Annotated in this window: 54 protein-coding genes, 1 tRNA gene and 2 pseudogenes (1 of these 57 only partly in view); 21 read left to right on the plus strand and 36 right to left on the minus strand. The window is 33.8% G+C overall.

Annotation, left to right across the window (positions count from 1 at the left end; genetic code table 11):
• Positions 1-43 precede the first annotated feature (43 nt).
• Together BMW63_RS18690 and BMW63_RS12380 are read left to right on the plus strand one after the other, a co-directional pair.
• Positions 44-277 (plus strand): annotated as a pseudogene (locus BMW63_RS18690) (DUF1016 N-terminal domain-containing protein); the annotation flags it as partial.
• A gap of 3 nt (positions 278-280) precedes the next feature.
• Positions 281-883: a hypothetical protein gene (locus BMW63_RS12380; protein WP_317040279.1), complete on the plus strand. Its 603-nt coding sequence runs from the start codon at positions 281-283 to the stop codon at positions 881-883.
• 738 nt (positions 884-1,621) lie between these two features.
• On the opposite strand, the gene BMW63_RS12385 is transcribed toward BMW63_RS12380, so the two are convergent.
• The 4 genes from BMW63_RS12385 to BMW63_RS12400 all read right to left on the minus strand — a co-directional run bounded on the left by BMW63_RS12385 (position 1,622) and on the right by BMW63_RS12400 (position 5,561).
• The gene (locus tag BMW63_RS12385; protein WP_074723789.1) at positions 1,622-1,798 is read right to left on the minus strand and encodes a histone H1; all 177 of its coding nucleotides are present in this window, start codon (positions 1,796-1,798) and stop codon (positions 1,622-1,624) included.
• A gap of 158 nt (positions 1,799-1,956) precedes the next feature.
• On the minus strand, positions 1,957-2,823 hold the full coding sequence (locus BMW63_RS12390; RefSeq protein ID WP_074723790.1) for a hypothetical protein: 867 nt from the start codon (positions 2,821-2,823) through the stop codon (positions 1,957-1,959).
• The gene (locus tag BMW63_RS12395; RefSeq protein WP_245744957.1) at positions 2,798-3,814 is read right to left on the minus strand and encodes a type IV toxin-antitoxin system AbiEi family antitoxin; all 1,017 of its coding nucleotides are present in this window, start codon (positions 3,812-3,814) and stop codon (positions 2,798-2,800) included. The genes BMW63_RS12390 and BMW63_RS12395 overlap by 26 nt, the downstream gene beginning before the upstream one ends.
• A 73-nt stretch (positions 3,815-3,887) precedes the next feature.
• Positions 3,888-5,561: an AraC family transcriptional regulator gene (locus BMW63_RS12400; protein ID WP_074723791.1), complete on the minus strand. Its 1,674-nt coding sequence runs from the start codon at positions 5,559-5,561 to the stop codon at positions 3,888-3,890.
• Positions 5,562-6,128: 567 nt separating this feature from the next.
• Between BMW63_RS12400 and BMW63_RS12405 the strand changes: the two genes are divergently transcribed.
• From BMW63_RS12405 to BMW63_RS12415, 3 genes are all read left to right on the plus strand, one after another.
• Entirely contained in the window at positions 6,129-6,422 is a 294-nt protein-coding gene (locus tag BMW63_RS12405) for a helix-turn-helix domain-containing protein (protein ID WP_074723792.1), read from the plus strand.
• A 99-nt stretch (positions 6,423-6,521) separates the two neighbouring features.
• The gene (locus BMW63_RS12410) at positions 6,522-7,949 is read left to right on the plus strand and encodes a DUF3945 domain-containing protein (RefSeq protein ID WP_074723793.1); all 1,428 of its coding nucleotides are present in this window, start codon (positions 6,522-6,524) and stop codon (positions 7,947-7,949) included.
• 21 nt (positions 7,950-7,970) lie between these two features.
• Positions 7,971-10,052 carry a type IA DNA topoisomerase gene (locus tag BMW63_RS12415; protein WP_074723794.1) on the plus strand — a complete coding sequence of 694 codons (2,082 nt, stop codon included), beginning with the start codon at positions 7,971-7,973 and terminating at the stop codon, positions 10,050-10,052.
• A gap of 496 nt (positions 10,053-10,548) precedes the next feature.
• Here the strand turns inward: BMW63_RS12415 and BMW63_RS12420 are convergent, their stop codons facing one another.
• The 11 genes from BMW63_RS12420 to mobA form a co-directional block, all read right to left on the minus strand.
• A complete protein-coding gene (locus BMW63_RS12420; RefSeq protein ID WP_074723795.1) occupies positions 10,549-10,851 on the minus strand; it encodes a hypothetical protein in 303 nt (100 codons plus the stop codon).
• Between the two features lie 14 nt (positions 10,852-10,865).
• On the minus strand, positions 10,866-11,630 hold the full coding sequence (locus BMW63_RS12425) for a nucleotidyl transferase AbiEii/AbiGii toxin family protein (protein ID WP_074723796.1): 765 nt from the start codon (positions 11,628-11,630) through the stop codon (positions 10,866-10,868).
• Entirely contained in the window at positions 11,624-12,613 is a 990-nt protein-coding gene (locus BMW63_RS12430; RefSeq protein ID WP_074723797.1) for a hypothetical protein, read from the minus strand. The genes BMW63_RS12425 and BMW63_RS12430 overlap by 7 nt, the downstream gene beginning before the upstream one ends.
• A gap of 149 nt (positions 12,614-12,762) precedes the next feature.
• Positions 12,763-13,521, minus strand: coding sequence for a metallophosphoesterase (locus BMW63_RS12435; RefSeq protein WP_074723798.1), 759 nt, complete (start codon positions 13,519-13,521; stop codon positions 12,763-12,765).
• Positions 13,522-13,601: 80 nt separating this feature from the next.
• Positions 13,602-14,093 (minus strand): hypothetical protein, encoded by a 492-nt coding sequence (locus tag BMW63_RS12440; protein WP_074723799.1) that lies wholly within the window; start codon positions 14,091-14,093, stop codon positions 13,602-13,604.
• A gap of 166 nt (positions 14,094-14,259) precedes the next feature.
• On the minus strand, positions 14,260-15,069 hold the full coding sequence (locus tag BMW63_RS12445; RefSeq protein WP_074723800.1) for a hypothetical protein: 810 nt from the start codon (positions 15,067-15,069) through the stop codon (positions 14,260-14,262).
• Positions 15,070-15,138: 69 nt separating this feature from the next.
• Positions 15,139-17,016 (minus strand): SIR2 family NAD-dependent protein deacylase, encoded by a 1,878-nt coding sequence (locus BMW63_RS12450; protein WP_074723801.1) that lies wholly within the window; start codon positions 17,014-17,016, stop codon positions 15,139-15,141.
• A 9-nt stretch (positions 17,017-17,025) separates the two neighbouring features.
• Positions 17,026-20,277 carry a type ISP restriction/modification enzyme gene (locus BMW63_RS12455; RefSeq protein WP_074723854.1) on the minus strand — a complete coding sequence of 1,084 codons (3,252 nt, stop codon included), beginning with the start codon at positions 20,275-20,277 and terminating at the stop codon, positions 17,026-17,028.
• Positions 20,278-20,992: 715 nt separating this feature from the next.
• Positions 20,993-22,993, minus strand: coding sequence for a conjugal transfer protein MobC (gene mobC, locus BMW63_RS12460; RefSeq protein ID WP_074723856.1), 2,001 nt, complete (start codon positions 22,991-22,993; stop codon positions 20,993-20,995).
• 104 nt (positions 22,994-23,097) lie between these two features.
• Positions 23,098-24,414, minus strand: coding sequence for a conjugal transfer protein MobB (gene mobB, locus BMW63_RS12465; protein ID WP_074723802.1), 1,317 nt, complete (start codon positions 24,412-24,414; stop codon positions 23,098-23,100).
• Positions 24,411-24,857 (minus strand): conjugal transfer protein MobA, encoded by a 447-nt coding sequence (gene mobA / locus BMW63_RS12470; RefSeq protein ID WP_139174238.1) that lies wholly within the window; start codon positions 24,855-24,857, stop codon positions 24,411-24,413. The genes mobB and mobA overlap by 4 nt, the downstream gene beginning before the upstream one ends.
• Positions 24,858-25,580: 723 nt before the next feature.
• Here mobA and BMW63_RS12475 point away from each other — a divergent pair.
• The 3 genes from BMW63_RS12475 to BMW63_RS12485 are packed head-to-tail and all read left to right on the plus strand — an operon-like array spanning position 25,581 to position 27,418.
• Positions 25,581-26,348 (plus strand): ParA family protein, encoded by a 768-nt coding sequence (locus BMW63_RS12475; protein ID WP_074723803.1) that lies wholly within the window; start codon positions 25,581-25,583, stop codon positions 26,346-26,348.
• 4 nt (positions 26,349-26,352) lie between these two features.
• A complete protein-coding gene (locus BMW63_RS12480) occupies positions 26,353-26,778 on the plus strand; it encodes a DUF3408 domain-containing protein (protein ID WP_074723804.1) in 426 nt (141 codons plus the stop codon).
• A 7-nt stretch (positions 26,779-26,785) separates the two neighbouring features.
• A complete protein-coding gene (locus BMW63_RS12485) occupies positions 26,786-27,418 on the plus strand; it encodes a conjugal transfer protein TraD (protein WP_074723805.1) in 633 nt (210 codons plus the stop codon).
• Between the two features lie 244 nt (positions 27,419-27,662).
• Here BMW63_RS12485 and BMW63_RS12490 read toward each other — a convergent pair.
• From BMW63_RS12490 to BMW63_RS12525, 9 genes and pseudogenes are all read right to left on the minus strand, one after another.
• Positions 27,663-28,376: pseudogene (locus tag BMW63_RS12490) on the minus strand (NADP-dependent oxidoreductase); the annotation flags it as partial.
• A gap of 511 nt (positions 28,377-28,887) precedes the next feature.
• Complete coding sequence (locus BMW63_RS12495; protein ID WP_074723806.1) at positions 28,888-29,556, minus strand: FAD-binding oxidoreductase; 669 nt, start codon at positions 29,554-29,556, stop codon at positions 28,888-28,890.
• A gap of 31 nt (positions 29,557-29,587) precedes the next feature.
• A complete protein-coding gene (locus BMW63_RS12500; protein ID WP_074723859.1) occupies positions 29,588-29,809 on the minus strand; it encodes a hypothetical protein in 222 nt (73 codons plus the stop codon).
• Positions 29,810-29,819: 10 nt separating this feature from the next.
• A complete protein-coding gene (locus BMW63_RS12505; RefSeq protein WP_074723807.1) occupies positions 29,820-30,572 on the minus strand; it encodes a PRC-barrel domain-containing protein in 753 nt (250 codons plus the stop codon).
• A gap of 110 nt (positions 30,573-30,682) precedes the next feature.
• The gene (locus BMW63_RS12510) at positions 30,683-31,234 is read right to left on the minus strand and encodes a ferritin (protein ID WP_026977715.1); all 552 of its coding nucleotides are present in this window, start codon (positions 31,232-31,234) and stop codon (positions 30,683-30,685) included.
• Between the two features lie 196 nt (positions 31,235-31,430).
• Complete coding sequence (locus tag BMW63_RS18155) at positions 31,431-31,577, minus strand: hypothetical protein (protein WP_175460286.1); 147 nt, start codon at positions 31,575-31,577, stop codon at positions 31,431-31,433.
• A 375-nt stretch (positions 31,578-31,952) separates the two neighbouring features.
• Positions 31,953-32,198, minus strand: coding sequence for a hypothetical protein (locus BMW63_RS12515; RefSeq protein WP_074723808.1), 246 nt, complete (start codon positions 32,196-32,198; stop codon positions 31,953-31,955).
• A gap of 45 nt (positions 32,199-32,243) precedes the next feature.
• Positions 32,244-33,395, minus strand: coding sequence for a baeRF3 domain-containing protein (locus tag BMW63_RS12520; protein ID WP_074723809.1), 1,152 nt, complete (start codon positions 33,393-33,395; stop codon positions 32,244-32,246).
• 204 nt (positions 33,396-33,599) lie between these two features.
• Positions 33,600-34,982 (minus strand): NAD-dependent succinate-semialdehyde dehydrogenase, encoded by a 1,383-nt coding sequence (locus BMW63_RS12525; protein ID WP_026977712.1) that lies wholly within the window; start codon positions 34,980-34,982, stop codon positions 33,600-33,602.
• An 811-nt stretch (positions 34,983-35,793) separates the two neighbouring features.
• Between BMW63_RS12525 and trhA the strand changes: the two genes are divergently transcribed.
• The gene (gene trhA / locus BMW63_RS12530; protein WP_026977711.1) at positions 35,794-36,441 is read left to right on the plus strand and encodes a PAQR family membrane homeostasis protein TrhA; all 648 of its coding nucleotides are present in this window, start codon (positions 35,794-35,796) and stop codon (positions 36,439-36,441) included.
• Positions 36,442-36,786: 345 nt separating this feature from the next.
• Here trhA and BMW63_RS12535 read toward each other — a convergent pair whose 3' ends face one another.
• From BMW63_RS12535 to BMW63_RS18265, 6 genes are all read right to left on the minus strand, one after another.
• Positions 36,787-39,042: an FUSC family protein gene (locus BMW63_RS12535; RefSeq protein ID WP_074723810.1), complete on the minus strand. Its 2,256-nt coding sequence runs from the start codon at positions 39,040-39,042 to the stop codon at positions 36,787-36,789.
• A gap of 76 nt (positions 39,043-39,118) precedes the next feature.
• Positions 39,119-39,358 (minus strand): hypothetical protein, encoded by a 240-nt coding sequence (locus BMW63_RS17995; protein ID WP_139174239.1) that lies wholly within the window; start codon positions 39,356-39,358, stop codon positions 39,119-39,121.
• Positions 39,359-39,388: 30 nt separating this feature from the next.
• A complete protein-coding gene (locus BMW63_RS12540; protein WP_074723811.1) occupies positions 39,389-40,384 on the minus strand; it encodes a sterol desaturase family protein in 996 nt (331 codons plus the stop codon).
• Positions 40,385-40,710: 326 nt separating this feature from the next.
• Positions 40,711-40,905, minus strand: coding sequence for a hypothetical protein (locus BMW63_RS12545; RefSeq protein ID WP_074723812.1), 195 nt, complete (start codon positions 40,903-40,905; stop codon positions 40,711-40,713).
• Between the two features lie 11 nt (positions 40,906-40,916).
• Positions 40,917-41,237, minus strand: a complete 321-nt coding sequence (locus tag BMW63_RS12550; RefSeq protein ID WP_074723813.1) for an HPF/RaiA family ribosome-associated protein — start codon at positions 41,235-41,237, stop codon at positions 40,917-40,919.
• 24 nt (positions 41,238-41,261) lie between these two features.
• Entirely contained in the window at positions 41,262-41,780 is a 519-nt protein-coding gene (locus BMW63_RS18265; protein WP_217643732.1) for a hypothetical protein, read from the minus strand.
• 1,082 nt (positions 41,781-42,862) lie between these two features.
• Here BMW63_RS18265 and BMW63_RS12560 point away from each other — a divergent pair.
• The 10 genes from BMW63_RS12560 to BMW63_RS12605 all read left to right on the plus strand — a co-directional run bounded on the left by BMW63_RS12560 (position 42,863) and on the right by BMW63_RS12605 (position 51,349).
• Complete coding sequence (locus tag BMW63_RS12560; protein WP_074723814.1) at positions 42,863-43,168, plus strand: DUF4134 domain-containing protein; 306 nt, start codon at positions 42,863-42,865, stop codon at positions 43,166-43,168.
• A 10-nt stretch (positions 43,169-43,178) separates the two neighbouring features.
• Positions 43,179-43,505 carry a DUF4133 domain-containing protein gene (locus tag BMW63_RS12565; protein ID WP_074723815.1) on the plus strand — a complete coding sequence of 109 codons (327 nt, stop codon included), beginning with the start codon at positions 43,179-43,181 and terminating at the stop codon, positions 43,503-43,505.
• Between the two features lie 2 nt (positions 43,506-43,507).
• Positions 43,508-46,012 (plus strand): TraG family conjugative transposon ATPase, encoded by a 2,505-nt coding sequence (locus BMW63_RS12570; protein WP_074723816.1) that lies wholly within the window; start codon positions 43,508-43,510, stop codon positions 46,010-46,012.
• A gap of 24 nt (positions 46,013-46,036) precedes the next feature.
• Positions 46,037-46,669: a DUF4141 domain-containing protein gene (locus BMW63_RS12575; protein ID WP_074723817.1), complete on the plus strand. Its 633-nt coding sequence runs from the start codon at positions 46,037-46,039 to the stop codon at positions 46,667-46,669.
• A gap of 2 nt (positions 46,670-46,671) precedes the next feature.
• A complete protein-coding gene (gene traJ, locus BMW63_RS12580) occupies positions 46,672-47,664 on the plus strand; it encodes a conjugative transposon protein TraJ (RefSeq protein ID WP_074723818.1) in 993 nt (330 codons plus the stop codon).
• A 20-nt stretch (positions 47,665-47,684) separates the two neighbouring features.
• Positions 47,685-48,308 carry a conjugative transposon protein TraK gene (traK, locus tag BMW63_RS12585; RefSeq protein WP_074723819.1) on the plus strand — a complete coding sequence of 208 codons (624 nt, stop codon included), beginning with the start codon at positions 47,685-47,687 and terminating at the stop codon, positions 48,306-48,308.
• Between the two features lie 11 nt (positions 48,309-48,319).
• Positions 48,320-48,607, plus strand: a complete 288-nt coding sequence (locus tag BMW63_RS12590; protein ID WP_066076246.1) for a hypothetical protein — start codon at positions 48,320-48,322, stop codon at positions 48,605-48,607.
• On the plus strand, positions 48,594-49,895 hold the full coding sequence (traM, locus tag BMW63_RS12595) for a conjugative transposon protein TraM (protein WP_074723820.1): 1,302 nt from the start codon (positions 48,594-48,596) through the stop codon (positions 49,893-49,895). The genes BMW63_RS12590 and traM overlap by 14 nt, the downstream gene beginning before the upstream one ends.
• A 27-nt stretch (positions 49,896-49,922) precedes the next feature.
• On the plus strand, positions 49,923-50,825 hold the full coding sequence (traN, locus tag BMW63_RS12600; RefSeq protein ID WP_074723821.1) for a conjugative transposon protein TraN: 903 nt from the start codon (positions 49,923-49,925) through the stop codon (positions 50,823-50,825).
• A 233-nt stretch (positions 50,826-51,058) separates the two neighbouring features.
• Positions 51,059-51,349 (plus strand): molybdenum ABC transporter permease, encoded by a 291-nt coding sequence (locus tag BMW63_RS12605; protein WP_074723822.1) that lies wholly within the window; start codon positions 51,059-51,061, stop codon positions 51,347-51,349.
• Positions 51,350-51,716: 367 nt separating this feature from the next.
• Here the strand turns inward: BMW63_RS12605 and BMW63_RS12610 are convergent, their stop codons facing one another.
• Both BMW63_RS12610 and BMW63_RS12615 read right to left on the minus strand, forming a co-directional pair.
• Positions 51,717-52,790, minus strand: a complete 1,074-nt coding sequence (locus BMW63_RS12610) for a DUF932 domain-containing protein (RefSeq protein ID WP_074723823.1) — start codon at positions 52,788-52,790, stop codon at positions 51,717-51,719.
• Positions 52,791-52,835: 45 nt separating this feature from the next.
• The gene (locus tag BMW63_RS12615) at positions 52,836-53,228 is read right to left on the minus strand and encodes a single-stranded DNA-binding protein (protein ID WP_074723824.1); all 393 of its coding nucleotides are present in this window, start codon (positions 53,226-53,228) and stop codon (positions 52,836-52,838) included.
• Between the two features lie 902 nt (positions 53,229-54,130).
• Between BMW63_RS12615 and BMW63_RS12620 the strand changes: the two genes are divergently transcribed.
• The gene (locus BMW63_RS12620) at positions 54,131-54,418 is read left to right on the plus strand and encodes a DNA-binding protein (RefSeq protein WP_245744959.1); all 288 of its coding nucleotides are present in this window, start codon (positions 54,131-54,133) and stop codon (positions 54,416-54,418) included.
• Positions 54,402-54,716 carry a hypothetical protein gene (locus tag BMW63_RS12625; protein ID WP_074723825.1) on the plus strand — a complete coding sequence of 105 codons (315 nt, stop codon included), beginning with the start codon at positions 54,402-54,404 and terminating at the stop codon, positions 54,714-54,716. The genes BMW63_RS12620 and BMW63_RS12625 overlap by 17 nt, the downstream gene beginning before the upstream one ends.
• Positions 54,717-54,803: 87 nt before the next feature.
• Here the strand turns inward: BMW63_RS12625 and BMW63_RS12630 are convergent, their stop codons facing one another.
• From BMW63_RS12630 to BMW63_RS18270, 4 genes are all read right to left on the minus strand, one after another.
• A complete protein-coding gene (locus tag BMW63_RS12630) occupies positions 54,804-56,108 on the minus strand; it encodes a site-specific integrase (RefSeq protein WP_074723826.1) in 1,305 nt (434 codons plus the stop codon).
• Positions 56,109-56,399: 291 nt separating this feature from the next.
• Positions 56,400-56,481 (minus strand) — tRNA-Tyr (locus BMW63_RS12635).
• Positions 56,482-56,641: 160 nt separating this feature from the next.
• Positions 56,642-57,508 carry an IS3 family transposase gene (locus BMW63_RS12640; protein ID WP_083380483.1) on the minus strand — a complete coding sequence of 289 codons (867 nt, stop codon included), beginning with the start codon at positions 57,506-57,508 and terminating at the stop codon, positions 56,642-56,644.
• Positions 57,508-57,671 carry the end of a helix-turn-helix domain-containing protein gene (locus tag BMW63_RS18270; protein ID WP_074723827.1) on the minus strand. The gene runs 271 nt beyond the window's last position, so only the last 164 of its 435 coding nucleotides appear in the window; its start codon lies off the right edge, out of view — the gene reads right to left on this strand; it ends in the stop codon at positions 57,508-57,510. Before BMW63_RS18270 ends, BMW63_RS12640 begins: the two co-directional genes overlap by 1 nt.

Below are 57,671 nucleotides of genomic sequence, written 5' to 3' on the forward strand. Positions count from 1 at the left end.
ATTGGATTTTACATCAGCTAAACTATAACTTAAAAACCAACGCGCTGAATATAGTAATCCAATTGTGTCGACACTGTCGGCACAATTGGAAAACAAGTATGGTAGAAACTTTACAGAAAAAAATGTTTGTAGAATGCTCTGTTTTGAAAAGCAGTCTACAGAAAAACAAAATGTCGTTACACTGTCACGTCAATTGAGTTGGCCACATTTCATAGAATTATTTCCTGTCAAAAATCCAGAAGCCAAGTTGTTCTACGCACACCAAGTAAGTAGTTAATTAATGAGCGTAACAGAACTTCACAAACAAATTGCAATCAAAACATTTGAAAGAGCTTCAATCACAAATACGGGATCAATAAATAAAAACAGAATGGAAAAATACGTACGACAATTAATTACAATAGAATTTGACGACAAAAAAGAAATCTTTAGTGGTTTTTTGATTGATTGGACTGAAGATTGGATTTTACTTAAAAATAATCCAGTCGATTTTATAATTGATGGCTATACGATATTAAAAAACAAAAATATAAAGGCAATTATCCAAGATAAGGATCACGAATTCACAGAAAGAGTAATTAAACTGAAAGGTTTAAAAACAAGCGCCGCTGAAATAATTCCGCTAAAAGATGTGTCGATCATTATATATTTTTTTGCAAATAAGTATGAGATTTTCCAAATTGCAACAAAGTCAGATAAAGCAGTTTATCTCGGTAAGCTTTTAGAGCTGAATGAAGAAGAACTACTAATAGATTTTTTAGGAACCGAAGGGGAATTTGAAGGTGAAATGAGTTTTAAGCTAAACAAAATTAGAGTGATAGAATTTGATACGGATTACATCAATTCTTTGAAACTAATTGTTAACGAAGACGAGAAAAAGTAATTGGCCGCGCACCAGATGCTCATACTAGCTAGTCATTTAAAGCATGCACGGAATTTAAACCATATCGTAATTGGATAATGGTATTGTTCCACCTTTTTTTCAACGGAGTTAAGTTTATAAAGATAGCAAAGTGCGTAATTCGCGAATTACACACTTTGCTATTTGCTTTTTACAAAAAAAGATAAATGTTAGGGATAGCAATGGATTTAAGGTCTAGTTGCCGTAATTTTAAGTATTCAATTCCCGAATTAAACACTCTGCAATTTGTTTTTACAAAAAAAGATAAACGATAGGAATAGCAATAGATTTAGGGTGTAATTACTGTGAATTTAAAATACTCAATTCGCGAATTACGTACTTCATTATTTACTTTTTATAAAAAGTGATAAATGTTAGGGACAGCAATGGGTTTTGGGTGTAATTACTGTGAATTTAAGGTACTCAATTCGCGAATTGCACACATTGCTATTTGCTTTTTAGAAAAAAAGATAAATGGTAGGAAAAGCAGTAGATTTAAGAATTAGTATCGTTGAAATTAAAGTATTCAATTCCGGAATTACACACCATTTTTAATAGAGGGTTATTCTAGTTTCTCAAAATAAATCTGTTTTGTAATGATATGAAATATTTGAAAAAAGGAGGCGTCTCATTTTAAAATTTGTTTCAAATTTTGGACCAGAACCAGGATAAAAAAAAAGCCCTTCGGAAATTCCAAAGGGCTGAGAATTGAAAATGAATTTATTTTTTTGATTTTTCTACAGAAACTTTTCTAAACTCTTTTAAAAGTTTCTCTAGTTCCAAAGTTGATTTACGAGCTCTTGGTCCGGCTGCTTTGACACCTTTCTCAATTAGTGATTCAGATTCTGTTTTGAATGTTTCGAATTCAGCGTTGATTTTTGCAACTAGATCTTTCATTATAGTATGTATTAAGTTAGGGCGCAAAAATAGAATTTTGCTCCAAAGACAGAAATAATTTGATGTTAAATTTATACCCCTGATTGAAGGATGTAGTGCAATAAAGACAAATGATAATTGGTTATAGGTGACTTAAGAATGATTGCTCGATTTTAATTTTATAAGGCATCATTTTCTAAATACCCGATTTTTACCTGTTCCAGCAGTTTTACATTTTCTGCAATCGTATTCTGAAAAAACTCAGCCATAATTTTGGCGACATCACTGGAATGAATATCAGCTGTATTTTTCTTTAAGAACTTTTTTATCCTTAAAAAAAGGGCATCGTTTAAAAGAGCGATTTTACCCATGTCTCTCCCTAAAACTCTGGCAGCGATCCAATGGAGGTTAATATCTTTATCTCCAAAAAGATCATTATGGTTTTCATATATTTCATCGGCATACATATCAAAAAAATGTTTAAGGATTTTACTGATGTCTTTGATATCGTCGCGTCTTATTTCGGGACGCTCTTGAAAAGCAATTAATTTGAGCAGTACAATGCCGGGTAAGGTGCAAAATTTAAAACGATGTTTTTCTTCTAGCTCAGCTTCCGGAAGACCGGAATCATATATTTCTTTGAAGCCTGGCATATTGAGACTGGTAAGGCCGGTACCTTCAACCGTTATATTTGAGGGTTTGGCTTCTATTTCTCCAAAAGGCATTAAATCTATTTGTATGATGTTTTTCCATTTAAGGACAAAACCATTGCCTTTGTAAGGGATGAATCCTTCAACATTGATGAGATATTCTCTGAGATCCGCATAGGTGTTTTTGTCATTTATAAAAACGGCAAAATCGATATCTCCAGTAACTCTGCTGGGTGGTATATCGTTTATGGCAGTCATCCAAACATCGCGTGCCACGGCACCTACTAGATAAAAGTCTATATTGTATTTGTGCAACCCATTTTCTAATGCGGTAAGCATTTCTGAAATAACAGGCTGTTGTTGCAATTGCTTAAAACTGATCTTGTAAATACTCATCGTATATCTTTTGTGCGGTTTCTGTACATCTGCGGTCTCCTTTATTCATTAAATCGGCATAGGCTAGGAGCGGATGTACTGTGTTTGTGTTTTCTTGCTCGTCTTTCCAAAACGGTTTAAATACTTTGATATTGCCTTCTAAGTCTGGAACGAGGCGGTAATTTTTCATTAATTCGCTTCTTTCTTCATTGGTATATAATGTAAGTTCCTCCGGACGTAAATAATTGGTGAGAAGGTCACCTGCTGGTTCGCCACCCCAGATTGTTTTTCCTTTTTTTAGAGGAATATCTTTCCAGTTATAATAATCATCTTTATTCAGGAAACGAAATGTTCCTATCGCCAAGGTTGGCTTGAGGCGCTTTTCATATTCCAGTACCCATTTATCTAATAATTTTTTCTTGTTCTCGATCTGGAGTTCATTCTTGGTTAGCTGTAGTATAAAACCTTCCTCTTTTAAGCCATTGAATATAGTGTTTAAAGTACCAATTCCGGTATCTGTTACTTCAGCAATCTCGCGGTAGGTACTGTTAATACAATCCTTAGTGAGAAATTGATAAATTACTTTTAATCCTGTTTTAGTAAAGGCTCTATTGGTTGTTTTATGTTTTAATTCAATCGGAGGATTACCATCAATGTAAAGATAGATTGCATCTTTATTCAGGAATATATTGCCATTCGCTTCGAGATAGGCAATATTTCTTTTGCGTAGCTCTTCCTTTATCTTAGGAAATATACGTTGTGCAACAATAATAAAAGGATTTTTTGTAACATCCAATTCTTCAATTTTAGCAAGATGGAGGCTTCTAAGTTCCTTTTTAATAGCGGCATAAAGTACGATGGTATGTTGATTTAAGTGTAGTAGAAGTTCTCCATCAATAGTACTGTCATCGTTAAGTTCTTTCCACTCCACATGGATCGCACCACCTTTTTGGATATTATTTATAGCATACTGTATAATTTCTATTTCATTCATCTGTTCACTTATTTTCATTGTTCGCGAAAACGTGAACAATAATAATTAATGAACAAATATACTATTATTATCTTTACAAACTATAAATACTTTACGAATGCCCTTTTTTGAGTTCTTCAATAAAATAGGTGGGTGGCATCCCAGTTCTGGCAAAAAAGGCATTGGCAAATCGTTGCGTACTACTAAAACCCACCTCTTCCGCCAATGCCTTATTCTTATAATTTCTCAACATTTTATCTTCATTTAATAATTGAATCAAATAATCAATTTTGAGATCATTAATATATTCCACAAATTTTTTGCCTCTGGCGTGGTAGATTATTTTGGAGAGATATTTTGCATTTGAACCTAAAGTGACTGTAAGTTTTGCAGCAGTCAAATCTTTTTCTAGAAACTTCTTATCCTTTTCAAACCGCTCTAGTTGTTTCAAGAGAATGCCTACGGTTTCTGGATTAATATCTTCTATTCCCTTAGTTATATTTGTAGTTTCATTTTTAGAGGGAGCGTCACTTTTTTTCATGAGTTCCTCAAACTTTTGTCGATAGATCTTTTTATTCCTAATATGTAGAAAGGCAATAAGTACTAAAGATAAAAATAAAAGAGCAATTATACTGGTAAAAATGATATCATTATGCTTTCTTTTATCAAACAACTTTTGAATATTTCTCTTCTCAAGTACTATTTTTTTTGTATCAAAATCTTTGTAAATTTTACCAGAAAGATAATAATATTTGCTGTCTAACAGACGATCTGCCCTAAGTAATTTCTCAATATAATGGAGCTGGCTTCTTAGATTATCTTTAGATTTATAATAATTGACCAATAATTGATAATTCTCAAGAAGATCATGGCGAATGTATCCTGTATTATCAAAAATAGTGTCTACTTTTTTGAAATAGGCGACTGCAATTTCAGGCTTTTTTAATTCCCAATAACTTTTTCCAATATAGAAATAGGCGACGGATTCATTTGCAAAATCCTTGTTTCGACGTATAGCTGGGAGTGCGTTTGTAATATTTTCAATGGCTGAAGCATAATTATTTTTAAAATATTGATTGATTCCTTCCGAATGATTAAAATAGGCAGTCATTTCGGTGTTGGCTAATTTTTCCCCTTCTAGAATGCCCTTCTCGTTTGTTTCGGAGCACAAACCATAATTGCCAATGTGGTTGTAGCACAACCCAAGCGAATGAAGTGAATTTAAATATCCTCTTGTATTGTTTTCTTTAAAATAGGTAATACATTCCCTAAATAAAGAAATCGCCTCATTATAAAATCCTAGATAGTATTTTATATTGGCAATATTGTATTTCACTTTGTAAATTAAATACTTGTCATTGGTTTTGGAAATAAAAGTATCAGCTAGGAGGTAATTATCTAAAGCATAATTATGTTTTTTCTGAGAATAATATAAAATTCCTTTTGAAAGATATGCGGAACCAATCAACGCATTATTCTTCGCTTTTTTTGCACTATTAATCATACTGTCAGCATAGATTAATTTCAAATTATCTGAAGAGTAATAAACATAATTTTTATAGCCGTTTACAATCTCCTCCGCATTTTTTTCTGATTTGGCTTTAAGTAAAAAATACCGAAGGTATAGTGATTGTTTGTTTCTATTTTTTTCTAAATCTTCTATCCGTTCAAACAGATAATCATAATTTTTACTTCGGAGGGTATCAGGAATTTTATCTGTCTTGTTCTGTGCATAAAATTGGCTAGCGAAGCAAAGAGATACTATTAGTAGATACTTTTTAATCATAGGTAGCATTAAAAATGAGGGACTATTTGTTCTAGAAAACTTCCTTTAAAAGCTATTGTATTACTGCATTTTTTTCAAATTAATTGCGAATAAATTATATCAAATATAAGGTAAACAATTGTTAAAGAGAGCTTTTTGCAAAAAAAAAGGGGTGTGTGGATTTTCTGAAAATCCATATCTTTTTCCTGAAAATCCATAAGTAACCAGTTGTGAATCCGAAATTCTACCTATAGATTTGCTTTGAATTCAAAAGCAAAAATGTTTGGCATAGTGCCAAATAAAAGTTCTGCTGACCCGGGTAAAATGAACGGACTATTATAGTCGGTCACATTTTAAACATGAAATATACATCATTATGGTTAGTGATTTTACCATTACTAATTGTTTCCTTCATCAATAAAAGTTTTCTTAATAAGAATAATAGTTTAGTTAAAAGTAGTGCTAAGAAGTTTGGAAAACGGATACATAAAACGCGAAATTTGAGCTTAATAAATTATCAAATTGACATAAAATGAGTAATCGTACGTACTAAGCCCAACACTATTAATTGATTAAAAACATACCCTTATGAATATAGATAGAATGGAATTTATAGCATGGATGGAACGGATCATGGATCGTTTTGATATTTTGAATGAGCATATTAATGAAAATCAAAAAAAACGAAATAACATTGACGGAGAAGAATTACTGGACAATCAGGACCTCCTCCAAATGTTGAAGATTAGTAACCGTTCCCTTCAGCGTTATCGTTCAAATGGTAAGTTACCGTATTATACAATCAGTGGAAAAATATACTATAAACTTTCTGATGTTCATCAGTTTATACGTGATAGCTTTAATGCTCCGAGACAAAATTAAAAGCCAACGAACGACAACATAGACCACCCAAAGACAGTCTGTAAATAATGCGGGTTTAACTATTTATTTTCGATTTAGTAAATTTTAAACAGCATTGACATGAGAGAAGAATCTTTAAGTTATCCAAAATTAAAAGAGCAATTTTCGGATGTTTTGTTAGTATCTGATAGCAAAAAAAAGGAAGTAAGGATAGTTAAGGGAATTGGAAAAGATAAAGAATTACAAACAGTAGTACCGGATAAAAAAAATGAAAGTCAGTTCCTGCGTGTAGACAAACAAGGTGATTTGTTTTCTAATTTTTTCTCCAACTTTTACCGGCAATTAAAAGATCCTACACATTTTATCTTTTTTAGAGTTCCAGAAAACCAAGCTATACACATAGCGGAAAGAATGCAGAAAGAAGTTGATAAACCTACGAAAATGGGAGGGAAGCAATTTGAACAACACCAGATAAAATTAGATTATAAACCTGAAAATAAAAATAATATGGAAACCAAACAATCAATGCCCGTAGTGGGCGAGTATCGCTATAAATTAGAACAAATCGATTGGAAAGCGATGTCTAATCTAGGATTAGGTAAAGAACGTCTTGAAAAGATGAACTTACTAGAACCGCTGTTAAAAGGATATAAGACCAATGAACTAGTTCCTGTAAGTCTTGATTTAGGAACCTCCATCACTCGAATGGACGCTAGGCTATCACTACAAGAAAAAGAAAACGGACAAGTAGTTCTTGCTATTCATGGTATCCGAAAAGAACCTCAGTTAAACTACAAATTCTTCGGACATGAATTTACAAAAGAAGATAAAGAAAACTTGCTCAAAAGTGGCAACATGGGTAGAGTGGTTGATTTGATTAATCCCAAATCGGGTGAAACAATACCTTCGATTATTAGCATTGACCGTTTAACCAAAGAAGTTATTGCACTACGCACGGAACAGATTAAAATTCCAGAAGAGATTAAAGGGATAAAACTAAATGAGCAACAAAAGCGAACTTTGACAGAAGGCAAATCGTTGTATATAGAAGACATGATGTCAAAAAAAGGTGATCCCTTCAATGCATCAGTTCAATTCAATGCGGATAAACGTTACGTTGAATTCCTTTTTGATAGACCAGATACTAATAAACAGTCACAAAGTCAACAGAAAGAAGCTCCACAAGTATTCCGAGGCAAAGAACTTGACGAACTGCAACACCAAAAACTTAAAGACGGACAAACAGTTTATGTAAGTGGTTTGGTTGATAAGAAGGGTAAAGAGTACCAAGGTTATATTACATTCGATAAAGAAACAGCCAAAACTGGTTTTTCTTTTGATAATCCTAATCAATTAAAAGAGAAAGCAACTCCAAAAGAGGAAAGTAAAACACAGGTTGCGGTTAACTCAGAAGGTAAAACCAACGAGGCGACTAAGAAAATTAAAGAGCCTTTAAAAAGCGAACAGAATAATCCTGAAAGTGCCAAACAGCAAGAACAACAGGATAAGCCAAAAGCAGCAGCTAAATCGAAAGGTCGAAAAATGTAACTATTCTAAAGACTTAATCTAATGAAAGTAGTAATTGCAGAAAAACCAAGTGTTGCTCGAGAGATAGCCATCTTGTTAGGAGCTACAGAAAAGAAGGAGGGTTACCTGATGGGAAATGGATATCAGGTAACCTGGGCGTTTGGACATTTAGTGACCTTGGCAATGCCAGAAGATTATGGTGTTACTGGATTTCAAAGAGAGGCTTTACCTGTATTACCTAATCCATTCTTGCTAACAGTGCGCACGGTTAAGAAAGATAAAAGTTATGTTCGTGATCTAGGGGCATTAAAACAACTGAATGTTATTGATCAACTATTTAAAAACTGCGAAAGTATTATCGTGGCTACAGATGCAGGACGAGAGGGGGAGCTTATTTATCGTTATATTTATGATTATCTCAATTGCAGTAAGCCTTTTGAACGTTTATGGATTAGTTCACTAACTGAAAAAGCCATTCTAAATGGGTTTAATAACTTGAAACCAGGAAAGGATTTCGATGGTTTACATCAAGCAGCACTAGGTAGAAGCCGTGCAGATTGGTTAGTAGGAATTAATGCCTCACAAGCATTAACTATTGCAAACGGAAGCGGTATTTATTCTCTGGGAAGGGTTCAGACACCAACACTAGCAATCATTTGCAAACGATTTTTAGAAAACAAGTCATTTGTTAGCAAGCAATATTGGCAAATTGAATTAGAACATCGAAAAGAGTTTATTGATTTCAAAAGTCTTTCCAAAATAAAATGGGATGGAGGTAAAAAAGCTGAAGACGCATTGAAATCGCTACAGAGACATGGGTTAGCTACAGTAATTGACATAAAAATAAAAAAAGTCAATGAACAGCCACCATTGCTATTCGATCTTACAGCATTACAGAAAGAGGCAAATACAAAGCTAAATTTCACGGCTGAAGAAACGCTTGCTATTGCTCAAAGCCTATACGAGAATAAATTCATTAGTTACCCTCGTACTGGGAGTAAGTATATTCCAGAAGATATGTGGGTAGAAGTATCTAAGCTTATATGGATATTAGAAGAGATGGAGAAATTTAAAGGAGTAGTTGCTAAAATGAAAATAGGACGTTTAAATAAACGAATTGTTAACGATTTAAAAGTAACTGATCACCATGGTTTATTGATTACAGGTAAGGTTCCATCAGCTTTGTCTGCAAAGGAAAAAGCTATTTATGAAATGATCGCATACCGTTTACTTGAAGCCGTTTCTCCTGTTTGTATTAAAGAGATAACTGATGTTGTCTTCCAAGTTATACACTATGATTTTGAACTAAAAGGGATTAAAATTATTGATGCAGGTTGGAAAGCAATTAAAGGAAGTTTTTCAGATGAAGAAAAAGATCCTATTCAAGACTTACCAGAACTAAAAATCGGTGATGAAGTCAAGATTAAGGCAGCAAGAGTATTGGAAAAGAAAACTAAACCACCTGCTCTTTATACGGAAGCAAGTTTACTTTCCGCAATGGAAAATGCAGGAAATCAGATTGGCAATGAACAAGAACGTAAAGCAATTCAAAATGTAGGGATTGGTACGCCTGCCACTAGAGCAGCTATTATTGAAACACTTTTTAAGAGGGAATATGTCAAACGTGATAAGAAATTATTAGTACCTTCAGAAAAAGGACTAAAGGTTTACGAGTTAGTAAAAGAAATGAAGATCGCTAATGCTGCTATGACTTCCGAGTGGGAAGTAGCCTTGCAAAAAATAGAAAACAACGAAGAGAATATGGCAAATTTTCAAAGAGAAATAGAAGTTTATACAACAACTATAACACACGAGATACTTGCTTTATCTATTGCCGTCGAAAATCAACCAGAACTAATCTGTCCAAAATGTAAGCTTGAGAAATTGGCAATCCGGGATAAGTTGGTTAAATGTAAGGATGAAAATTGCAATTGGGTTCAATTTCGAAATATATGTGGCGTACAGCTAAGCCTTGTGGATCTGGAAGCATTAATTACTAAAGGTAAAACAAGCCTCTTAAAAGGGATGATTAGTAAATCTGGAAAGAAATTTGACGCCTTCATCGTTATGAATGAAAATGGAGAAACGTCATTTGTGTTTCCACAAAAGAAAAAAAGGAGATAAAGTTGTTTATTGATTTCTACTCATTGTTAGTAAAATGTAACTAAGATTTACTGATGTATTTCACTTAACAAATGAGAGATAAATTATGTGAGTACCAACTCACATTGTAAAAAGGAAGGCTATAAACTGGATAGGGCTGGAATGCAGTGTAGCGTAGGAACGGAGCATAACGAAATGAAGCTTTATCCAGTTGATTTAAGCCTGACCGAATGCAAGGAATGAACGTGTGATACTGAGGAACGGAACAGCGTAAAAAAACAGCTTCTTATTTTTAAGAGGCTATTTTTTTATTGGCTGCGAAGTGCCTACGCAGGGTAGGGCTGCCGAAAAACTATTTTTCGTTTACCTTATTGATGAAGGCATACCGACTGGAGTAGCTGAACGAAGCAAAGAGAATGACAGGAGTGAGACCTATTGATTACCTAAATTGTCTCTTAGAACGTTTATGCTATTGAGTTAAATTGGTAATCGTGTTTACCATAGTTTCTAAATTCTATTATTTCTTTCGTTGAAGATAAAGTGTCAGAACTGCAATGTATGTTGTCAACGATATATTGAGCCAAAATTGCCAATTTACAATATCTATGATGCTGACGATTAGTAGGATAGTAGCGATAACACATAATACCATGCCGCTTTTTTGTCGTTTTTTAGTTTTTTTGACTGGAGTGAATTGTTTATTTTTAAAACCAGTGTTGTAAATGTTCACTCCACTATTAATCACATGATTTGTATCATTGTCAATTATAGCCCAACCAATTGAATTTGTGCCCAAATCAAGTCCTAAATACTTTCCCATTTATTTTTTTATTTTTAAATATTAAAAGCACTAATTAATTGTTCAAATAACTCCTTTACATTCACATTTCCTGCACCCATTTCTTTAAAAATTTGTTTGTCTGGCAAATCATTCTTTACTGCTTCAGCAAAATTTGCTATATCCGTTTTTATACTTGTTGGAATTGCAAAGTTATCTTCGGGAGCTAGTAGTAATAACAATCTGAAAACATCCATTTTATGTTTTCTTAATTGTCTTTCATCAATTTTTTCTCCGTTTTCTTTGCGCGTTTTATAATCGAGGAATGCTTTGGCTTTTAAACCTATTAAAGCTTCACTATTGGCGAGATGTATACCGTTATCTAATTGACTGTGTAGTATGGTGAAGTTATAATAATCATCATCCATCAATATGGCTGATAAACTTGAAATTTCAGTGTTAACAGGAATAGGGGTTAAATATGTTTCTTCATTTAAATCTAATAAATCAGGTATTCTTGAGAATAATTCAATTTGAAATGGAAATTCTTCTGCTTTTGGTTTTTGGAAACGATAGTACTTTCTGTCTTCTTCACTTTTCTCTTTGACATCATAATTTCCTTGCTTTATAAACTCCCAAAAATGAGTTGCAAATTCCGGGCTTAATGCTTCAATGACTAAAATTATATCAATATCTTTTGTTGCTCTTGGTGTAAGACCAACGTTATCAATGATAATGTCGCAAGCAGTTCCACCAATGATGATATAGTTATCTGTGAATTCTTTGAAATGTTGTCTGAAAATTTCTAAACCTCTTACCATATGTATTTTTCTATTATTTGGTCTAATGCCATATCTGTTCGTTCATCAATAAATCCGTCTTTTAAACTTAAATATAATGACAATGGATCTACATTATTTTTCTTTGTTATTCCTTTTGTGAGTAGTTCCGGATTGTATTTCCAAACTTCTAATGCATAGTTGCCATTTTCACTATTTAGGTTTACTAAAAGATTGTTTTTTCTCAATTCGTAAAATTGTTTTTTCTCAATAGCAAAGTATTCTATTGAACTTGGATTCATATCCGTATATTCTTCCAGTGCGGTTGTGTTTGACTTAAACAACCCTTCTAGTTTTTCATCTACATAAACCGTTTTCATTACGGGATTAATACACAATCCTTCACTGTTTTTCCACAGTTTTTCAATGTCTTTTTCGAATATGATATTCTTTTCTTTTGTCCCTTCTACTTTCACTATGGCTAATCTTTTCAAGTTTTCTATTGCTTTGGTAATTCCCATTTGTGTGTATTGGAATTTCTCTGCTAGTTCCTTGAATGTATACTGGCTTAAATTATCCTCTTTGTGTAAAATTTGATATAATAAGATTAGTTGAGCTGAAGGTAGCAGTAAGACCGATTTTTGAAATGCTTTATCTTTCTCAAAATCTTGAAGATCTATTAACAATTCGGACATAAACATTTGTTTCCCGGGTATAATGAAACTTATTCTGTTTTCTACTAGCCGTTTACGGTTTATTGCGGTTATAGTGTCAGTTACTATAATTATCCGTTTTTCAAGTTTTTTTTGAATCTCAACTACTTGTTTTCTTAACTGATTTGCATTGAAAGTATCCTCTTTGTTTAGCTCCAATAAAATTAATTGATGGGTTCTAAAGGTGGTGCTATAGAACTTAAAATTACTTTTGAATACAAAAGGTAGTTTATTCAATTGTTCCTTTTTTAACTCTTTTATTTCGAGTTGTACGCCGAGTATTTGTTGAAAATATTTTTTTAATTCCTCCATAATAAACTAATAAAAATTATAATAAACTTGATAGGTTTATTATGCAAATATAGGTTTATTAAGGTAAATGTTCATTAATTAATGAATAAATATCAATTAATTAATTAATAGATAAAGTCAATTGATTACTTTACAATTTGTTGACTTATTTAAATTGAAATAATAGCTTTATCATTGAATCCAACATTTTCATTGTATTTGATGTATCCTAATTGATTGGTTAGTAGTTTTGTGTTTTCAATTTCAAAATCACCAACATTGCAATGATGATGTCCATAAATCCAATAATCGATAGTATTATTTTCTATAAAGAGATCTAAGTTTGTTGCGAAGGCTTCATTGATTTTGCTGTCGGCATATTTTTCAGGATAATTGACAAATGTTGGCGCATGATGTGTTACTACAATTGTTTTCTCATTAGCAGTTTCCTGTACTGCTTTTTTAATAAATGCCAAACTTTCTTGATGCAGGATGTTATAATCATCCGGATTGAATAAACGATTCTTGTATTTAATTACTTTAAAGTCAGAAAGACTTTCTTTAATAAGCCACTGTCTTAAAGGCGAAATGTTAGACCATAAAGTTGAAAAAATCAGATTAACACCTGAAATTTCTTTAACGCAATTGTTTACTAAAAAAATATTGTGACGGATTTGCTCCTCTAAAACACCACTTTTTTCTGTAATGTTGTAATAGTAATATTCGTGATTTCCGGGTATCCAAAAAGTCATTTTAAAATGCTCTGAAATGTAATCGAAGAAATCCTGATGTTCATCCATTAAGGCAAACGGCACTATATCACCAGCTAAAATTAGAATATCCGCTGCTGGTTTAATAGGATTTTGAACTATATACTTTTTGTTGTCTGGGAACTCTAGATGTAGGTCGGAACAATATTGGATTTTCATGCGAAGTAGGTTATTTAGTTTTTAAAAAATAAGAAATTTCCTTTTCTAAGTTAGAGAGTTTTGACGTAGATCAAAAATCTTTAATCTTCCTTATCAAAAAAATCGTCAATATCAAAATCATCTTCTTCAAACCGATCAATCTCGTTAGGAGGGATGGCTCCAGGTGGATTGAATAGACACCGTTCATCCCATATGTGGTTGTTAGTATCAAAACCATTTACCCAATCGATGAATAGCAATTTGAATTCATCGAGTTCTTTCCGGATGAGTGTTACATATTCTAAATCTTTGTAGCTTTCATAAAAACGTAAACTACCCACTTGTACATACAATTGCATGGCATGATCTCTAATAATAGCGGCGTTTTGCATGCGAATACTATATAAGTCGCCACCTTCAGCCCCAGCTATTTTAGCAGGAATGATCATTGCATTAGCTCGCATAAATTCTTTTGTATGCTGAATATACTCGTCCTCTTCGGGTAAAGAAGCCATCAAGCTTTCTACTAATTGGAAAATTAGTTCTGCTTTTTGGTAGATGGGCAAGTTTTTGGTTTTATCTAAGCGGGACATGGTTGATTGGTTATTTAGGTGTACTGGAATTTGGTTTGTAATTTTGGAACGGATTACAAATCCCCTCCATCGGAAAGTTGTATTGTAAAATAATTGTTTTTCATGCCCGACATATAACTAACATCTAAATGTACTTTTTTCATCGTTAGCTATTTAGGAACAAAAGTTACATCATATCTTTTATATCCTCAAAATCATCCATAAAACCTATTTTTATTTCATCCAATAATTTCATTCTCCATAGATATTGCTTGTCCAAAACTGATTGAGAAATAGAAATCAAACAATCTCCTAATTTTTCCAGAATGTGCTTTTCTAAACTTTTCCATGTAAATTCACTTTCTGACCCTTGACCAACACCTTCCAAAAACTTGCTTTGATCATTGACATAGTAGAGTTTGTCTCCACCTAATAAACAAGTTAATTTTGCTTTTTGTAGTCGATAATTTTTAAAACAATCTTCATCAAATCCGTTTCTTTCTTGAATTGTACTGCACAATGTCCACCAACGTGCATAATAGTCAAAATCATTACTTACTATCTTATCGTAAATAGTGAGATGGTTGTATTCATCAAATTCAAAAAAAGGTTCAAAATCGTATTCTGCTATAAGAATACCTCTTTTCTCTTCTTCAATTCTTTCATGATTGGGCAACGGTTTTGTGTCATCTGGTTCGGACCAGTTCCAATAGCTTTTCATTTGAAACAAGGCGTCACCATGTTTTTCAAAAAGCAATTTCTGTTGATAATTGCAGGAAAGCAATCTATATTTTTTTTTGAAAGGTGTTTTTTCAATACTACCCAAGGACACAAAATCTTCTTCAATGTCGTGGCCGAGCAGATCAGTGTAAACTTGGTGGCTATAATAACCAAATTCAATGGTATAACCGAAACGATTGGCCAAATCATTAGCCAATGCTTCAATACTACTTAGGTTTAAATTGTGATTGCTTAAGGTAGAAATATCGCAGCCCATAACTCTTGTTTTTAAGTCAATTTATATGATTGTGGAACTAATCTACAAGTTCGAAAATCTAATGTTTTATTAATTTGAAATAATTGTTTTTTGGTCGCTATATTGAATTTGCATTGAATTTGACTTACTCTTCAATTCTATAACTGTAGTTTTTTGATCTATTACATCTTGTTTATTAGCTATGTAAGCATCCTGAAGGATGTGATGTTTGTAGCCAATTTTAAAATCTAAACTGTGTAAATTATAAATCGATACTTCTTGATTTGAATAGAAAGACACCCATTCATTTGTGGTCGCTTTAAGCATATTATTTATTTGCTTTTCATCATAGTCATTTAAATTTAAACCGAGGAAATCAACATTTTGAAACTTTTTCTCAATGTATGTAATTATTCTTTCAACAGTCTTTTTATTTAGTTCTTCCCAAACAATATTGCTGAATTTCACAGCGAAATGTTGCTCAATTTTTTTTAGTTTCTGAAAGTAATCTAAAAGAAATTTGGCGTCAAAAGAATCTTCTTCAAATTTTATTTTATTATCGTAGGTATAAAACAGTTTGTCATCTTTAAAGAGTCTAAATTTTTGATTATTAGTTATTCTTGAAAATATATTGTAAAAGTGTAAGCCGCTTTTTACAGATGAAATCAGTTTGTTTGGAAGAATCTCAATTTTATATTGTGTATTGTCGTCATTAAAAATCATTTCTATAATTACCGTAAAGTCAACAAACATAATTTTCATTTGAGATTTGTTTTCTTCGGGATTAATTATAAAAATCTCCATTTTATAATTGTCTAGCTCAAAACCATCTTCAAAAACAAATTCAAAATTACCATGAATGTCAGGAATTTTCTTTATCAAGAATTTTTTTACATTGTCTCCGTTCGAAATTCTAATGTCATTGAAAAAATGACTAAACTCTCTAATTGTTTCTGAATCTAAAATAACATCATCAAAGCTTTTCCCTCTTAAGGCTTTTAATATTCCCTCTCTTTTATCATCAGGTAATTCAAGATTAAATTTTATTTCAGTCTTTCCTAGACCTTGTAATGAAAAAAATTTTCCAATTTGTAGAGTATTTTTACGTTTGCTAATTTGAAAATCAATTTGATTTAGTTTTCCAAAATCAAATGCAGTATCTGCGGTACCATTACCTCTAGATAACCCCGGAATATAATTCAATTTTAAATCTTCGTAGATCTCTTTAATCAAGTCTTCCCCTGTACTTTCGATATAATTAATTTTAGATTTTTCTAAAAATTTCTTCTTAACTAAATTAATAGATGGCGCGACGAAGTAAAGTTCTTTGCCGTGATCACCCAATTCACGTAAGATTCTTTCAAACAAGACCATCATATTTGAATCTTCTAAAGAGTAACCAATAAATAAAATATGGTTTGATACTAATCTATCTTTTACAGCGGTCCAAAAAACGGTTTCCGCTTTATTTTCAATGAAAAAATTATTGTAGTCAGATTTCGTAAGAATGATGTTTTTTGTATCTGATAGATCACCATGTATCTTAAACAATAATTGCTTTTTTGAATCGACAATAGAATAGTCTGAACTTCTCCGAATTACTTCTAGATTTCTGTTTGTTCTTTCAAATAGATCATCATAATTGGTAGTTATCACAGTTTTTATTTGTGGTATTTTAGCAAGTAGGTTATGAGTTTCCGTAGAAATAGGATCTTTTTGAAACTCTTTCTTTAAAATCTCAATTATGAAGTTTTTATTACCGTTTTTAAGGTTATAGATGTCTTCAGTTATTTGAAGTAAATCAGAGTTGAGTTGAACTTCATCCTGTTGGCTGGTAGTTAGCTTGTTGTGCATTATTTTAGCTAAGTCTTTGCCTGAAGGATATCCAGCATACATTGACATGCCTGCACCAGCAAATAATAATACTTCTTCTTTCCTGATTAACTCAAAAAGTCTTTCTTTTTCCATTTTTAAATATTAAATCCCAATTTTATCAATCTCCTTCATAATCCTATCCGTCTCAAATAAGGCCACAATCATTTTTTGGTAATTCAATATGTCTTCAAATGATAATTCACGCTCCTTGCGGTCTTTGAGCCATTTTTGAGCGGGTTGGTAGCCACCGATATAAAAGTTCCATGCGGTTTCTGGAACGTTATCAAAATATTGCGTGTCGTTGATGTACACACGTCCCATTAGGTAAGGTGGATCGTTGTGTGAGATGGTACTATCTTCATCAACCATGCAACGCTCTACATACTTTGGTTTCCCCACAATATTATCTCCATCTTCGGGATACTCTGTGATATAATTTTCTACTGTTTCGCTTTCTAGTAAATGCAACTGACGCAATTGACCACCGAGTTCCACTAAATCGTAAAACTTTCGTAGATCAGTAGGATAAGGCACTCGTGGAAAATCGATTTTCAAGAATTCTTTGTAAGTTTCACGATAGCTTGGCGAATGCAAAACTGCATAGATGTAATCTAGAATATTTAGCGGTGTCAATTGGTTAGTTTCTACCGTAACTCCTGCAGGAGCTTCTTCTGGTGTAAAAAACAAGACCAAACCATCTGCAAATTTCTTGACTATTTCCATGTTTAAATTAGGAACGCGCTCGTGAGTTTCTAATAGGTTTTGTTGGGTATTGGTTTCGGGATAGAGGTAGAGAGGGAATACTGTACCGCCTCCACGATAATATATATTTTGATCAGAAATTGTATTAGTGACAAATGATAAATTCCATTGCATACTACCAACTGCTTGACCTTGTCTTCCTGAGATTAAAGCAAAATTATTTCCTGATTTTAGATTTCGCATAATCCTATTTTGACTGTAAGCAAAAAAACCTTTTGAATTTCCTGTAAAAAATGTCCAGCGATTATCAAATGGCCGGTATGTAATCATTTTGAAATTACTACTTTCTTTGTTTTCTCTTAAATCTTGAATAGCTTTCGATAAAATCCAATCTCTACTATCTGCTTTAACATTGTATTTTATTTTTACTTCATTTTCATCTAAGTTTTTAAAATCTTCAATTCTTTCAGTTAGTTGTGATTTATTAAAATCAATAGAAATATTGTCGTTTTTTGAAAGTACTCCCAAAGAGTTTTCTGGGAAACAATCGATGATATGAAATCCTTTTTCATATTCAACTTGCTCATCGAAATTTTTATCTGTAAAAAAATAATTGGGAGATTCGTTTGATAATTTTTTGAAATTGATGGATTTTAATGAATTGTCCATTAGGAAATTATATTTCATTTCACGTTTTCCAAATAAATCGAAATGAAAAACTTGACCTAGTTCGTCGACTCTCTTTTTTCCTGTTTTTATAAATAGGTTTATTGAAACACCTTGCTTAATGTCAAAAATATTTGCATCTTTACTTCCGTCTGGGGCGATTTCTTTTTTAGTGTTATTGCCATGCAAATCAATAGTGTAGATCTTATCATAAGTCTTTAATAAATTCCAACGCATTCCTCTAAAAGTAGGGTTGTCTAGAAAACCATGAGGATTGATAAATGCCAAAATCCCCTCCCCATTTTTGTCAATAAAATGTTGTCCAAAACGCATGAATTTTACATAATCATCATTTATAAATTTAGAGTTTTTTTCTTTTAATTTCTCCTTTCCTCCTGGTTCTTTTTTATAATCTTCCATCAGGTTTGTAATCCATTCGCCTTTGTTGGCGCTTTCGCCACTATACGGTGGATTTCCAATCACCACCATCACAGGCGCATCACGCTTAATAGCATTAGCTTGGTCTGCTTCATCAGATAGCCACGAACTAAATAAAGTTTGGGTATCAGGATGTGCTTCTTCTAGCGAGTTGGTCAAGAAAATACGAAATCGTTGGTCGTCGGTTGGTTTATAACCTGTTTCAGTAAGCAACATATCCATTTTAAGATGTGCCATCGCATAACTCGCCATTAACAACTCAAAACCATTCAAACGAGGAATCAAGTCGTTGGTTACATATTTACTCCAAAAGCCTTGTTGTCCTTTAAATTTTTGGTGAATGTGTTTGACTACTTCTGCCAAAAATGTTCCTGTTCCTGTGGCTGGGTCTAGAATTTGTACTTTGTGAACTTCGATTTCGGTTTCTACTTCTACAATTTTCGATTTGGCTCCTGTACCTGTTTGGGTAACAGCTTTCTTTTTGATTTTAGTTTTAGAGGTGTCTGCTAATCCTTGCGGTAAGTTGAATTCGGTTTTCAAAATATCATCTACGGCACGCACAATAAAATTCACCACCGGTTGCGGTGTGTACCAGACTCCACGTGCTTTGCGCAATGCAGGGTTGTATTCGCCCAAGAAGGTTTCGTAAAAGTGTACTACCGGATCTTCTTGTTTGGTGCTTTTACCAAAATTTTTCATAATCTGAGACACATCGGTCGCTAGGAAAATGTTGACCAATTCGTCTACAATCCAAACTAAACGAGTATCCAAGTCGTAACCCGCAATGTCTTGAAATAGTTTTCGTAAGAACGGGTTCGATTTCGGGATTAAGTCGGCAGCTTCCATTCTGGAAAACGTAGGTAAGGTTGGATCATGATAGCGTGCTGCAAACATTCCATAAGCAATGGTTTGAGAGTAGATGTCTGAGAATGATTTGTTGTCAATATCGTGAATCAGCATTTGTTGAAACGATAACATCTGGGATTTTAACTGCGATCGTTTGTTCTCTACATCATCGTTGTTCAAAGATTTTTCGATAACATCAGCCATCAATCTTGCCTTTCCTGCCATCATTTGTGCCAGCTTCGTTGGCGATTTTATGCTTTGTGAAACTACTTCAGCAAAATTTTGAATAAGATTATTGAATTGTTCGAAGTTTTCGGGAAGTGGAACAATGATTCCTTCTTCTATAGTAGCAATTGCGATTTTGGTAATGAATTGTCCATCTTTATAGAAATGAAAATCCATATAATCCGTAAAAATAAGGTTCGATAATCCTGATTTGTATCGGTCAAATTGCTCTTTTAAGGTTTTGCTCTTTAAGTCTACCCCAATGTCCTTGGCTTCAATATACCCTAACGGAATGTCTTTACGAGTTAAGACATAATCAGGTGCTCCACAGGCTACACGAGCGGGTTCATTAGTCACTAAAACATCAGGCAAGATCGCCATTAATAGATTTTGTAAATCTCCACGATACGAATGTTCGCGAGCGTTTCCGGTTTGAAATAGGGTATTTATTTTGCTAATGTATTGTTGAAGGGTCATTGTTTTACTTTTTTCGGCTGGTTGTTTTATCTTTCTAATAGATATTTTAATTTGCAGCTTCATTTTGCTGGCTTAAATATTTCTTGAGAACTGAAGGCTGGAATAATGACATGGCTAACGCTTTTATTCGACTTTAAAAATAGGGATTTTTTCTGAATAATATTGGGTTGATTGTCGTGAGTTTTGAACAGCTTTAGGGAATTTAAAAGGAACTTATTATCTTTGCAGGATAGCATGTGTAAAGCCCTTGTGAATGAAGTTTTTACACATAGAAAATACTTCTTGTGGCTAGAAAATAGATTTCTGTAAAGATTTTATATTCATTTCCGGAATGTTTTATTTTTCAAGAGCCTTATCCATCAACTCCCGTTATACTCTAGAAAAACAAATTTCTTTATCTATTAATTTCCAATTGCTTACTGCAGTTAGGATTTGATTAATTATTTCGTCCATTTTTATCTAATCTAATCTGAAATATTCTCCCACACTTTTAGCTAATTTGAAATTCAACGCATCATTATCCAGATCAATGTTTATAGCTGGGCCGTATTTGTCTATAAATGAATTGAGGTCTTAGGTCTATCATAGTATCCACCCTTCTTTGGTAAAGAGAAATCCATAGTTTCGAAAATGGTCGTCAGTGTTTGAAATTAAATAATTAACAGTAGTTGATATGGATTAGTTAGATTTGCCAGATCATCGATATTCTTTTCAACTAACCCTCCTGCACCAAATGTTGTAAATCAGGATCGTTTTTTATCCGTTCCAATTCACTTTCAATAATCGAAACAATATCCCGTTTTATCTGTTTGTAATTAGCCTCAATTTTGGCTTTCATCTGATCTTCACCATTTTCATCAACGAAAGATAAGATAACAGGTATCTTTTTATATGCCTTAGTTTCTGAAGCTACTTTTTCATTATCTACAACAATTTCAGAATGGAAAATTTTCTGTTCAATGCGTTCATCAAAGTTATCTGAAACCGCTCCCACGAACATTCCTTGTGTAAGTGTAGAGATTTTAGAAGCTGGAATCAGACTGTCTAATTGTGTGGAAATCGAAGTTGATTTGTCATTTCGATTGATGGTTAGACTCTGGCGTTTCTGCAATACTTTCCCAAACCGTTCAGATAGGCTTTTGGCTGTTTCTCCCACAACCTGACCGCTAAAGATATTCCCCACAGTATTTTGGATAACTTTACTTTCCTTGTCACCATAATCACGTGTCAATTGCGAATAATCTTGAAAACCCAAACAGACCGCTACTTTATTACTTCTGGCTGTGGCTATCAAATTATCAAGTCCTCTGAAGTAAATTGTTGGCAACTCATCAATGATCACTGAGCTTTTCAATTTCCCTTTTTTATTGATTAGTTTTATAATTCTCGAATTGTACAAACCCAGTGCCGCAGAATAAATATTCTGACGGTCTGGGTTATTACCAACGCATAGAATTTTAGGCTCTTTTGGATTGTTAATGTCCAGCGAAAAATCATCTCCAGTCATAACCCAATAGAGTTGGGGCGAAATCATTCGTGACAACGGAATTTTTGCGGAAGCAATTTGTCCCTGTAACTGATCCTGCGCGCCACCTTGCCAAGCATCCATAAACGGCGATAAATAGTTTTCGAGATCAGGGTAGGAAGTAAGGATGGTAAATACATCAACATATTTCTTGTTGAGTAATTCAATGGCATGCGGAAAAGTACAGTACTTTCCATTATCATAAATTTTCAGAAACCAGATTATGGCTGCTAATAATATAATCGGAGATTCCACAAAGAAATCCCCTTGTTTTTGTATCCAACTGCGGTTTAGGTTCAGCATAATGGTATAGGCAGATTCATAAGCATCTGATATGTCTGTCATGAAATCTGGATTTATGGGATTACAACGGTGGCTTCTGCTAGGATCGTCAAAGTTGATAATATAGAACTTTGGTTTAACGATATACTTATCGCTATGCTTTAATAAATGATTGTAAGCAATTGTCGAAAGATCATCGAATTTGAAATCGTAGATATACATCGAAAATCCTTTTTCAATGTGCTGCTTGATGTAGTTATTTATAATAGCATAACTTTTTCCAGATCCCGGTGTTCCTAGAACTATAGAGGCTCGAAATGGATTTACTACATTAATCCATCCTTGATTCCATTTGCCTTTATAGTAAAATTTGGTTGGCAGATTAACGGAATATTCATTTTGCATCAATGTTGTTTCTTGCATAAAGCTTTCATTCTCATTATTAAAAACGTCATCCATGAGATTGGTGCGAAGCAAACGACTAATCCATACACCAGCTACCATCAACGAAATATAACCCACTGAGGTAGTCAAGATGTATAAAGTTATAGCCATTCCAACTGACAATTTCAATAAGGGTGTGTTGAGAAAGAAAAGTATAAATCCAATGATTAAGGCAATGTATATTTTTGTCCAACTAATTTTTTCGTTTTTTACTCCTTTTGTTCCCAAACAGCTTAAAGCTAACAACACCAGAGCAAAAATCTTGGTGTATAAGGTATGAGAGAACAGGCTTGCCGTACGCTGAAAATTACCTAGTATTTTATTGATAATTTCTAGCGTCCAACCTTTTTCTAAGAAAAAGCTATAACAAAACCAGTAAAAGTGCATCAATAATAATAGTATGCCTACCGCACGCATGAAAGCCATTATTTTGGCGAGTCCTCTTAAATCGTCTTCTCCTTGCATAATTAAAAGGTTAAAAGTTAACAGGCGAAAGTAGATCGAACGTAAAGGAATCTTTGGTAATTGGCCTCCATTGGCGTTCATTGGCATTTGTTGTCTCGCTGAAACTATTTCTTGCCGCGACGATTGTTTCGTTTCGCCTTTTTCTTCATTTGATTAGCAAATGCTTGCTCTTCATAATCTTCACCTTGAGCATTTGGTAATAAACTTCCAAGACTTTCTATAAGTCCACAATCAGTATTAGAATGTATTGAATTATTTCCATTATGAAAATCGAAAAGAGCGTGTGGTTTTTCATTTTCTGGTTTAGAATCTTTCTCTTGATTTTTGGATAAGTCTATTTTATTAATCTTACTATCATTCTGAACTTTTTGAGTTCCATCATTTTTCCATAACTCATTAAAAACGTTGGCAGATAAATTTTTACTCAATTGTGATCCATTCCATACAGTGCGAGATTCGTGGTCAATAAAAGTCATTCCGTAAATGCGTCCTTGGTCATTTCTTCGAACAATCGTATTTACACCTTGCTCTAGTAGCTGTTTCTTAAAATCGGTTTCATTATAAGAGGTATGAATGGCAACTTCGATCGTTTTTTTTAGGATCTCTTTTGCAGGTTCAGTTTTCATTTTTTCTTTCGATTGTTCGAAATGATTTTGCAAACTGTCCATACCAGCCTGTTTTCCAAAGAGAGAAGATTTAAACGGATTTGTTGCTTTTTCTCCTTTTTCATCCAATACAAAATAAACGAGTCCTTGCTTAGTCCGACCTTGAATTTCACCTGTTATTTGTTCGGCAGTGATATTGAATAGTGAAAGTAATGCGTTATATGCTCCTAAACTTTGATACTTATAATACTTTGGTAAATGCCGAATTACCGATGCTATTTGACTTTTTACATTGGCTTCTTTGTAGTCAACGGGTTTAAAAATAACTTCTTTTGAATTGTGGTTCTTTTCAGTAGCAGGAAGCAATTGATATTTTTGTTCCAATTCGCGACAGGCATTCATAGAACGTAATTTTTCATAGGAATCAGGTAACTTTTTACCGTAACGATCTACGCAGGTCGAAACGATATGTATGTGGGTTCGCTCAATATCAGTATGTTTAAATACTACATACGGTTGGTCTCCATAGCCCATAAGTTCCATATAATCTTTAGCTATTAGTTTAAAGTTTTCATCACTAACGTTGTCTTTTGGATTTGGATTGAGTGAGATATGCAAAACAGGTTTTTCTGTTCTTTTATTTGCCATTAAATAAGGTTCAAAAGAGCTGTATAATTGGTTAACAGTAAACTGTCCATTGACTGTTTCTCTTATTCTATTGTTCGCTAGTATTGCTCCATTTTCTTGGTCAACTTTTAGTTGATTATAAGAAAGCGCGCCAATTATATTTGCTCCACGACCAATTTTAGCTATCATTTTTCTTCTTTTTTTAAATGTTTTAATTCAAACTCAGCTGTTAATTGAGTGATAGCGTGACATAACTGAACTAATTCTATTGTTTGTTTTTCCAATTTAAAGAGGTAAGCTGCTGCTTTCTTTTCAGAAAAATTGCGGTATAATATCTTCACAATTTGATTGTAATTAACACCAACCGCACGAAACTGACCATATAAAGTGGTTAAGCGCATATAATAATCCATTGCCGCCATATCTACTTTTACCGTTTTTATTTGCTTTTCAAATAGTACCGAAGTAATAAAACGAGCTTTATTGTCTAATCCAGAAGCATCAAAAAGCGAAAGGAATTTAGCATTTTCCTGATCCGTTAAACGAAAAACATAACGATGAATGCTAGGATCCTTTTTGGGATTCCTACCGCCTTTATGTTGTTTTTTGTTCTCTTGATTCTCCATCATCATTCCAATTTTAATTTTTAGAAAACCCCGACTTCGGAGGGAGTTTTAGCCCCGCCGCGGCGGGCAAGTTGTTTTGAGGCACGGAATTCATTTCGAGTGCCTCAAAACACAACTTGCTCTGTTCTGGTGAACAGATAATCCGCCCGCCTGCCGGCGGAACTAGATTTAGTATAGCAGGGAAAAAACGGCTTTAGGCCGTTCCAGTTCTTATCCAGATATTGATTTGATCCTTTCATTGGTTCATTGATTTTCTCCTTTTACAAAGTAAGTCATTGAATTTTTTAAAGTTATGCCTGTAGGATTAGACAAATCGTGTCACTAAAAGCCAAGAACAACCACAATGTTAAATGGACTTTTATCGCTCTGTTTCTTTGTGCTTATAAACAAACAGGAATACCTAGTTAGCTATGTACGTAACAACATAATTACATAAGTATCACTATAGAAAAGTACAGACATACAGTTATAACTAGATAGGAATTGAGCTAGATAGTTATATGATTAAGTACAGATGTACTTAAGTTTCTAGGTACTCCTGCAGATAAATATTCATGGAATTGCCTACAGATATCAATAAATAATGCAATGTGCAGATATTTTGTTAAATGCCTACTTAACTACATAAAATCATAGATAAAGAGGTACACACCCATTGCTGTAGCTAACTAATTGAAGAAATACAAATACAAGTAAATACCGATATAAATAATTAAAAACAATGGAACTATGAATGCAAATCACAACACAAAATTTATCGCTTTTTCTTCTCAAAAAGGAGGTGTCGGAAAAAGTACGTTTACAACATTAGTTGCAAGTACATTGCACTATCGATTAGGTTATAATGTAGCCGTCTTTGATGCCGATTTTCCGCAACATAGTTTGTTTAAAATGAAATCTCGTGATTTGGCCATGGTAATGGAAAATGAGCATTTGAAAAAACTAGCCTACAAACAATTTACCACCATCAAAAAAAAAGCCTATCCCATTCTACAGCACAAAGCGGAAAGCGTATTGGAGGCTGCTCAGGAATTTTTAAATAATACTACTGTACCAATTGATGTTCTATTTTTTGATCTCCCTGGAACGGTGAATACTCCTGGTATTCTGAAAGCTTTGGCAGGAATGCACCACATTTTTACGCCAATAACGGCTGATCGTTTGGTTATGGAAAGCACACTCATTTTTACGCAGCTATTGCAAGATGTAATTATGAAAAAAGGAGCAACTTCTATAGAAACTATTAACCTGTTTTGGAATCAGGTGGACGGTAGAGAAAGTACGCCTTTGTACAAAGTTTACAATCAACTAATCGAGCAATTGGGATTAAGTTTAATGCAAAGCCAAATTAAGAACAGCACTCGCTTTCGTAAAGAAAGTGAAGAACATAGCAAAACTGTATTTCGTTCTACTGTAATGCCACCCGATGAACGTTTGATGAAAGCCTGTCAGTTAGATCAATTCATAAACGAATTTTTAGAAATCATTCAATTATAGAATTATGGAGAAAGAAAACAAGAAAAAAAACACTCCCGAAATTAACGAAGAGTTGATGATGAACCTGATGGTGGATGGTATAAAAAAAGAAGGGTTGCAATTTCCGATAGAAAAGGAAACTGAAAACGGGAATTATAAAGAACCTCCCAAAGAGAAAACCATGATTAAGGAAAAGAGTAGGGGCAAACGGGTAAACGAAGGGGATTACGAAAGTATCTTTTTCAAAAGAATTGACACCAATGCACGTGACGGAAAAACCGTCTATATCAGACCTGATTTTCACGAAAAACTATCCCGTATCGTTCAGGTGATTGGCGAAGACAAGATTACTATCTATGCTTATTTAGACAATTTACTGGATTACCATTTTCAGGAATTTGGTGAGCAGATTACCAAGAGTTTTAACGATAAATACAAACCCATTTTATAATGAAGTTATGGAAACAGTAATCGTAATTTGTTTGCTTATCATAATTGTACTACTGTTACAAGATAAAATTGTCATTAAGAAATATCCTGAACAAAAGCCAGTACAAGAAAAAAGTAATCCAAATCTACCCGATATTATGGGACAACCCAAGCCGCAACGAAGTCTTTCAGTGCCAATGAGTACCAATGAAAGTCAAAAGCTAGAGCAGGAACATAAAACGGATAATTTTGATATTGAAATCGACGAAGAAAAAGTCGATGAACAAATTTCACAAGAAGAACTGGATGAAGTTTTTAGGAATGTACCTGATTTTGAGAATGAAGAAGAAGAATGGAATAGTTATGGAATATCTGATGGCGAAAATGGTTTTGCCCAAGGGGTTACCTTTGAAGAATTAAGCACTGTAAAAACGTTGTTAAAAAAAGAGAAAATGAGACCCTCTCAAAAGGAAACAGCCGCAGTCCTACTTCAGAAAATACAAGGAACCGAATTATTCGACCTATTGGAAAATTCTATAGAAGATGCTTCTCAAAAAATAGCCAAGCTGCTTGACGGTACACTTTCTTCAGAGACGGATTCTGGTTCTTCTATTTTGCATAAAAATGATTTGGAAGATTTTGATATTGGGGAGTTTATTTAGGCTCCCCAATATTTTTCAGAATCTTAAATAGTAATTTAGTAATATTTAATTATAAAGTAATTCATAAAGATTTCAGTCAACCTTCGTTATCAACTCTAATTATTTTATAATCTCCGTAACCCTTTCATTATTAAGTACATTATTTCATGTATGTTTTTGCTACAAAACAATATTTTATTTTCCTCAATGCTAAGTTTATTTAATTCCGATAACTTATTAAGATTGAATTTTAAAAACTCTTCTTTGGACCTACTATCGTAGTCACTTTTCCACCTTCTTTAATGATTTCAAAAGCATCAAAGGTGTACTCATTCCCTAAAGTGTCAAAAACAATATCCAAATTGTTTGCAACCTCTTTATAATCTTCAGGTTTATAATCGATTACTCGGTCAGCACCCAAAGCTTTGACCCAGTCTACATTTTCGCTGCTGGTAGTCGTATATACGATAGCTCCTTTAGCTTTAGCATATTGAATTGCAAAGCTACCTACACCACCAGCCTCAGCATGAATAAGAATTCTATCATTCTCTTTAATGCCAACGCTCTCCAAGGCTTATATTGGTGTAAGTGCTGTTAATGTAAGTGCTGCTGCTTCTTCGAAAGAACTATTTTTGGTTTTTTTAGCAACTAGGTCACTATTTACACTTACAAATTCTGCAATAGTACCCATTTTTTCTTGTGGCACTCTGGAAAAGGCTTCATCTCCTATTTAGAAATTGTTTACATCTGCACCTTTCTCAACCACCACACTACATACGTCAAAACCTATTGCGCTTGGTAAGTTTAAAGAAATCATCTCTTTCAGTTTACTTTCTACCATTTTGTAATCGATAGTATTTAACGAAGCTGCTTTAACTTCAACTAAAATATCATTTTGTTTTAAAGAAGGTTTTTCGATCTCATTGATGGATAAGCTGTCTTTAATTTTACTGTATTTCACGATTTTTAGTGCTTTCATGTAAATTATTATTTATTATCTAGCTTTTAGTTTTCTAAAAAACTATCGATTAGCTAGCTTAACATCTTTATTTAGATAAGTATTGAGAAGCTCTTCCCAAACATCAACCGTGTTATTTTCTAATCTTTATCTTTCCAATTAGATCTAACAGTATGTTTTTTTATTTTGCGGAATCTCATCTATGATTGCCAGGTGCCAAATGACCAAAGGATTCAAGCTATGAGAACTAGTTGAAATAAAAGACTGAACAATAGTGTCTTATCGGAATGTAAAGTGCCAAAAGTATTTTTTTTATCAAGATATTAACCAATATTTTCAGAAAAAAATAAAATAAAAATTAACGCCATTAGGAGACAAAATATGTTTTGGGTTATTGTCGTTTTTATGTTTTTTTTTCATGATTTATTGCTATTGGATGCGTTTGTATCGTACACAATATGAATTTAAGGAGATTTTTATATAATTCTAAATTCGAGAAAAGAACATAAATAGTTAAAGACGTTTTAACAGATTATTTCTCAAAAACTACTGCATCAGTTTTCGCTCCTAATTGGGCGAGTGCTTCTGAGATGGCTGTTACAAATTGTGGTGGACCACAAACATAGAAGTGCTGTTTAAAGTTATCTATTTTTTCTTTTAGAAAAGTATAGTCAATCCTACCATTTTCATAACCCTCTTTTTTTTCATCAGTGAGCGTGTTGATGAAATTCTTACCGAGCATTTCATTAAATTCTTTTTTCAGAATTATATCACTTTCGGTCTTGTTTGTATAAATGAGTTTATTGTTAGCAATTTTTTCATCAGCTTGTAACTGCCGCAAAATTGCAATGAATGGTGTGACACCTGCACCACCAGCAATGAATACCCCTTCGCCTTTATATTCAATTGCGCCCCAAACATCACGGATGATAAGTTCGTCACCGTTCTTTAATTTTCCCAATTCTTTTGTAACTCCGTTATGACTATCATAAATTTTAATTGTAAATTCTAGATGTTTATTATCATTTAAACTAGTAAATGTAAAAGGTCGTTTTTCATTTTTAAGTGCAGGAGTATTTATGGACACCTCGGTTGCCTGTCCCGATATGAATTTGAAACCTTCTGGCTTTTGTATTGTGAATCGCTTTACATCATGTGTTACTGACTCCACTGAAATTATTTTTACAATATGATTTTTCATTGTGTTTATTTATTAGGAATTATTGGTATACTCAAGAATTAACTCTTCCTTTCAATCGAATATCAATTCTTTTTTTCTTAACGGTTAATCGCTTCATTACATCCATTAAGGTTGCTTCTTTTGTCTTCTTATAGATCTTGTTGATTGCTAATACAAGCCGTTTCGCTTCTCTTGAAGCTGTCACTCTATCACTATTAGACATATGACTCATTTTAGCTTTTTCAAAAACGGCTGCTTCTTGTAAAATTTCCATAATTGTTATTTTATTTTTCGTAATAGTCATTGAGTGAATGCTCATATGAATCGTTAATCTGTTGCGAAGAATCATATTTGGGACTGTTTTTCACTTGCTCCTTTGAGTGATTGATGATGACTTTTTGCTCCTGCCATTTTACCTGTTTAATCCAATGTGGAGAAATGATCACTTTTTTTCCCGAAAACCAGTTGCCGGTTTCCACAACAAGAAAATTGATTTTCCAGATTACATCATCAATTATAAAATCTTCGACTTCGCCTATGTCGCTATCCGTTGCATGAATAGCATACCCTGTAACTTCACGTGTGCTTCGCAGATGCGGTTTGTCATTAGTATGCTCTTCTGCTTTCCTTTTTATCAATTCCTTTTCTGTCTCTCTTACTTCAACTAACGGATATCCCCACATGCCTAACCCCATGTGTCCATACATTCCGTTTCCGTAGTAGCCGGGCCATGCGTAGTATCCACGGATCAACTCTTCCTGTTGTTCTGAAACAGGTTTGTCTGTGTCAATATCAGGACTGTTTTTTATTTTTTCCTGCGTAAGATATACAGATAGTGTTTTTGATTCGCTATCCAGTTTTTGAAATGCTTCGGGCGAAATCAAAACTTTTTTTTCGGAAAGCCATCCTCCCGTTTTTACCACCAAATACCGTATGGTTGAGGTTTGGTCATCAAAATAGAAATCATCTACTTTTCCAATTTCACCATCAGTTCCTTTAATGATGTAGCCTAATAAACTGTTTATACTTCGTTTCATATTATTATTTTATATTACTTTAATTATTTGGTTCATTACTACGATTAAGCAGGCTTCATCCGAACATTAATTCAAATCATCAATAAAAACCCAAGCCTTTAACCTGTTTATTAGGGATTAGTAGTGGTAGCATCTTGAGCCATACTTACCTCACTAGACCTTTTTTCCAATTCTTTATCTAATAGGTATAGTGCATCACCGTTTGCTTTTTCACCGCCCACAATTTTAATTTTATCCAGTAAAAGGCTGGCAAGATTTTCTTCTTCAATTTGTTCTTTCACGAACCACTGTAAGAAATTCCATGTAGCCCAATCTTCTTCATCGAGTGCCATTTTTACCACTTTATAAATGGATTTTGTATTATCCACTTCATGGTCAAATACTTTTTCAAAGCAATTATTTACACTGACAGGATCGGTTGCAGGTGCAGGAATAGCAGTAACTGTGGCTTTTGCACCTCTGTTTAATATGTATTCGAGTATTTTCATCATATGGTTTCGTTCCTCTGCTGCATGACGGAAAAGAAAATTTGCGATGCCGCTGAATCCATTGTTATCAGCCCATGCAGCGTATGATAAGTATATTTGGGAAGCATGTGCTTCTTTAGTCATTTGCTCATTCAATGCGGTTGTGAGATTATTTGAAAGTCTATTCGTTTTCATAATATTTTTTTTTAATAATTTTGCTTTTCTAAGTACTAATAAGGAGAAACGTGATATTTTTCAATTTTTCTCATCGATTTATAGTTTCTTTTCATTTCCTTATGCATACTTTTTGAACCTTAATTAATATCTGTTATTTTACAGGGTATCTTATTTTGTAACTTTGTGCAATTAAAAGATTTTTCGTGTAATTACATCAAAATAAATCGATAGTAAATATAATAAATCCTATGAAGCAAAGGGCTATTATACCTGCAATGATATAGACAGTAACTTTTGTAACTTTATTTTTTTGAAAAATATAGTTTCGTGTTTTATTGTTTTCTTCTTTTCCTTGTTTCATATGTTCCTGTTTTTAATATTTTAATTTAGCTTTCTAGTTTAAACTTGTAAGACTGTTTTTTTTTAAACTTCTAATTATTCATCACTTTATTTTTCAAAAAGTGGTCGCTTGATTCTAAAAAAAAAACTGTTTTACTGAATTGTCATTTTATACAAATAAGCAAAGATGTATGAGGTTCTCCTTGTCGAGTTTTATAGGTCAACCTCTTTTTTTAGTTTTTACTGTCGTTTTGTATTTATTTTTTCGCTTAAACTTCTGGTGAATATTTTATTCTAAGGGCATTAAATTCATAAGCGACACAATACTGTATCAAGACACGTCTTCATTTTTTCTATGTCTTTATCCACAGAGTTTTTAGCGATGTCTATATGGTTTTTAGCGATTAAAGGGTTCTTTATGGCTCATAACGGCTAAAGGTTGCATCCTCTTTGGGCGCGCTTCTAGTAAACTTCTTCTATCATTTTCACTATCTTGATAGCTACTTTCGTCTCTGAATTTTACTTCTAATCTAGTTCTATGTTCACTGATTCTATCGAAAGCATCTTTTATTATAGCTTTCAAAGTTTCTCTGATCTCTTCAGTTCGTGAGATATTAAAATCTGTTTCTAGTAAGATTTTCATTTCTAGTATTTTTTAGTTGTTTGAATTAGCATTATTTGCTTGATTTTAATAACGAAACAGACCGGCAACCCCTGTTTTCGTAGGCATTTTTTCATGTGGAATAATCATCACTTTGCCGCCCATTTTTGTTACCAGTTCGCCCAAGTCATCCAGCAAATCATCTACTTCAGGATTGGCCAAATCACCTTTTTCAATGCTGCCTGTCTCGTTTATTATCTTGCCCGGAATTTGGATTTCTGATTCAATTAATAGTGTATCCACCTTACCGGCTGCCGCAGCCACAGCTACTTCACTTATATTATCACTTGCTGTATCTTTTGATTTTGCCTGATCGTACTCATTACAAATTTTGGCGATATTTTCATTATAGTAAGGCTCCATAACTTTCCAGGCATGTTTCACCAGCTCATCCGTTTCTACAGACTTTGGATTCACATCAATACCGCTTGGAAGCAATGAAAGATTGTTGCTTACCTTATGAAAAAGATTGTGGTGCTCTGGTAATGCAGCCAGTATAAGTGGCAATCCGGATGGACCGGAATAGTTATCATTAATCGTTTTTGCGACAAAGCGAAAAAACTTTTCGGTATCGATATCCGCTTCATCTGATTTCCCACCTTGCCCGTGATGCATGTTGCTGGTTTGGTTACCTATACCACCATAAGATGCAACAGTGGTATGCTTATCGGTTAAATCATAACCCAATGCTTCATTTATATTTTTTGGAGTGTCTGAGGGAAGCTCCAGTTCTGTAAGTGAATGCCTATTTCCTTCATAAATTTGAAAATCATGTAAGCTTAAACCTAATACATTGTAACGCTCCACTGACTGCAAATATCTGCGAAGTGGTTTTGTATGAAAGCTGTTAGCCACAACGGTTAATTCTTTTACTGGTACGGGTAAACTTATAGTTCTGAACGTATCAACTGTACCAAGTACAGCCAGTCCGTCTAAGGTATGTCTCCAAAACTCTTTATTACTTTCAAGCGCTACAAATGGATCCAGCAGTATTTCAACTTCTGACTCTGAATGTTTTTTAAGTAGGGATTCTTTTAGGTTTCTTAAGAGGTTTTTAAATAGTATCGGATCCCGAAGATTGTTAGGATGGGCACGGTGCGTGGGCATATATAGTGATATGCAGGTTCCTTCATTCACACTTAATAATTCTAGCATCATGTCTTTAGTAAGTAAATTCATATAGTTTTGATTTATTAGTTGTTAAATAATTATTTACATTGTTTTATTGATTTGTCAAATACATTGTTTTATTTTCATGAGGTTAATTCATTTTATTTCTTTGAAGATAGAGAGAAAAATATACAAAGTATCTAAATTATAGTTGCTATATATTTAACATGTATTGAGTATTTAATTTCAGGTTTTTCTAATTTATTACTTTTTTTAAAATGGATCATTTAATCCGCTTACACGAATTAGTTTTTTATTTACAAACTCTTGAATTCCTAACTCTGATAGTTCCCGACCGAAGCCTGAATGCTTTGTTCCGCCAAATGGAAGATCTGCTTGTGTCCAAGTGGGATGATTGATGAAGACCATTCCTGTATCAATTTGATCGGCAATTCTTCTTCCTCGTTGAATGTCCTGTGTAAATACAGAACCTCCAAGGCCAAAATTGGAATCATTGGCTAAATCAATGGCAGCTTGGTCGTCTTTCACCACATAGAATGAGGCTACAGGTCCAAATAATTCTTCATGATAAGCAGCAATGCTAGGTTTCAAATCGGTAAGTATGGTGGGTTCCATAAAGGCACCTTCACGATCTGCACGTTTACCACCCAATAAGACTTTTGCACCTTCATCAACAGAACGTTTTACTTGATCGGCTAAATGAACTGCGGCTGCTTCACTACTTAAAGGGCCTAGGTCGGTAGCGGGATCCATTGGATCACCCACTTTCATTTTTGATAACTTATCCTTAAACTTTTGAATAAATTCGTCGGCTATTGCTTCCACTGCAATGAACCGTTTGGAGGCTACACAACATTGACCGTTGTTATTCATCCTGCCTACAACTGCCCACTCAACTGTTTTTTCCATGTCGGCATCTTCCAGTATAATGAACACATCATTACCGCCTAGCTCTAATACAACCTTTTTCAAATGTTTTCCGGCTTCCATGGCAATACTTGCACCAGCTTCTTCACTGCCTGTTAAGGAAACACCTTTTATTCTTATATCAGAAACCAATGCCGATGCATGTTTGCCTGTAATAAATAAATTGGTATATAATCCTTCAGGTGCTTCTGCTTCTTCGAATAGTTTTTCGATAGCAGCAGCACATTGTGGTACTATGGATGCATGCTTAAGTAATATGGTATTGCCCACCATAATGTTAGGAGCTGCAAAGCGTGCTACTTGATAGTAAGGAAAATTCCATGGCATCACACCTAACAATACACCGATGGGGCTATTTCGAATTATAGCTTCTCCATATTCTGGATCAAGTACTTTATCGGCAAGAAAACCTTCTGCGTTATCGGCATAGTAATCTATTATATCAGCACTCAAGTCGATTTCTCCTTCTGCTTCGGAAAGGAGCTTACCCATTTCTAAGGTGATAGTTTTGGCAAGTTCAGATTTCTTGATTCGCATGAGTTTAGCTACTTTATGTAGTAAATCAGCCCGTTGCTGGTAGCTCGTTTCTTTCCAGTTTGTATAAGCTAGATGGGCTTTCGCCACTTTAGCATCAACTGCTTTCTCTGTCATTTCTTCGAATGACTTCACTATCTTGTTTGTGTTTGGATTAACTGTTTGTATGGACATATTGACTCGTATTTAATTACATAGTCTGCGGAAATATTCCGCAACCGTTTTGAACTCATTTCCAAAAGAATACATCAATTTCATTGATCTAAATGGATACACTACAATTTTCACGTAGGACTTTAATGCGATTTTAGTGAAGGTAGTGAATATTACCAGTTGAGACTAATTAATTATCAGATAGTTATATAGTTATCTTATCTACAAATTCGATTGGTAAAAATTATTGTGACGTAAGGTTACTTGTGATAACGGTTTATGCTTTTCTCATTTCTAGCGGTCTGTTGTGAGTTGATACTCTCTGCACTTGCTGCTAAAGTTTGATATCTGCTGGTTTAATTTACAACCCAGTTTCAACAAAAAAAAGAATTAAATGTATTCAAATTGTATTTCGTTAAAGGCCTTGCTATTCCTTGTCTAAAAAAAACAGGTTTACGACTAAATTTCTAATGTGTATACCTATATTATTATTATTATTATCAATTTTAATTACACCTTTTTTTTTTTAATTCAATGCGATAGTGTTAAGGGAAAAAACGATATTGATCCAGTACTTAAATTATTTTTTACTTTGATTCTGGTCATATTAAGTTTTTCGGTAAAACGGTATATTTATTTTATATAAAGTACCGACCTATAAAAGAAATAAAACAAAATTTTCTTTGAAACTATTACAAGATGAAGGCCTTCTGAAAATAAAATAGATAGTAATAAAACGGTAAATTATATAGCTAATAGAACTAAGTTAGGAATAGATTTGAGTAATTTTACAAAAAAGGGTTAGAACAATAAACCTTATCAAATCAATTTTATGCGAACTCAGAATTCAAATATAAAAATCAGGCAAGAACTAGTAAACAGTATCGTACATGGTTTTGGAATTATTTTTGGTATCGTAAGTATTCCTATCCTAATAGCATTTACCATTAAAAGTGATAACACTTCTGGTATTATTGGTGCGGCTATATATGGTTTTTGTTTTTTACAACTTTTTACTTTTTCAACACTCTACCACGGAATCCAGCATGCTCAGGCAAAACGCACACTTGAAATCCTTGACCATATCAGTATTTTTTTCTTGATAGCAGGTACTTACACTCCGTTTTTACTTATGTATATGTATAATTCTTTTGGGATTACTTTGCTATCGGTTTTGTGGGGGCTTACGACAGTGGGGATCATTTTTAAGATTTTTTTTACAGGGAAATGGAAGGTTTTTTCAACGTTAGTTTACATAGCAATGGGTTTTATTATGATTGTTGGCGGACGTACTTTCTTTGAAAGTATTCCCTTCAATATCCTCACTATGATTCTAATTGGATGTGCGCTTTACGTCATGGGTGTTGTCTTTTACTTATGGAAGAAATATACTTACAACCATGCTGTCTGGCATTTTTTTGTGCTCGCAGCTGCGGTTTGTCATTACGTAGCCATTTTATTAGCAGTCGAGTCGAATTGATTCAAAAAATGAGTAGGGTTTATAAAAAAACAAAAGGCGCAACTTTAAGGACGGCAGTAAAGAGGCTGACTATAAAGAAGTGAAGAGTTGATATTTGATTAGAAGGAGGTACGAATTCCCGGATATGACAAACCAATTAGTAGAAAGCCTGCGTTTAAAAAATATTAATAAGGTAATTATTTTTATCTTTTGGTAATTCATTTTTTAAAATTGGATACTGACTGAATTATAAAGGATAGTGCCTAATAGATGCCATTGACAAGTTAAAAATTTAGTTCGTGAGTAAGTGCTGCAAGTAATAATATAAGGTACGTTGGGAGTATTTCCTGAAATTTAATAAAACCACTACTGATCTTCTATAATCGAGGAATGGTAGCGTTTAGTTGCTTTCTTTAGATTTTCTGAAAGGGAAATTAACCAGCTCATGTGATTGGTAATTAAATAGGCTTCCTGTAGACTATGAAGTGTATCTGTATCTAATGCGGTGTTACCTTGTCTGATGTTTTCATCTCGAATATTAGATAATTGCTGGTATTTTCCCAACAACTTTTCTTGTGCATCTTCAACAGTTTCTTTGTCGACTTTTTTCTTTATGTGAATGTCGTCTAAAGAATCGAAAGACTTCTGTAGGGTATTGGAAATCTTTTTGATCAGTACATTAAATTCTATAGATGCGGGTGTAGTTTTATGATTGCTGATAAAATTTCCAATGGACGCAATGGCCGAAGTCATTGTCTGGTTCAGCGTTACAATTTCATAAATCAATTGAAATTCTTTCTGTTTCGATTTTGGGTCTTGGGTTAATCGCTGGAAGGAAGCATTTAAATTACTGATGGCAAGAAACGCTTCTTTCCTTGCTACACTATAGGAGAGTTTGTGTTTAGAGGGATTTTGATATAACTCTTGTGTTGCTAATAGATATATCTTGTTCATTTTTAAAGCATTCAAAAGAACCTGTTTTAGATTATTGGCTTCCCAACTGGGTAAAACTAAATAATTAGCTACGAGAGCGATAATGGCTCCATTGATGGTGTCGATGACACGATATTGAATCACTTCAAAGGCATTAGGATTTATGAATGAATACAAAAAGATAATACTAATGGTAACTAATGCGGCAGCAAATCTATAATTCTGCTGAATCAATGAAAACGCCAATATAAAGGAAACAAATGCCAGAACTGCATAGATCACTAGGTTTTGAGTAAGTAGCACAATACCTGCGGCAACAGCAGCCCCAATGAGTGTGCCGATGATACGATCTTTAGAGCGCTCTTTAGTTAAACCATAACTAGGGCGCATGATTACAAGGATAGTCAGCAAGATCCAGTAGGTATTTTGAATGTCAAAAACAAGACCTAACACATAGGCAAATACAATAGCGATCGTAAGACGCAATGAATGTCTAAACATTGTAGAATTCAAACTGCAGCTCTGAACAAGGACGTTCAGTCTATATTCCTGCTGCGTTAAAAACTGACTCGAATCTTGTCTTTTTAAGGAAACTTTAGAAGCCTCTTTCACATTGGCCATTACACGTCTAATAATCCTGATTTCTTGAAGTAGTTGTTCTTGGTAATCGTATAGATTTTTTAATACCAAAGCACCTTCTCGGGCTTCAGGTAATTTAACGGTTTCAATGTAATTTGTAATCGATTCGTTAGCTTTTGATAAGGCATCTAATAGACTATCTTTATTTGGTATGTTATCATTTTGAATCAGTAATTCCGACAAACGTATGAGATGGTTTCCCATTATTTTACTCAGCGTTATCGAAGCTTTTAGAAATTCTTTACGCTTGCCAAAAATGGCATCTATCATTTTATAATCCAAATGTTTCGCTTCTATCAATTCGAATATATTGATAGAGGAAAGTAAAATCAATAATTGCTTTTCTTCATAATGAGAACGTCCAGAACGTTTACGTGCGGTAAGCATTGATTCTCTAAGTGTTTCATGCTTTTCATTGATTTGATTTTGAAGGACAAAGGTTTGTTTAAGGTGTTCGTCACGCTTGGTTTTCTTTGTCAATAATTTAGCTCGTAATTTTAGGTACTCACCGGTAAGGAGAAGCGTATCTGACAATAACTGATTCTGATCTTTTACAGGGGTAAGTTTTTGGAAAATAAAGGAAACGAGCAGATACCAAAGACCACCAACTCCCATTAAAGCCACCTGAACAAAAATTTCATGTGCTGTTTCTTTTTGAATGGCAAATGATATAACCATTGCTAACAAGCCGGAAAAGGATACTAAAGATGCTCTAAAACCGTAAACCGAAATTAGCGACACGATAAACGTAATTGCAGTAAGCGCCAGCAACAGTAGGGGGAGGAAAGGTTTTGAAAATAGGATTATAGTTGTAATAACCATTGTCAACCCGATACTGATTAAAATGGCATTGACCTTACGTTTGAAGCTTCCTGGAATGTCGCCTGGCGCATTTAAAAAAGCACCCACAACTATAGCTGGAGCATATTTAAAATACCCTAAAAAATAGAGTACCGCAAATGGCACAGCAATCCCAATTCCAATCCGAATTGCTCGGTCCAAACGGGTACTTTTTAGAAACAATTCTAGTTGTTTGAGTTTTTCTTTCAAGCCTATTTAAAATTTGATTCTAAAATTAGGATAATTGAGCGGACGAATTGTCTTGTACCTTTATTTTAGTGGGTTTTTAATTGGTGAAATTAAAAAAAAAATTATTGTAAAATGGCAGTATAAAGATATTTATATAACTGTTGTTTTTCTCATTATTGCCACGCTCCGGCTCTCCTTGGTGTTCGTTTCCCGAGGAGTTCGCTCCCGAAGAAAGATGTTTCGCAAAGTGTTCGTGTATGGCTTGCATTCTTGTATTATAGACAGCAAAAAGCGATGTAGGTATAAGAAATTCGATAGGTTTTCGGGGATAATTCATAAATACTATGAATTTGGCAAGTAGTTGGCATTAGTTTTTCATATTCCATGATTGACTAATGGTGCTGTTTCTTTCCTTATCAATATTATTTATTTTTATAAAATTAACATCCGTCTTATTTGCTTTTTCAAACTCCTTTAAATGAATAGAATTGAATTTAGCTTTAACAGTTTCTAATTTAGAGGGACTTGTAAATAGCATTGCATAAGCTTCTTTTAAAGAGCGACTATTTATTACATCTAAGACGATGTTCTTCCATTCATGAAAATTTAAAGTAATGGGGTTGTATGAATTAATTGGTGTAGTAATGCCATAAACTGTTTGCTCTTCCTCTGCTTGAAAAGTTCCAAATATTCTGTCCCAAATAATAAGTGTTGACCCAAAGTTCTTATCCAGGTATTTATCATTTGTTGAATGATGCACTCTGTGATGAGACGGTGTAACAAAAATATATTCAATTGGAGCTGGTAATTTTCTAATATATTCGGTATGAACCCAGAATTGATAGAGTACTTCGATTTGATGACATATAAAAAAAAGAACAGGATCAAATCCTATTAAAACTACAGGAACAAAGAAGATAAATTTAATGTGTTGTGTCCAACTCAACCTAAAAGCCACAGACAAATTATATTTTTCTGAATTATGATGAGTAACATGAGTTGCCCACCAAAAACGATTAACATGTGTTAATCTATGGGACCAGTATCTAGAAAAATCTAATGTAAGAATGCAAAGTATATAGGCCCACCATACAGTTGGAATACTCCACGGAACGAGATTATAGAAAAATAATATAATTCCGAAAATCCCAATTTTTAAAAATGCTGAGATACCAATATTTACAAGCCCTATAAATGTGGCCGATACAGTGTCTAAGCTATTGTAGTATTCTTTCTTTTGAACAATTGTAAGAATCCATTCTAAAGCAACAAGCAAAATCAGTGGAATTGCTGCGATTTGGATAATATTCAGTCCAGCTAGTTGCTCTAACAGCATTTCCATCGTCAAAGGATTATCTTTCATATAGTGAAATTATTAGGGAGCTATTTGTTGTGGGAGCGCGTCCAATTTTTTTTAACGTTTCAAGCTGAGAAACTAGTTTAAACTAGCTGTTAGACTATTCTGTTTAATGAATAGCATAATTTTTCGCTCTTTGTTTTATATAGTTAGAATCAAAGCGCAAATTTTAATCTTATCTGATCGAAGACTTTACAATTTGCAAGTTAGTTTTTTAAACTTTGGTTCGATCCTTAATTTTTCATAAAATTATAGTGAAGGGATCTGCAATATTAATTAAAACTAAAAATTTGTGCTGTTGTATTGAGTCTTCTACAGTTGTATTTTTTGCATCAAAGTTGTTTTTCTATTTTAATATTGGCTCTTCCATCAAGCTCTTCTTTCAATAAATCTATATTTTCGATACAAATGTATGGGAGCTGATGGAACAAAGAGAGAGGTTCACCGGGCTGAATTATTTCATTTATTTTGGCAAGTTCTATGATAATGTTTTTAATTAATGGTAAAGTAACATTTCTATTTTTCATGCCTTTAAATTTTATCTTTCACGATTTTTCATTCGTCCAAGAATGGTCTCTAACGATATTTTCACTTTATCTATGGCACCTGAAACAGCATTTTTGACAGTATCGGCCTCACAGGTAACCGCTATTGGATCTCTGCCTTCTATTCTTGCTTCTAGTATACATTGTATATCATCGTGTCCTTCTTTTTTTTCGTTTTCGTCTGATAAATGTACTTCTATACGGCTAATATGCGATTGAAATCGGTTTAGCTTTTCGGTGATCAAGGAAGTAAAATAGTCTTCTTGATTTTCGGAACCAGAGATTGTTTTGTCGGTGTTTATCTGAATTTTCATAATTGTATTATTTTAGTTTATATACTATCCTTTGTCTTCGTCTAAATCGTTGTGGTTGTCTCCGCCCAAACTGTAATAATTGTTTTCTTCGTCTTCGCTTCCCACATTTTCTTGTTGGTCGTCTAGCTCTGAACCTGGAACATCTAAATCAGCACCCGTTTTCACATCTTTAAAGTCCTTTTCGTTCCAAGTACCTTCCTTTTCATTTGGTGCTTTCTTTTTGGAAATATCTTCTGGATTCAAATCCTTTTCTTCCTTCAATTGTTGATAAATATCTTCAGATGGCGGATAGATATGTAAGTCTGCATACTCAGGTGTTTTAGGAACTTCTTTAGAATCAGTTTCATCATGCGTTTTAGCATATTTACGCAAAATATCTTCTAAAGAATTATTATATTCTTCAAGGCTTTTGATAGTTACTTCCTCACTCTCCGAATTGTTGTCGGGCATTTCAATTATAAACTTTGACAGTTCAGGATATTCTTGTTGAATCGTGGTAGTAATCTTTATGATGCTTTGTTCTAATTCTTTTTTAGTTTTCATTTTCATTTTTTTTATGATTCATAATCATACTTGTTTACTACACGTAAAATTAACGTGCAGCTAAAGTAAATCGTTAATTTAAGTCTAATATATTTAAATCGCTGTACTACTAACAGATAGTTTTTTTCTTAAACCAATATTTTAAAGGTACAAATTTTTAACTTCTTAAACTGTTCTTTGCATTATTTAAAGATTTAAGCAAAATGCTTTTAACATAGTAACTTCTTCATATTTATTAATATGAGATAGGTGCTTCAGTTTATCTCCTTTTAATTAATCAATTTTTTCAAAATGAGTTGTTAAATTATTCGAATTACCTAGTACATCTTTATTTAGTTTTTGGCTACTAAGCTTCAACGTTATATAAATTATATTTTAGCGTATTTCTTCTAAACTAATTTGCTTCCTTTTCCTTTGAGATAGAATTTCAGATTTTGCTTGGTTTTTAAATGCATAACCAATCAAAACTCCTGTAAAATAATATTTATTACATTGAAAATTCAAAGTGCCTTCCGTAAGATATGTAATAGCTAAATCCGTCTAATTAGGTCGTTTGCTGCTGTGATAGTTGACCCCATTGATTTTCCAATTGAATTAGATTAGTTTCTTTTAAATATTTATTTAAGCTAATTAACTTCCTATATAGGGTCAGAACAATCAAGGAGAGTTAAAATCCTACTTTCGTCAACAAATGTTAGATATAGCTCACAAAATTTAATGATTCGCGTATCTGAAACTTTTGGAAAACTCCGTAGTAACTGCTTCTGGATTTTTCCCTAGATGGATATATTTTTTTACTCATTTGGTAATTCCTCTTCAGTGCTTCAACTATTGATGAAGTGCTTTAATTTATGTCAAGAAAATCTAGGAATGCATATCCCTACTATCCTCAAAAGTATCCATTGTTTTGTGAGTAAATTAAGTAGATTTTGAAAATATTAAGTTCTTTACTCGGATTAGTCAAGCAATGCCAAGAGACTCCAATGACTTCCTATTTAAAATAATATTATCTATCCCATAAGATATTTGTCCATAAATCCTGCAAAGTGCAAGGGTAAAAGATAAAAAAATCTATTTAAATCATGGAAAGACATAGAAAAAAAGTAGTGTTGATAGCAGTTATAATGCTGTCAGCTTTTGGTGTATTTGCACAAGGAAATGGTACTGCAGGAATCACGGAAGCGACTCAAATGGTAACCTCTTATTTTGATCCTGCTACAAAACTTATTTACGCTATTGGAGCAGTAGTGGGGCTCATTGGCGGGGTAAAGGTGTACAACAAGTTTAGTAGCGGTGATCCTGATACTAGTAAGACAGCGGCGAGCTGGTTTGGAGCTTGCATCTTTTTGATTGTAGCGGCTACTGTTTTACGTTCCTTCTTCCTATAATTATTTCCTTATGAATACTTACAATATAAATAAGGGAATAGGAAGAACGGTAGAGTTTAAAGGACTGAAAGCACAGTATCTGTTCTTATTCGCAGGTGGACTGCTAGGGATGCTTATCCTGGTAATGATCTTGTATATGACAGGAGTCAATTCTTATCTGTGTTTGTTTATAGGAATTGGTGGGGGATCGCTGTTAGTGTGGCAAACTTTTTCACTAAACAAAAAGTATGGTGAACATGGTTTGATGAAAGTAGGAGCTAATAAACGACATCCACGATATATTATCTGTCGCAAGCCTGTGCATCGTTATTTTAAGATGAACTCCAAATTGTACTAGCTATGAGAAATAAATCAAAAGCGACCACGCTGGAATCTAAGTTTCCATTGTTGGCAGTAGAAAATAATTGTATCATCTCAAAGGATGCTGATATCACTGCTTGTTTTCGAGTACAGCTACCAGAACTTTTCACAGTAGCCTCTGCGGAATATGAAGCGATTCATTCCGCTTGGCACAAGGCAATAAAAACCTTGCCTGATTATACAGTAGTGCACAAACAGGATTGGTACATTAAGGAAAATTATGCTCCGGATATTGCAAAAGAAGATTTGAGTTTTTTGGCAAAGTCCTACCAACAACATTTTAATGAGCGTCCGTTTCTCAATCACTATTGTTATCTGTTCTTAACAAAAACGTCCAAAGAGCGTATGCGAATGCAGAGTAATTTCTCTTCGCTTTGCAAAGGTGTCCTTATCCCAAAAGAAATAAGAGATAAGGAAACAATGCATCGTTTTATGGAATCGGTAGCACAGTTCGAGCGTATCGTCAATGATTCGAGTTTTGTAAAATTGGAACGATTGAGTGAGGAAGACATCATTGGAACAAATGACAAACAAGGATTATTGGAACAATATCTCAGTCTTTCAATAGAGGAGGGAACACCAATGCAGGATATTGCTTTGGGTGGGGAAGAAGTTCGTATTGGAAACAAAAGACTTTGTCTGCATACGTTGTCCGATACCGATGATTTGCCTAGTTCCGTATCTGCAGAAACTCGCTACGAAAAATTGTCCACCGATAGAAGTGATTGTTTGTTGTCTTTTGCTGCGCCAGTTGGATTACTGTTAAGTTGCAATCACATCTACAACCAGTATCTTTTTTTGGATAACAGTGAGGACAACCTTCGGAAGTTTGAGAAATCAGCAAGAAACATGCATTCTTTGGCAAGGTATAGCAGAGCCAATCAAATCAATAGAGAATGGATCGAACGTTATTTGAATGAAGCACATTCTTTCGGTCATGCTTCTATTCGGGCTCATTTCAATGTGATGGCATGGTCTGATAATCCAGCAGAACTAAAACAGTTAAAGAACGACACTGGTAGTGCTTTGGCGTTGATGGAGTGCAAACCAAGGCACAACACTACCGATGTTGCGACGCTCTATTGGGCAGGAATGCCTGGCAATGCAGGAGATTTTCCAAGTGAAGAAAGTTTTTATACTTTCATAGAACCTGCGCTGTGTTTTTTTACGGAGGAAACGAATTATAAAAGTTCACCGTCTCCTTTCGGAATTAAAATGGCTGACCGACTTACAGGAAAACCCATCCATTTGGATATTTCTGATTTGCCAATGAAAAAGGGTATTATCACGAATAGGAATAAATTTATTTTGGGGCCTTCAGGCTCTGGAAAGTCATTTTTCACCAATCACATGGTCAGGCAATATTACGAGCAAGGCGCGCATGTATTGCTAGTAGATACTGGTAACTCTTATCAAGGATTGTGTGAACTCATCAAAGGAAAAACCAAAGGCGAAGATGGGGTTTATTTCACCTACACTGAGGACAATCCTATTGCCTTTAATCCATTTTACACCGATGATGGCGTATTCGATATTGAGAAAAGAGAAAGTGTCAAAACTTTGATATTGACTTTATGGAAACGGGATGATGAACCGCCAACTCGTTCGGAAGAAGTAGCACTTTCAAATGCAGTGAGCGGTTATATTGAACGCATCAAGCATCATGACGATTTTCCGTCTTTCAATGGGTTTTATGAATTTGTACAAGGGGACTATAGAAAGGTATTGGAAGATAAAAAGGTACGAGAAAAAGACTTTGATATTGACAACTTCTTAAATGTATTAGAACCCTATTACAAGGGCGGAGAATATGATTATCTGCTAAACTCAGAGAAGCAACTTGACTTACTTAGTAAGCGATTTATTGTTTTCGAAATTGATGCAATCAAGGATCATAAGATCCTTTTTCCCATTGTGACGATCATCATTATGGAGGTTTTTATCAATAAAATGCGACGTTTGAAAGGAGTTAGGAAGCTCATTCTGATTGAAGAAGCTTGGAAAGCTATTGCAAAAGAGGGAATGGCAGAATACATCAAATACCTTTTTAAAACGGTACGGAAGTTTTTTGGAGAAGCGATTGTTGTTACCCAAGAAGTAGATGATATTATTCAGTCACCCATTGTGAAAGAAAGCATTATCAATAATTCGGATTGTAAAATACTCCTTGACCAACGCAAGTACATGAACAAATTTGATGATATCCAAGCTATGCTTGGTCTGACTGAAAAGGAAAAAGCACAGGTACTTTCGATTAATATGAACAATGATCCCAATAGGTTATACAAAGAAGTTTGGATTGGACTAGGAGGTACGCATTCAGCAGTATATGCTACAGAAGTGAGTCTTGAAGAATATTTAGCCTATACCACAGAAGAAACCGAAAAGTTAGAAGTGATGCGTCTTGCGGGAGAACTGGATGGAAATGTAGAACAGGCCATCAAAAGGTTAGCTCTTGAAAAAAGAGAAAAAGAAAACAAATAGTAAACATTTTAAAAACGAATAAAAATGAAAAATTTAAAAATTATGGTGTGCATGGTAATTTTATTTGCTATCATGCCGACTGCTAAAGCACAGTGGGTGGTAACAGATCCTACCAATTTGGCTCAAGGAATAGTCAATTCAGCGAGACAGATTATACAAACTTCAACGACAGCGACTAACATGATTAACAACTTTAAAGAAGTCCAAAAAGTATATAATCAAGGAAAAGAATATTATGACAAGCTAAAGGCTGTAAATAACTTAGTAAAGGATGCTCGAAAAGTACAGCAGACCGTATTACTTGTTGGTGATGTCTCTGAGATGTATGTAAGTAATTTTGGGAAAATGTTGAACGATCCTAATTTTAATGAACAAGAACTAACGGCAATTGCTAATGGCTATTCTATCTTACTCAATGAAAGTACCGAACTTCTGAAAGAGCTAAAGCAAATTGTAAGCACTTCCAGCTTGTCGCTTACGGATAAGGAGCGAATGGATATTATTGATCGTGTTTATCTAAAAGTTAAAGAGTACCACAATTTGGTTCGTTATTTTACCAATAAAAATATTTCGGTTAGTTATCTGCGAGCTAAGAAAGCAAACAGTAGTAGAAGGGTATTGGAGCTTTATGGAACTGCTAACCAAAAATACTGGTAATCATGGAGTTTTCTAATCTACACCAAGTACTACGATCGCTCTATGACGAGATGTTGCCACTATCAGCTGATATGGCAGCAGTAGCAAAAGGTTTAGCTGGATTGGGTGCTTTGTTTTATGTTGCATTAAAAGTGTGGCAGGCACTCAGTAGCGCAGAACCGATAGATGTATTTCCGCTACTTAGACCTTTTGCTTTAGGACTCTGCATCATGTTTTTTCCAACGATTGTTTTAGGAACACTAAATGGGGTACTTAGTCCAATTGTACAAGGAACACATAGCATATTAGAAAATCAAGTTTTGGACTTGAATGTTTTACAACAGCAGAAAGACCAACTGGAAAGAGAGGCTATGCTTCGAAATCCTGAGACTGCCTATTTAGCATCGGACGAAGAATTTGATAAGAAATTGGATGAATTAGGATGGACGCCTACTGATTTAGCAACCATATCGGGTATGTATATTGAAAGAGAAATGTATAGTATCAAGAAAATGATTCGCGATAGTTTTCGCGAATTTTTAGAAGTGCTTTTTCAAGCTGCTGCACTGGTAATTGATACGATACGAACTTTCTTCTTGATTGTGCTATCAATTTTAGGCCCAATAGCATTTGCAATTTCGGTTTGGGATGGGTTTCAGTCCACCTTAACACAGTGGTTTACTCGATACATTAGTGTGTATCTCTGGCTGCCTGTTTCTGACCTTTTCAGCTCGATGTTGTCCAAGATCCAATCGTTAATACTGCAAAAGGATATCGACAGTTTATCCGATCCCAACTTTATTCCTGATTCATCCAGTACGGTATACATCATCTTTATGATTATTGGCATAATTGGATATTTTACAATTCCTACGGTGACTGGGTGGATTATTCAGGCTGGAGGAGCAGGAAACTTTGTTCGTAATATAAATCAAACTAGCGCTAAAACTGGAAATATTGTAGGAGCTGGTACGGGAGCAGTTACTGGAAATATTGGGGGTAGATTAATGAAATAACAATTTAAAATTAAAGTAAAATGGAATTTAAAACATTAAGAAATATCGAAAATAGCTTTAAACAAATCAGACTGTATGCCATAGTATTTGCAGTACTCTGTGTTGGAGTAGCAGGATATGCAATTTGGGAATCGTATCGGTTTGCAGAATTGCAGCGTCAAAAGGTTTATGTGTTGGATAATGGTAAATCATTAATGCTAGCGCTGGCGCAAGACGCTTCAATCAATCGTCCTGTAGAAGCTCGGGAACACATACGTCGCTTTCATGAGCTTTTCTTTACACTGGCACCAGACAAGAGTGCTATAGAAAATAATATGAAAAGAGCATTTAATCTAGCAGACAAAAGCGCTTTTGATTATTACAAAGACTTAGCTGAAAAGGGGTATTACAATCGGATTATTTCAGGTAATGTGCAACAACGTCTTGAAGTAGATAGTGTGATATGCAACTTTGAAACCTATCCTTATGCTGTAAAAACTTATGCCAAGCAGTACATCATTCGCTCTAGTAATGTAACCAAACGCAATTTAGTTACCTCCTGTTACCTTGTGAATTCCGTTCGTTCGGATAATAATCCGCAAGGCTTCAATATAGAAAAGTTTACTGTGCTGCAGAATAATGATCTAGAAATTATTGAACGTTAAAATAAACCAAGATGGAAAATCTTCGAACAAATATTGACTTATGGTTAATAAAGATTGATGTACGCTGGAGAGCACTTCCTCTTCAAAAACAGTACAAGTACATTCTGTATTCTTTTATCAGTTATTTGATTCTTACTGTAGTTGTTACACTTAGCGTTTGGTTTGAAACCGGAAAACACAGCAGTAAGCTGGATGTGGAGCGTATCGAAAGCGCTCTTCTCAAAAAGAACGAATCCACAGCGTCGCTACGGGATTCCTTGTTGTTAATTATAAAAAACAGAAAACATGAAAGAAAGTGAAAACAAAAAAAATACGGTCTTGGTTACGGATGGTAGCTTAGATAAAAGTACAGATATAGCGCGAGAATCTTCAGATAATAATGTAGAAAAATTTAAAAAGCCAATCCTGTTTGCGTTGATGGGTATAGTATTTCTTGGTTGTATGTATCTACTATTCAAACCATCGGAAGACATAAGAAAGACAGAAGATGTAGGTCTCAATGATTCCGTTCCTCAGGCTTCTACTATCGGTTTACAAAATGATAAACAAAAAGCTTATGAACAGGAAATTCTAGATCATAAAAATCAAGAAAAACAAAATGCGCTAACCTCTCTTTCTGATTACTGGAATGAGGGGAGTACAGAAGAATCATTGCAAGATGTTCCTGAAACAGAAAAAGAAACCAATACTAATACTTCGCTGAATAGTTATCGCAATGCACAAAATACATTGGGCAGTTTTTACAATAATGATAAATCTGAAACGCAGGAATTACGCAAACAATTAGATGAGGTAAAAAAAGAGTTAGCAAGAAAGGAAGAAACACCTACAAATATTGTTGACAATCAATTGGAGTTAATGGAGAAGTCATATCAAATGGCGGCTAAATATTTGCCAGTGAATAAGACTTCAACGGAACAATTAAATGAAAAAACAATTGCTGTTTCTACTGCTTCAACCGAAAAGGAATCTTTTATTTCATTTATTCCTGCTCGAAAAAATGCTGTTTCGTCATTGAATAGAGATCTTCCTGACAGTTCATTTATATCGAATTGGAGCGAAAGTCGTAATCGAGGATTTTACACTGCAGGGAAAATCGAAAAGGAGACACAGCTCAAAAATAGTATTCGAGCAGTTATCCAAACCACACAGCTAGTATCAGAGGAAAGTAGTGTTCGTTTGCGTTTATTAGAGCCTGCCAAAATGCAGAATCATATTATTCCGCAAGGAACAGTGTTGACGGCAAATTCAAAATTTAATCAAGGAAGGCTGCAAATGAAAATTACTTCTATTGAGTTGGATGGTACTATCCTCCCTGTTGATCTTACTATCTATGGATTAGATGGACAACAAGGATTATTTGTGCCCTATTCTCCCGAAATGAGCGCTGTGAAAGAAATGGCTGCCAATATGGGACAAACTTCAGGAAGCAGTATTATGCTTTCAAGTTCCCCAGGACAACAGATAGCTGGCGATTTGAGCCGTGGCCTTGTGCAGGGTATTTCAGGTTATTTTTCAAAAAAAATGAAAACTCCAAAAGTCACTTTGAAGGCAGGCCTTCAAGTGTTTCTAGTGTCAAAAAAATAATTATTCACTTTAATAAAAAATTTAAATATGAAAACTATAAAAAAAAGTATGGTAATAGTACTGGTCTTATTTTTAGGATACAGTATGGAATCTGAAGGGCAAGTGACTATTACTAATGCCCAAAAATTGTACTTAGAAAAAATAGATCCGTACCCGATAGAGGTAACTTATAGTAAAACGTCGCATCTACTCTTTCCTTCTGCAATACGATACGTAGATTTAGGAAGTGACTATTTGATTGCAAGCAAAGCAGAAGATGCAGAAAATGTATTAAGAGTAAAAGCTTCAGTCCGTAATTTCGATGAGGAAACAAACTTTTCTGTAATTACCGAAGACGGGCATTTTTATAATTTCAATGTGCTCTATAATTCTTGTCCTATGATTATAAATTATAATCTTTTGGAAATGCAGAAAGGGATAAATAGAGAGCATAGAAATGATGTCCTATTTGAGGAACTCGGAAAAAATTCGCCTTCACTGGTAGACGATTTAATGGGAATAATATACAAAAAAGACAAGCGTTTAATAAAGAATAAGGGTGCTAGAAGTTATGGTGTCGAGTTCATGTTAAAAGGAATCTATGTAGATGATGGCAAGTTCTATTTCCATACTCAAGTTACTAATTGCAGTTATGTCTCTTTCCATGTCGATTTTGTTACTTTCAAAGTAGTTGATAAAAAGCTAGCCAAACGTACGGTTATACAAGAAATGACGTTGAATCCACTAAGAATTTACAAACCATTGGACGAAATTAAAGGTAAAACGGTAGAGCGAAATATATTTTTATTGGATCAATTTACTATTGCCGATGACAAAGTACTCCTGATAGAAATTTATGAGAAAAACGGAGCGAGACATCAGTTGATAAAACTTAAAAATTCAGATTTACTCAAAGCAATACTGATAAAAGACAGGAAGTTTCATAATTAAAATTGGTTCTTTATAAAGGAGGTATTTGAGGATAATTCTCTCATAGTATTCAAAATATAATAATGGGAAAATAGGCTGTTTCACGACTTGTGATATAGCCTATTTTTGTTGGGTATATTACAGTGTTTTTTTAACTGTTTATAAATAAGTACGCAACTTACTGATTTATAAATAGTAATTTCCGTACTGATGAGGTAGTTTTTAGTAAATTTAAAATTTAAAAAAATCAAATTATGAATCCAACAATGGTTTTAAGTGGTTTAGCTTTGCTAAGTGGTTTTGGTATTCGTTATTGGATAAACAGAAGAAAATTTTACAGAAGAAGTCCTTTGGGAGCGGAAAGTTTTTCAAGTTATGAAAAATCAGTCTTTATTTCATTTTTGGAACGTACAGGAAAATGGATTGCTTATATTCTGATTATTTTTGGACTACTTTTATTATGGAGTTATTCAAAACAACAGAAAGATATCAAAGTGCTAATTCAAAAAGAAGTTCCATTTAAACACGATCAAAATCCAAAATAATAAAGTGGCATTCTTTTGCTTCTTTTCTTTTGTCACTTATGTGGAAAGAAAAGAAGTCCAGTAAAAAAAATAGGATGCTGACTATCCTAACCAATAATCACGAGCTTTTTGGTAAAATATAAAGAGCAATGAGAATCTGTGCGATTGTTGTTTTACCAAAATGGTTGTATCATTTTTCGCAAAAAGACTTTCCCGACCATTGGAAGGGAGTGTCTTTTTGCATCCAGACTTTGAAGTAATGCAACCGGAATAGGTTGTGCCCTAAAATCTTTAAGATTTAGAAAAAAACTTTATTCTGAAAAATAATAGAAATTGTTAAAATAGGCGACTACTTTTGTGAGTAGTCGCCTTTAATTTTAAAGCCTTTTTAATTGAAGTTGAAAACGTCAGTACCATTTTTTTGAAATGAGGTACAGATTTCAAAAGCCTTTTGCGATTTTGATTGTGCAGTACCTCCCAAAATAATAGATTGTAATTTTGCTTCATTGTTCTTATAGCTACGTACATTTTGGTAGTAGCCTGTAACTGCGTTATAAGCTCCAAACAAAGTGCCTTTTGTCGTTTCCATCTGTTGTGAGTCGCTCGTCATAGCATAGGCAAAGGCATCCTCAACCGTATTTTTAAAAACGGTTGATATTTCGTCCTCATTTCCGTTTTTAATATGCTGTAAGGTTTCCTTGTTGGGACATAGTGCTAATTGTATCAATTTTTTAACCTCGTTGTCGTTTACTCTTACTTTTGACCATTCATTAAAAATTCCCTCTAGTTGATTACTAAATTCGTTTGCTAATCCCATTACTTTATGCGCATTCTCCAAACGTTGTTTTGCTCCCGAAGTATGGCGGATGCGTACCACGTTGCTCATATTTCGAAGTGAAGCGTTTAGTGTATTTTGGCATACAATTCTAACAGGTGTAAAAGCTGCCGTAATACTTCCGCTACCATCGTGTGAAGTAGTGAGGAAAATATATTTTTCTGTAACATCATCACCATTACCAACACGAATATAGTCAGGTAATTTTGCTGTAATAAAAATGCGTTCTCCATTTCCTAAAGCGCCTGCAGTCTCGTACATAATTCCATCTGTACCACCTACAATAGCATCAAAGAAACCAAATGCTTCACGATTTTGTACAATATGATACTCTTTACCGACTACACCCAAAACAGTATTGTTATCGGTACGGGTAGTAGCAAAATAATTAGGCACTTTTAGTTCATTGTCCCTAATTTCTAAACTGTCAGTAGGATCAATTATGTTTGATACCTTGGAATAAAGAGGACTTTTTATAACTTCATAGTCAAGTCCTGCGTGGTTAATAGCTTCTGCACTTGTCGGATAGTCTGATACTATTTGACCTAAACTGTGCCAAGCTTTTTGTTGTACGCTAAAAAATGAATAACGTCCCGTTCTTTCGTTGAAATTTAAATTGTGTGCCATGATATTAAAATTTTAAAAGTTGAAAAAATTATTATATGTTTAGAGTTAAAAGGATAAATCCTCAGCAGGTTCTGGTGTGATGATCTTTGTATTATCCTGCTTTGTAAACCCTTGTGTAAATTCAATTTTCTTACTGCCTCCGTGCAATTTTATAGTCGAAGTATGAAAAGTCAAACTTGATTTTAATTCTCCGCTACTAGCTGTCCAGGCTCTTGCACTTACTCTACCTGTAAGCTCAACTAAAGCGCCTTTGGTGAGTATTTTTGCAACATTTGGACTTATCCAGTAGGAGCAATCAAAATAGCTTGTTTGCTCTACACGTTCGCCTTGTTTATTTTTGTAGCTATCATTGATGGCTACAGAAAAATTCACTACTTGCTTGTCTTGCGCGGTTCTGTGTACTTCCGCATCCTTTGTTAATCTTCCGATGATGTTCATGATTTTTTATTTTTAGGGTTATTTTTTTTAATTAATTTATTCGGTAATGAGAGGAGGAGCTGTTTTGTTTCACTCTAATTCCAATGTAAATGGTATTAAATTTCATTGTTGACATTTTTTTTATTCGTCCAAAGAGTCGGAGTATGCTATGTTTCGTTTCGAGAGCATAAAAGGTTAGTGTTTAGCAAAAACAAGGTTTTATCAAATAAATACTACCCGAATGGGTGGAGATTTTTTGATAAACCCGCAGGGCTTGACCTTTTTTTTGCGTTAAAAACACTAGTATACCTTTGCTCTTGAATTGGGACAATTAGCATACTGGCTTTTGAATATAGATAGGATGGAGGCAAGGTTGTAAAGCGTATTATGTGTGATTGTAAAGAAGAAGGTAAACACTAGAAATAATGTTTGATGGTTTTAATCGGCTTATAGTTTGGAGTAATAATATGGCTAAATAAGCCATGGAAAAGGGTCTTGAAAATTATACGTAGCTAGTGGCTTTAATTTTCAAGATTCTTTTATTGAGTATCCTTAAAGCTCTTTTATTCTGTAGCATAGCGAAAGTATAAATGTGCTTTGAGGATCTGTATTGGTTGTAAAATAATTGAAGTATAAATCGCTTCCTCAGAATATATCATTTTTATATAAAGAATTTAATCATGTTACAAATTTTATTTAAACCGCCATCTAAGGACAAATAATACCATTGATGATCAGTTAAATAGGCGATTTGATTTATGTGTATACTTTAGATAAAAAGAATTGAAATCGGGCAGTTTAGAGCGTTGTGTTTCACATAAAAAGAGAGTTGAATAGTTTTCTATCTGAATAAAATAATAAGCATAGTAAGTAGCTATTCGAGATTAAAAAATAAGAGTATTTATTGTTTAAATTTTTAATAAATGGAGATTATGAATGATGTGGTAACAAAAGAGGATTTAAGACAGTTTGGTTTGGAATTATTGGGTAGTATTGAGAACTTAATAACACAGACGAAAGAAGGTCATAGCGACGTAACGGAGCAAGAATGGATCAAAAGTAGGCAAGTGAGAAAATTAATGAATATGTCCCCAGGATCTGTTCAAAACCTACGAGTAACCGAAAAGGTACGATTTAAGAAAATAGTCGGCTCATACTACTACAATAAGGCTGATCTTCTAAAACTTTTCACAGATGAAAAATGCAAATAAACGTAGCGAGGATCATTTGATGAATTCTTTGCTAATTTATATGGAAGATCCTAGACTAAACGTTTGGCATTTCGCTCTATTACTTGCTATAATTAGTTTAGGCTATAAGCAAGGGCAAATGCAAAATATTAAAGTGAGTCGAAGCAAAATCATGGCACTTTCTCATATTAATACAATACCGACTTATCATAAATATTTCAAAGAATTACAGAATTTAGGATACATCGAATATTTTCCTTCCTACCATCCCGGTGTTAGAAGTGAAGTCTATTTGAAAGGTAAAAAGGTTGCTCCATGATGGAAGCAACCTTTTTTTGTTTTGAATCAATGTGTACTAGTAGTCTATAAGTTAAGTACTAGTTAATATACAGTATTTGGTGCAATTTCAAGATAGGTTATATTTTTGCTTGATCTTTTTTATTTCCTTCTCTAATCTGGTGAGGATGGCTAGATCTGACTCACACATTACAGGGTCAGTTTTATTTATCCGCTTATTAAGTAATGCCATTTCCCGTCCAACTGTAACTTGTTCCGTAATAGCATACGCTTCTGTTTGCTTAACAGAGGAGTGTCCAAGCATTTCCTTCACAACATTGATTGGGACGTTATTTTGTAAGGTAACGGTGCTTCCAAAGGTTCTGCGAGCCATATGAGTATTGAGAGTAAACGGAAAAGCACAAAGTAACGCAATCTCCTTTAGGTATTCGTTCATTTTTTGATTTGAAGCAACAGGCAAAACAGTGCCACGTTGCAAACAAAGAGGATGTTCCTTATATTTTTCGATTATTTTAAGCGCTTGAGGTAGGAGAGGGACATTAGTTGAAGAGCCTGTTTTTTGTCTTTCAGACATGATCCATGCTTGTTTGTCTATACCCACTTTAATATCAGTCTTTTTTAATTGATATACATCAATATAAGCTAACCCTGTGTAGCATTGAAAGACGAACACGTCTCTCACCACATTAAGTCGCTCAGTGCTGAAATAATGCCGTTCTAACTCATATAATTCCTGAGTAGAAAGGGGTTTTTTTATAATTTTTGATTTTTTACCTTTAAAGTTCTTAAATGGATCTTTTAAGATGACTTCATTGTCAATCGCACGTATAACTATCTTTTTAAAGTTAGCGATATATTTAAGGGTTGTATTATTACTGCAGTTGCGCACAGAACGTAAGTAAAATTCAAAGTCTTTTATAAATGCGAGATTCAAATCAGAAAATTCAAGATCTTCTGCATTAAATTTAAGTCGTATAAAAGTTCTTAAATGATTAATAGTGATAGTGAAACGATCAAGAGTTCCTTTTGCATATCCTTTACCTAGTAGAGCCGTCATTTCATCGTTATGTTTTTGGAATTCTTCAACAACTTTCGCTCTTGCAGCATTTTTTCCCAAAATGTAATCCATAACTTTCTGAGCAGTTATAAGTTTGCCGTTATACATATTCTCAGTCTTATATTGATTGATTTTAAGAATAAGAGAATCCAAGAAAAAGTTAATAGATTTTGCATCTTCCTTGGAACCGATTGCTCTTTCTAGTTTTTGATCCCAACGTGAGATATCCCACTTACGTTTTGTAGATGTTTCTTTAGGTATTCCATCAACGGTAATTCTAAGGTAAACGACTCTAATTTTACTTTCATTGCGGGGGATTTTCAAAAAGAAAACCAGCCCAAAACTGCTTTCTAACATAATTCAACTTTTAAGGTTAATAAATGTAGAATTATAACTTCAAAAAATCAAGTTGTTAAGCACGTTAACCCCTGTATTTATAGGGGTTTAAATGGTATTCTGTGGCACATTTTAAAAAATACAAATGTGCCACGATTCTGCCATAGAAACTTTGAGCGTTATTATAAATTTTGACAAAGTGCAGAAAATGAAAAAAGCCTGCAAATCGTTGGATTTGCAGGCTTAACACTGTTTTTGAGGACTTTTGAAAAGATTGAAAAGCTTTCATTTTTCTATCTTAATCCCTTTTAGTGGGGAGAGTAGGATTCGAACCTACGAAGACGTAGTCAGCAGATTTACAGTCTGCCCTCGTTGGCCGCTTGAGTATCTCCCCGAAGCCTTTGAGTACAACACTTATGTTGTTAGCGGTGGCAAATATAGTAACACTTTTCGTTTCTGCAAACTAAATTTGAACTTAATTTTAGTATTATTTTTAACGTATTGTCTAGTCCTAAAAAAACGATACAGGATTAATAAAAATAAATATACAATTATTAAACAGTAGTAAGCAAAAGTTTACTACTGTTTTTTGTTTTATAAGTTCTCATTTTAATTTGATTTTGCACGTGCATTTGATTAGGTGTTAGCATAAAATTAGAATAATGTGGTCTTTTATTGTTGTAAATTTCAACAACTTCTTTTATTATTTGTTTCATTACAGGCAAGCTCTGGTTGTATTTATCAATATTAAATTCTTGCTTTAGAATTCCATTTATTCTTTCTGCCACAGCATTTTCATAAGGATCTGAATTTTGCGTCATACTACATTTTATTTTACTTTTATTGAGTAGTTTTTGATATTCATTAGCACAATATTGTAAACCTCTATCTGAATGATGTATTAATGATAAATCCCGGTCTTTTCTGTGCTTTACTGCGTTCTCCAAAGCAATCAAAGTGCTTTGTGTATTCATATTATCAGCCACATTAAAGCCCATTATTTTCTTAGAGTACGCATCGGTTACTAGACTTAAATAATACGGATTCTCTCTTTTTCCAATATAGGTGATGTCCGATACCCAGACTTGTTCCGGCCGCTGAATTTGTAGCTCTAGAATCTGGTTTTGATGTTTCCTGAATCGATGATGCGAGTTCGTTGTTATATGATAGGAACGTTTGGGAGTAATTAATAAATGATTTGCCCTAAGTATGTTGGTGAATTTATCCCTACCTATTTTTAGTTGTTTTAATTCATTATTTAAAAGAAAATATAACTTTTTTGCTCCAATTCTAGGCATAGTTTGTCTGATTTCTAAAACCATAGAAACCACTTTTATAGCATTAGATTGTCGAGTTATTCTTCTTTTTATTTTTCGATAATAAACCTGTCTATCTACCCCAAACAAAGTACAGGCAAACATTACTGTTTGTTTTTGTTGTTCTTTAAAATGATCGATTGTTCGGGTGATGAGTTTTTTCGTATGTCAATTTGATATTCTTTTTCTGCAATATCAATCATCATATCAAAAATGATCGCTTTCTTGTCAGCTACAAAAGCTTGTCGCTCAAGAAGCGCTTTCTGTT

Origin of the sequence: Flavobacterium frigoris, assembly GCF_900111075.1 — a bacterium.
GTDB lineage: Bacteria > Bacteroidota > Bacteroidia > Flavobacteriales > Flavobacteriaceae > Flavobacterium > Flavobacterium frigoris.

Excerpts from the sequence above, each read along its gene's own strand:
- BMW63_RS12400 (WP_074723791.1), bottom strand. The coding sequence starts at position 5,561 with ATGATTAAAAAGTATCTACTAATAGTATCTCTTTGCTTCGCTAGCCAA.
- BMW63_RS12380 (WP_317040279.1), top strand. The coding sequence starts at position 281 with ATGAGCGTAACAGAACTTCACAAACAAATTGCAATCAAAACATTTGAA.
- BMW63_RS12590 (WP_066076246.1), top strand. The coding sequence starts at position 48,320 with ATGGAAAATCTTCGAACAAATATTGACTTATGGTTAATAAAGATTGAT.
- BMW63_RS12390 (WP_074723790.1), bottom strand. The coding sequence starts at position 2,823 with ATGAGTATTTACAAGATCAGTTTTAAGCAATTGCAACAACAGCCTGTT.
- BMW63_RS17995 (WP_139174239.1), bottom strand. The coding sequence starts at position 39,358 with ATGAATTATCCCCGAAAACCTATCGAATTTCTTATACCTACATCGCTT.
- BMW63_RS18265 (WP_217643732.1), bottom strand. The coding sequence starts at position 41,780 with ATGAAAACTAAAAAAGAATTAGAACAAAGCATCATAAAGATTACTACC.
- BMW63_RS12445 (WP_074723800.1), bottom strand. The coding sequence starts at position 15,069 with ATGGGCTGCGATATTTCTACCTTAAGCAATCACAATTTAAACCTAAGT.
- BMW63_RS12435 (WP_074723798.1), bottom strand. The coding sequence starts at position 13,521 with ATGAAAATCCAATATTGTTCCGACCTACATCTAGAGTTCCCAGACAAC.
- BMW63_RS12565 (WP_074723815.1), top strand. The coding sequence starts at position 43,179 with ATGAATACTTACAATATAAATAAGGGAATAGGAAGAACGGTAGAGTTT.
- BMW63_RS12510 (WP_026977715.1), bottom strand. The coding sequence starts at position 31,234 with ATGAAAACGAATAGACTTTCAAATAATCTCACAACCGCATTGAATGAG.
- BMW63_RS12640 (WP_083380483.1), bottom strand. The coding sequence starts at position 57,508 with ATGTTTGCCTGTACTTTGTTTGGGGTAGATAGACAGGTTTATTATCGA.
- BMW63_RS12500 (WP_074723859.1), bottom strand. The coding sequence starts at position 29,809 with ATGGAAATTTTACAAGAAGCAGCCGTTTTTGAAAAAGCTAAAATGAGT.
- BMW63_RS12405 (WP_074723792.1), top strand. The coding sequence starts at position 6,129 with ATGAATATAGATAGAATGGAATTTATAGCATGGATGGAACGGATCATG.
- BMW63_RS12575 (WP_074723817.1), top strand. The coding sequence starts at position 46,037 with ATGAAAAATTTAAAAATTATGGTGTGCATGGTAATTTTATTTGCTATC.
- BMW63_RS12545 (WP_074723812.1), bottom strand. The coding sequence starts at position 40,905 with ATGAAAAATAGAAATGTTACTTTACCATTAATTAAAAACATTATCATA.
- BMW63_RS12495 (WP_074723806.1), bottom strand. The coding sequence starts at position 29,556 with ATGAAAAATCATATTGTAAAAATAATTTCAGTGGAGTCAGTAACACAT.
- BMW63_RS12620 (WP_245744959.1), top strand. The coding sequence starts at position 54,131 with ATGGAGATTATGAATGATGTGGTAACAAAAGAGGATTTAAGACAGTTT.
- traN (WP_074723821.1), top strand. The coding sequence starts at position 49,923 with ATGAAAACTATAAAAAAAAGTATGGTAATAGTACTGGTCTTATTTTTA.
- BMW63_RS12630 (WP_074723826.1), bottom strand. The coding sequence starts at position 56,108 with ATGTTAGAAAGCAGTTTTGGGCTGGTTTTCTTTTTGAAAATCCCCCGC.
- BMW63_RS12410 (WP_074723793.1), top strand. The coding sequence starts at position 6,522 with ATGAGAGAAGAATCTTTAAGTTATCCAAAATTAAAAGAGCAATTTTCG.
- mobA (WP_139174238.1), bottom strand. The coding sequence starts at position 24,857 with ATGATGATGGAGAATCAAGAGAACAAAAAACAACATAAAGGCGGTAGG.
- BMW63_RS12605 (WP_074723822.1), top strand. The coding sequence starts at position 51,059 with ATGAATCCAACAATGGTTTTAAGTGGTTTAGCTTTGCTAAGTGGTTTT.
- BMW63_RS12420 (WP_074723795.1), bottom strand. The coding sequence starts at position 10,851 with ATGGGAAAGTATTTAGGACTTGATTTGGGCACAAATTCAATTGGTTGG.
- mobB (WP_074723802.1), bottom strand. The coding sequence starts at position 24,414 with ATGATAGCTAAAATTGGTCGTGGAGCAAATATAATTGGCGCGCTTTCT.
- BMW63_RS12440 (WP_074723799.1), bottom strand. The coding sequence starts at position 14,093 with ATGTCCCGCTTAGATAAAACCAAAAACTTGCCCATCTACCAAAAAGCA.
- mobC (WP_074723856.1), bottom strand. The coding sequence starts at position 22,993 with ATGCAAGGAGAAGACGATTTAAGAGGACTCGCCAAAATAATGGCTTTC.
- BMW63_RS12625 (WP_074723825.1), top strand. The coding sequence starts at position 54,402 with ATGAAAAATGCAAATAAACGTAGCGAGGATCATTTGATGAATTCTTTG.
- BMW63_RS12615 (WP_074723824.1), bottom strand. The coding sequence starts at position 53,228 with ATGAACATCATCGGAAGATTAACAAAGGATGCGGAAGTACACAGAACC.
- BMW63_RS12610 (WP_074723823.1), bottom strand. The coding sequence starts at position 52,790 with ATGGCACACAATTTAAATTTCAACGAAAGAACGGGACGTTATTCATTT.
- BMW63_RS12395 (WP_245744957.1), bottom strand. The coding sequence starts at position 3,814 with ATGAAAATAAGTGAACAGATGAATGAAATAGAAATTATACAGTATGCT.
- BMW63_RS12385 (WP_074723789.1), bottom strand. The coding sequence starts at position 1,798 with ATGAAAGATCTAGTTGCAAAAATCAACGCTGAATTCGAAACATTCAAA.
- BMW63_RS12560 (WP_074723814.1), top strand. The coding sequence starts at position 42,863 with ATGGAAAGACATAGAAAAAAAGTAGTGTTGATAGCAGTTATAATGCTG.
- BMW63_RS12485 (WP_074723805.1), top strand. The coding sequence starts at position 26,786 with ATGGAAACAGTAATCGTAATTTGTTTGCTTATCATAATTGTACTACTG.
- traK (WP_074723819.1), top strand. The coding sequence starts at position 47,685 with ATGGAATTTAAAACATTAAGAAATATCGAAAATAGCTTTAAACAAATC.
- BMW63_RS12515 (WP_074723808.1), bottom strand. The coding sequence starts at position 32,198 with ATGAAAATCTTACTAGAAACAGATTTTAATATCTCACGAACTGAAGAG.
- BMW63_RS12520 (WP_074723809.1), bottom strand. The coding sequence starts at position 33,395 with ATGAATTTACTTACTAAAGACATGATGCTAGAATTATTAAGTGTGAAT.
- BMW63_RS12430 (WP_074723797.1), bottom strand. The coding sequence starts at position 12,613 with ATGGAGGAATTAAAAAAATATTTTCAACAAATACTCGGCGTACAACTC.
- BMW63_RS12455 (WP_074723854.1), bottom strand. The coding sequence starts at position 20,277 with ATGACCCTTCAACAATACATTAGCAAAATAAATACCCTATTTCAAACC.
- traJ (WP_074723818.1), top strand. The coding sequence starts at position 46,672 with ATGGAGTTTTCTAATCTACACCAAGTACTACGATCGCTCTATGACGAG.
- BMW63_RS12525 (WP_026977712.1), bottom strand. The coding sequence starts at position 34,982 with ATGTCCATACAAACAGTTAATCCAAACACAAACAAGATAGTGAAGTCA.
- BMW63_RS12425 (WP_074723796.1), bottom strand. The coding sequence starts at position 11,630 with ATGGTAAGAGGTTTAGAAATTTTCAGACAACATTTCAAAGAATTCACA.
- BMW63_RS12450 (WP_074723801.1), bottom strand. The coding sequence starts at position 17,016 with ATGGAAAAAGAAAGACTTTTTGAGTTAATCAGGAAAGAAGAAGTATTA.
- BMW63_RS18155 (WP_175460286.1), bottom strand. The coding sequence starts at position 31,577 with ATGAAACAAGGAAAAGAAGAAAACAATAAAACACGAAACTATATTTTT.
- BMW63_RS12540 (WP_074723811.1), bottom strand. The coding sequence starts at position 40,384 with ATGAAAGATAATCCTTTGACGATGGAAATGCTGTTAGAGCAACTAGCT.
- BMW63_RS12570 (WP_074723816.1), top strand. The coding sequence starts at position 43,508 with ATGAGAAATAAATCAAAAGCGACCACGCTGGAATCTAAGTTTCCATTG.
- trhA (WP_026977711.1), top strand. The coding sequence starts at position 35,794 with ATGCGAACTCAGAATTCAAATATAAAAATCAGGCAAGAACTAGTAAAC.
- traM (WP_074723820.1), top strand. The coding sequence starts at position 48,594 with ATGAAAGAAAGTGAAAACAAAAAAAATACGGTCTTGGTTACGGATGGT.
- BMW63_RS12415 (WP_074723794.1), top strand. The coding sequence starts at position 7,971 with ATGAAAGTAGTAATTGCAGAAAAACCAAGTGTTGCTCGAGAGATAGCC.
- BMW63_RS12550 (WP_074723813.1), bottom strand. The coding sequence starts at position 41,237 with ATGAAAATTCAGATAAACACCGACAAAACAATCTCTGGTTCCGAAAAT.
- BMW63_RS12480 (WP_074723804.1), top strand. The coding sequence starts at position 26,353 with ATGGAGAAAGAAAACAAGAAAAAAAACACTCCCGAAATTAACGAAGAG.
- BMW63_RS12505 (WP_074723807.1), bottom strand. The coding sequence starts at position 30,572 with ATGAAACGAAGTATAAACAGTTTATTAGGCTACATCATTAAAGGAACT.
- BMW63_RS12475 (WP_074723803.1), top strand. The coding sequence starts at position 25,581 with ATGAATGCAAATCACAACACAAAATTTATCGCTTTTTCTTCTCAAAAA.